This is a genomic window from Prevotella sp. P5-126 (assembly GCF_002251185.1).
GTDB lineage: Bacteria > Bacteroidota > Bacteroidia > Bacteroidales > Bacteroidaceae > Prevotella.
Window position 1 is genome coordinate 1 of record NZ_NPIZ01000089.1, and the last position, 57671, is coordinate 57671.

Below are 57671 nucleotides of genomic sequence, written 5' to 3' on the forward strand. Positions count from 1 at the left end.
AATATATTCAATCTATGATGGCTTTTGCAGCCATCGTGTCCTTTGCGTCATGTTCGTCGGAGGACAACAACACTACAATTGAAAATGAGAGTGCGGTAAAGGTAATGACCTTTACTGCAACGCAAGAGGGTGACGAACAATCAACAAGGGCAGCTATTTCAACCTCTGATAGTAAAGTCATCAATTGGGAAGAAGGCGACCAAATAAGCATCTTTGATGGGACGAATAATAAGCAGTTTACATTGAAGGATGGTAAAGGAACACCAAATGCTACTTTTACAGGTGAGGCACTTGAGTCGGGTTCTTATACAGCCGTTTATCCACATCAGTCAACTGCATCTCTTTCTGGCAATGATGTTACAAACGTAACCCTTCCTGCCACTCAAACCGCTACCGATAACAGCTTCGACAAGAATGCTGCATTAATGATGGCTCAGAGCAATAGCACCACGTTGAATTTTAAGAATGTCGTAGGCTATGTAAAGGTGAAACCAAATTTTGATTGCAAAAGAATAGATTTAAAAGCTTTTGACAACTCTGCGGTATTGGCAGGAACTGGCACAGTCTCTTATAACAACGGAGAACCAACACTCGACCTTTCCAATGCGACAACAAAGGATTATGCCATCACACTGAAAGGAGACATCAAGGCAGGCAATTACTACTATATTGCAGTACCCCCAGTTACACTTAAGGCTGGTTGGACTATAAAATTCACAGCGTCTGATGGTACAGTATATTCCCGCAAGGGAACAAAAGACATCACTTTCACTCGCAACAAGGTGACCAACCTTGGTGTGTTTGATATCAATGAAACAAATTGGTATGAGCCAAGAGGAAAAATAGATGAAAATAGGGAGGTTGATTTGGGATTTACAATAAAGATTGGCACAAAGAATTATAAAGTTATTTTTGCCAATGCCAACCTCTCAACAGGCACAGGTACAGGTCTTGCCTATTATGAATACGACTACGGCGATTATTTTGCTTGGGGAGCAACTAAGCCTTGGTATGTTGCTTATTATATTAATGCTCCTGGTGAAACACCGACAGTAGGAGGAGACGCTAATTGGGACACATCAGGTGGATACTCACAAGCCAATGCCCCATTCTATAATAATTCAACACGTTCATATACCAAATACACGGCTGGAAATACCCTTGAAGCATCTGACGATGCCGCAAACGTGATTCTCGGTGGTGACTGGCAGATACCAACTACAGAGATTTGGCGGGAATTGAACGATGCCAATACAAAAACGGTGAATTGGGAGTTTTATGAAAATAAGGTTTCGGAAACAATAGTCAAAGGAATGAAGATAACCAAGAAAGACGATTCTAATACTTATATCTTCTTGCCTGCAGCTGGCCAAGTTGGCCGAGGCGAGAATAACGGGACTTCGTTTTACTATGTCAACTTGGGGGGCTACTACTGGTCAGGCACAGCAGGCGCCCCCGATTACACTGGCGCGTATCGCCTGAACTTCTCTTTTATTTTCCAAAGTGTCTATCCGAATGGCAACTTCGATCGCTACTACGGTTACACGGTGCGCCCGGTGCGCTTGGTTGCAGTGGATTGAAACTTCAGCAATAGCGCAAGGCGATGGGATTTATATATCCCTCCGCCTCCTAAACCCCGAAGGGGTGACATAGCCCAGCACAGGGCGTGAGCCCTGTGTATATGAATCACCCCATTCCCCCTCCCTCCACGCGCCGTCGTCGCGCGAGGAGGGTAGGATGGGAAACCAAGCAAAAAAGTTGTTAAACAATAAAAAGTTGCCGAAAAGTTTGGCAGTTTCATCACTAATTTTGCACCGACATTTGCAAGTTGCCCAACTCGCTTGGACTTCTGAGCCAATAGAGTTTGGCTCCGCATTTGTCTCTATTTATGGGAGAGCGTCTTCATGCGCTTTGTTTCTGACTTCTCGAAATCAGGTAAACCAGAACCTCGAGAAGTGGGACAGGCAAGTGTCAGGTTCCACGCTTTTTCATTAATAGGATCACCTTATATTAATTAATCATTAACCAGCCGACTCCGAGAACCTATAGGCAAAAATGAATCAAGAAACACAAAAATGGAAAAAAAAGAAAAGAAAATCTATCAATCTCCTATTATGACGGTTTATGAAATCAGCAGGACACAGATTTTGGCGGGAAGTACTAATGGAGAAACAGAATCACTTGGTGAAGAAGAATATACATGGTAAAAAGAATGAAAATGAAGAAATATATTCAATCTATGATGGCTTTTGCAGCCATCGTGTCCTTTGCGTCATGTTCGTCGGAGGACAACAACACTACAATTGAAAATGAGAGTGCGGTAAAGGTAATGACCTTTACTGCAACGCAAGAAGGTAATGAGGCAAGCACTAGGGCTATACTAAGCGGTACCAATATTCACTGGGAATCAGAAGACGAAATAAGCATCTTCGATGGGACGAATAATAATCAGTTTACGCTAACTGATGGTGATGGAAGAACATTTGGTAAGTTTTCAGGTAAGGCAGGACAATCAACTTCTTATACAGCCGTTTATCCGTATCAGGAAAATGCCTCTCTTTCGGGCGATGATGTTACAAACGTAACCCTTCCTGCCACTCAATATGCCAGAGACAACAGTTTTGACAAGAAAGCTGCATTAATGATGGCAAAGAGCACCAACACAACTTTGGAATTCAAAAATGCCGTTGGTTATGTGAAGGTGAAACCAAGGTTTGCTTGCAGCAAGATTGTGTTGAAGGCAGCTGGAGCATCTGAATATCTTGCAGGAAAGTGTACACTTTTATACGATACTAATAGCAATATACCGTCGATAACATTTACCTCAGAACAATCAACATCCATTACACTATCGGGAAACATTACTGCGAACACGGCTTATTACATAGCTGTTCCTGCCGTAACACTCTCCACAGGTTGGAGCATTTCGTTCACTGACAAAACCGGTGATGTTTACACTCGCACAGGTTCTAAGAGTATTACATTTAAGAGAAATACTATCATTAATCTCGGTGAGTTTTCAAGAACTGACAATAAGTTGAAATTGACGTTATCACAAAATGGTAATGTGCCAGCGAACAAACAGGTTGACATGGGAGTGTTTACAATTGGTGATAAGAATTATCGAGTAATCTTCGCCACATCCAACCTAACAAAAAATGGTCTTGCCGAAAATGAATATGATTTTGGTGATTATTTTGCTTGGGGAGCTACTGAGCCTTGGTGTACGCAATATTCTCGTACTGGCACAGGATATGACGTTAAAGTTTCACCAACGGCTTGGGAGAACACCAAAAATGCCACAGTTTACGATTGGGCAACTGTTCCATTTAGAGATGGTAATAACTGGTATTGCAACCAATACATTAATGATGGCGAAAAACTTGCTATGGAGCACGATGCCGCTCGTCAGATACTTACAGGTGACTGGCAGATACCAACAAAAGAGATTTGGGATAAATTGTTTGAGTCTTCAAAGTACGAATGGACTAAGACTAAAAAAGCAAAATACAATGGCTACCAAGTGAAAAGCAAAAAAAGTGAAACAGGAACTATCTTCTTGCCTGTAGCTGGCGAAGTCAATAGATCTTCGCTCAGCGGTGCCGGTACTTCCGGCTCCTACTGGTCAGGCACAGCCAACTCGAAAGATGCCGCATATTCCCTGTACTTATATTTATATTACGATGAGGGATATCCGCAGATCTCCACAAAATATCGCTACTACGGTTATTCGGTGCGCCCGGTGCGCTTGGTTGTGGAATCTTTGGCGGATCCTGTTGCTACTACAGAGAGATATGGTTATGAAAACGATTTCAAATGGGAATAATTATTATATTAGAACAATGAAGAAATATATTCTACCTTTTATGTCCATTGCGATGCTGATGGCAATGGCAAGTTGCTCATCGTCAGACGATGAAGTGGCAGAAATCAAAGAAGAAAGCAAGTTAGTTCCAATGACTTTCACTGCCACACAAGAAAGTAATGCGGGAACTCGTACGGCTCTTAATGCTGGCACTGGTGTCGATTGGCAGACAGGTGATAAGATTAGTGTATTTGATGGTCAAGGTAACCGGACGTTTACATTAACAGAAGATGTTGAAGACGGTAAATTTTCTGGCACTGCATCGTCACAAGCAACATCTTTCACTGCTGTTTATCCATACACAGAAGGAGCTAAACTTGAAAAAGATGGTAGTGTAAGTGGTATAACTCTTCCTGCAGAACAAACTCCAACTATTTGGAGTTTCGACCCAAAGGCAGCATTGATGATGGCTGTATCGACAAAAGACAAAAAGTATAATTTGGATTTCAAGAATGCCGTAAGTCTTATAAAGTTACAGATAGAGTTTCCTTGCAAGAAGATAGTGCTGACTGCAAATGAAGATATTGCAGGTACAGGAACATTAACTTATAGCAATGGCGCTCCTTCAATCTCTTTTACGTCAAACCAATCGAAGACCATTACTTTGAAACCTGCTACAGGAGAATATCTTAAAAAAGGTCAGTATTTTATTGTAGTTCCTCCTATAACCTTGACAAAAGGTTTCAGCATTAGTTTCCATGCCTCTGATGAATATTGTGTTTACACTCGAACAAGCACCAAAAGCAATACGTTTAATCGTAGTAAGTTTAAACACATCGGCATATTTAAGACAACAGGTAACGGATGGGAATGGACATATAATTCGCGTGGCATAGTAAAAGCCGACCAAGAACTTGATATGGGAGAGTTTCAAATTAATGGAAAAAACTATAGATTAATATTCGCCAAATCCAACCTAACAGCCAATGGTCTTGCCGCAAATGAATATGATTATGGTGATTACTTTGCTTGGGGAGCTACATCGGTATGGTATTCTGCAATAAACCAAAATACCAATCCATGGTCAATTACACCTTTGGGTGACAAACCAGGTGGATACACGAAAGACAATGCCCCATATTACTATAATGGCAAATACACGTCAGGAAATACCCTTGAAGCAGCAGACGATGCCGCTCGTCAGATACTTAAAGGTGACTGGCAGATACCAACAAAAGAGATTTGGGAGGCTTTGGACTATGCCAAGAATAATCAGGTCTATTGGGGACCCGATGGAAATAGGACCTTTACCCAAGTTCAAGGAAAAGGAATCAACGGAATTCAGATAATCAGGAATGACAGATCTGGTAAGTATCTCTTCTTGCCTGCAGCTGGTTACGTCTTTATGACTGATTTCAAGGATGTCGGCTCTATAGGCTACTACTGGTCAGCCACAGCCTACACGAACAATCGCGCGTATAACCTGCATTGCGATGGCAGTCATGTAAATCATGATTACAATCACTATCACAATATAGGTTTACCGGTGCGCCCGGTGCGCTTGGTTGCAGTGGATTGAAACTTCAGCAAGGGTCATGGGGACAGGTACATTGGTTCACTCTTTAGGGTCGATGAACCTGTCCCCGATGATTCCCGAAATTACATCCAATCCTCCGAACCGCCCAATATGGTTTGTAGATGACCCTCTTTGGTTTGCAGATACCTCATTTTGTATTTCCAACACCCAACAACTGTTAAAAATCACCTCCAATTCCGTACATTTCTTCCAAAAGCCTTGCACAATCCAAATAAATGCTTTACCTTTGCACCACAAGAACCCGCCAAGCCTCTCTACGATGCTTAAATCGGCGGGTCGTTTTATTTTTATACCAAGGGTCATGGGGACAGGTACATTGGTTCACTCTTTAGGGGCGATGAACCTGTCCCCGATGATTCAAATCTCAAGGCGTTCATCACATAGTGACACCACTTTCTTTCTGTGGGTGATAAGTAGGATGGTGGTGGATGGACGGGCGGCGAAAAGGCGACTGAACAATGCTCGCTCCGTGTCCTCGTCGAGAGCCGAACTGATCTCGTCGAGCAAAAAGACGGCACCGGGTCGGAGAAGTCCGCGTGCTATGGCTATGCGTTGCGCCTGTCCCTCACTCAATCCTCCGCCATGTTCCGACAATACCGTGTCGATACCTTGCGGCAAGTCGAAGACGAAGTCGGCACACGATGTGTGAAGTGCAGTATGCAGTTCCTCGTCGGATGCATCCGGTTTTGCCATCAGCAGGTTATTGCGTATCGTGCCACTTATCAGAGTGTTTCCCTGTGGCACAAACACCACATTCTTCCTCATGCTCTTGTCGGCAGCATGAGAGAATCCATTCCCGTAGAATGTCACCTCTCCACTGTCGGGTTGTATGAAATTGAGTATGAGTCGGAAGAGCGTTGTCTTTCCTGCACCTGTTGTTCCGAGTATTGCGGTCTTGGTGCCCGGACGGAAGACATGCGAGAAATTACTCATCACCTCCCTGTCGCCCTTGGCATATCGGAATGTCACGTTGTCCATGCGTATGCCAAGCAATGTGCGGGTAGTGATGTCTTCGCCGTCGCATGGTTGTTTCTCCTCGCCATGTTCCATCTCCTTCAGCCGGTCGATACTGGCAGTGCTGTATATGATTGACGGAAATGCGCCGAGCAATGACAGGATAGGTTGTTGTATCTGTCCTACGAGTTGAAGGAAGGATGTCATCACTCCGAAGGTGATTGCCCCCGTGCGCAGTCCGTAGGCTCCCCACACAAAGGCGAGCATATATCCCAAGCCGAATGTGCAACCAAGTGCAAACCGGCTGAACACCATAAACCGTGAACGACGGATATAGTTGGCGGTCTGCCTGTCCTGCAGTTCTTCCACCCTGTCCTGCATCCATCTCTCGCCCTGTAATGCCCTCAGCACAACATTCAATTCCACACTCTCCTGTATCCTCGCCATTATTCTGCTCTCATCCTCGCGTATCGAGAGAGTGATGCGTTTCAGTCGGTGGGAGATATACTTACCGATGATTATTGCGAGTGGAGTGATGAGAATGAGCGCCCATGCCAGTCGGCTGTCAAACCATCTCATCAGGAGGAACGCTCCAACCAGTTGTATAGTCATCACCACCACCTGCGGCAGTTGCACAGCCAATGTCTCGCTCACTGCATCTATGTCCTTGGCCATCCTCGAGGTGACGTCCCCCGAGTGTATATCATTGGCCTCAAACAATCGTCGGTTGAAGAGTTGCGAGAAGATAGCGAGGCGCAGTTCCGCCACCTTCTTGATAAATGCCTTATTGGCAAGGTATTGGTTTAGTTGGCGTATGCCCCCCCCCGCCACTACGGCAGCAGCTATCAGCAATGCCTGCACAGCCATCTCGCTCATGGTGCCCCTCATGGCTACGTCGTCGATGAGCCTCTTGCTCAGCCATACTACGCACAATGCAAGCCCTGTCTGCAGCAGTCCTGCCATTATGCGCACAAGGATATTCAGTCTTATGCCGCGCGAGTTGTCTATAAACCACCTTGCATACTTCATCTATCCACCACTCCGGTCTTTATCCATTCTTCCAGGATGGCCTCCACGTCATGTCGTGCCACCTCTTGTTCCACGTCGTATTCCTTGCACAATGCCAGTGTCAAGGAGTCGATGTCCGAATCCTCTTCGAGCTGTTCCCAAAGGTATGCCGCAGTGTCGTTGAGACTTATCAACCTGCCGAAATCCACGGCTCCAAGTCCTTCGCCCACCAGCACTTTCTCTCCGCATACTTCGCGGAGCACCATTCCGTCTTTCTTCTTCATATCTTCTAAATGTTTAATTTCAATATATATCGTCTTAAGGGCAATAGCGCCCACCATATTTCGGATGCCGTCTTGCGCCAACGGGTGTATAGATAATGACGCTTTTGATTACTGTCCACCACATGAGTGGCAATAGCCTTGACGTCGCCTATGGAGCAGTGTTCTCGTCCGACAAGATTTCCGTCGCCCATCAGCGTCACACTCTCGCCCTCAATCCTCTCTATGCGGTGGAGCACATATCGCCTGTTCTCCACCCATGCCAATGCCACGATGCCGCGCTTGAGCCCTGCAGGAGGAGCGAGTATGACACTCTCCTTGCCGCCGATGATAAATGGCAGCATGCTGCGCCCCGAAACAGGCAGAGTCACACTATATCCTTCGTTCATCAGCGCCACAGCCTCGTCAATTATCTTGTTGTCGTTCATATTGTTGAGCTTGTCATTTTTGCTGCCGCCTCGTCGGGCAGACAGTCCATGTGCCACATTCTTGCCGTTGCAGTCAGTGAGTTGAGCGCACGATGCAGTCCGTCGGCGATGTTCTTCTCCCACCTCTTTCCCGACACACTTGATGCCATGGTGGCGTATGCCTCGATGGGCGACATCTGTCGGATGGCGTTATGAGGTGCCTGACGTAGCCTCACTATTGCACCCAAGGGATAATGCTCGTTGACATAACACGGAGTCTTTCCGCTCCATGGCGATCCATACACCTCCGCTTCCCCGTCAGCCTCTATCCTCACCACGGGATTATCGTCGTTTAGCAGTCGGCTGCCGTCAATATATCTGAGCCACAAGCGGGTGTGAGTGCTCTTGCCCGTTCCGCTCGGTCCGAGGAACATATACGCCTTTCCCCCGCGACATACCACCGACGCATGAAACAGCAAAGTGTCCATTTCCGCCGTGGCAAGGGCAAATGCAATCATCATCGCGTTGTCGATAGCCAATTTGGGCAGTTCGCCAGTATATACCGTCGCCCTGCGATAGTCGCTGCCACATTCCATCCAGCCGGCCATCTTCCCGTGCGAGCGGAACACGAACAACGGATTTCCTCCCGAATGTCCGCATGCTATCTCGTCGCCCTCTTCCTCCTGTCGCCATTCCTCTGTCCAAGTCTCGGGTAGGGGAGCATTCTCGCGTATCACGACACTTATCAGCGGCTCCGACGGAGTCACCTCAAACGGACGGCAGTTGTCGAGCAATGCGAAGATGTCGTCCCCGGCAGTCAATGCCATCACATGTCGTGCCACACTATAATATCTTGTTGTCATTCTTCGTGAACATATCTTAGTGATAAACTTCTGTACTTAATCCTCTTGGGTATTGTGCGTATGATATAGATCACAAACTTGACATTAATCCACAGACATTCCTGGAATGAGAATCCCATCAGCCTTATCGGTATCAGTATGCCACTGATTACGGTTTGCCAGTATCCCTTTCGGCGGTTTTCGTGATACCACCCAAAGTTTCCGCTCTTAAATGCCTCGTCGAGCATACATCTGCCACGCCTTTCATCCTTCGGGCATAACATCCTGTCGCTCTCCATTGAGAACAGTTCGCTCATCATCCACATCACCGCTCCTGCCGTTTTCCGCAGTCCGAACCTTGACAGTTGGGAGGCTACAAATCGCCTGTCTTCCTCAGATGAAATCTTCATCAGCATATAGTAATCCACGATATGCCTCAGTCCGATGCCTCCCGAGAGGAAATGCCTTTGTATATGCGCCATCTGCATGAACAGGGCGAATCTGCAGGTGGGCACGTCAAAGCCTTCGGGACAACTCTCCGACAGCAGGATTTCCTTTTCGAGAAACCGTTGCAGTCGGCGGTTGGTGATGGGGTTGTAATTACCCGACGACGGTCGGAAGTGCACCTCCACCGCGATACCGCTTGCGTTTTTATTCAGGTGCACATGATGATACGACACGGTGTCCTTTGTGTCCAGAACGCCCTCGTCGCCCAGCAGTTTCACGACGCTGTCCCTGCCGCCTTCCACCCATATATCGATGTCTCCGGGTTGCCGTTCGTCGGGGTGAGGATACAGTCGTGCGTTGGCTTGTCCTTTCAGTATTGCCGTCTTCCGTCCTCTTTCGCCAAACCATCGCGTTAGCCTTGCAGCCTCTGCGTTCATCTTAGCGTTGAATCTGCGTATAGCTTCGGCTTTCAGGGTCCATTCCATCAGTAGCGGTTTGGGTATGCCAACGTCGCCACTCATCCGATTTACCACACAATATATCACCCCAGTGAGCGTTTGTTGGCATATCTGTATATCAACCTCCTTCCACTCCCTTTCCGGGAGTGTCATTGGCTCATAAGGTTCGCAGCCCACAGCCATTCTCATCAGCCGTATCAATGTCCACTTTGTGTCATTCATTTCTCATCTGCATATAATTGACTGCAAAGATAAAACTTTTATATGAAATCAGCAGAATAAATCCACGGAAATTTTGCATATTGAGATTTATTTGTTACCAAAACTGCAAGGGATTGAAGAAGGTTGCCATAGGTCAGCAGTATAAAGCCAATCCCAACGTCCCTTAACTTCTCTCTAACTTCCCTAACTTCCCTTAACTTCCCCCACATGCGCAACTGAGGGAATTGATTGAAGTTAAAGAAGTTATCACTCCCTACGGTCGTTCGGGAAGTTAAGAGACAATAGCCTTTTGCCGTAAGACGTAGGACATTTGTCCCTTAACTTCTCTCTAACTTCCCTAACTTCCCTTAACTTCCCCACATGCGAAAGTTCAGTAGCATAATATACAGAAAGCCAAGTGAAACTGCGCAATCTACGACATGATATTCGCAGATTGCGCAGTTTCTTGATGATTTGTTTCTGTGGCTTACAAGGTGACGGTCACTGTTGCCGAAGGTGCACTCAGTCCGCCCATTGGGTTGGCTGCGCGCACGCTGTAGATACCTGCTTGCTTTGCAGTATAGGTGGGTTGTTCGGTGAAATCGATCACGTTGCCATCTTTACAGATTGCCCACAACCATGTGTCGTAACTCTTGCTCCATGTCAGTACACCGGCGTTGACGCGGATGTCAACAGGAATAGCAGCCTGTTTGGTATCATCGGTAGGTTGCCAGTCGCCAAACATACGGTTCATGTTGCTGTAGGTATCAGCTTCTTTTTCTGTCAGTGTGGGATTGTTTTCATGGCTATTGGCAAAGATGGTCTTGCGTCCAGCGGTTTCGATGGTCACTCCGTTGCAGTCTCTTGAGTTCCATTCTGCAAAGCGTGCAGGCCATCCGTCATGCATCTCGTTCCATCCCAGAGTGGTAGGTTTCACATTCATTCGTGTGTCGATAAACACGGCAACAGGTGTTGCCTTGCCCCATGGGCGCCCCAAGGTGTAGGTGCCATCGACGTCGTTGCCTGATGCGCTGATGGTGCAGTTTTTGAACACCCAACCTACGTTTCTCGGTTTCGACGGTACTGCAGTATATCCACCGGCAATCTGTAGCAGTTCCAACTGGTTGAAATAGGCATCTCCTTTACCGCAGAGATAGTCGGTACGTCCACGCACCTGACCGCCCTCAAAGTAGTAGAGTCCCTGTTCGTTGCTACTGGTCCATGTGTCTTGGTAGCCATAGAGCAGGGTGTTCTTATAGATGGTGTTGGTGGCACAGTCATAGACAGCGAGGTTGCGTCCGAGTCTGTCGTCGATGCCACTTTTGATGGTGATGTCTTGGAAATAGGTGCCAACGGCAGCGTCTGTCAGTTGGAAAACAGGACTATAGCGTATGGTTTCGTATTTGTGGGCTGTGCCAAACGGACCTTTGAAGAGCATGCTCGAATCGTTGGAGATGTCTTGTGTGATGATGGTGGCGTCGCGGTCTTCACCAATCAGCGAGAGGTTGGCAGCGGTGATATAGGTGATAGGGTCGGGCAGATCGCCTTCCCACAATACGGTAGTGCGGTCTTTTCCCGTATGCTTATAGTGTTTCATTGCTCCTGTCGGCATTTTGTAAGTGCCTTTTTTTACCAAGATGCGGTAACGCGTCTGTTGGTCTTTGCGGCTGTTGGCAGCAGCAATAGCATGGCAGAGTTCGGCAGTTGTTGACACCACAGCATCATAGGCATGTTTGGTTTCTGTAGGAATCGTGATGTGTTTAGCCAAAATACCCTGCTCTTTCAGCAGTTGTGCGCAGAGTTGTGCAGCAGCCATAGCACCTTTTTTGTTATAGTGCGTCTTGTCGGTGGTAGTACCTTTGTCGAAGAGTGCCGCATAGCATGCGTCAAAACTGCCGTATTGCTCGTAGAGGTTTTTGGTGGCTGTGGTCATATCCACAAAACTGATATGTTCCTCTTTAGCCAACTGTCTCATGTGGTAGGGATAGTCCATGTCATGGTTGTCGCTGTCAATGTGTTGCTGGGTCATGATAGTATCTTGGTGCAAAGCATCAAACTTATCGCCCAAATCGTGTTGTCCGGCACGTGTTATCTTGTGGTCAGCACCGAAATAACATCTGCATACGGGTGATATAAGCACAGGAGTTGCACCTTTTGCCTTTACCTCTCTGATGATTTTTCTCAACCATTCTTTATAGGTGGAGTGGGGGATGGTGCCTCGTTTGTCCTTTCTTACAGTAGCCAACTGTGCCTCGTTTCCCTGTGCAGCATAGAAGGTCTGAAGTTCTTGGTTGTCCATGCCGTTGAACTTCTCATCGTTGTGTCCAAACTGTATGAGCACATAGTCGCCAGAGCCCACGCTATCCTTGGCATTCTGCCATAGCTCGTTATATCCGGCACGCGAGTCTCTTCCGCCTTTTGCATAGTTGAGGCTCACCCATCCATGGGTAAGGAAATTGCCGAAATACATACCCCATCCACGCATTTTTGTCGTGTTGACGTCGTAGGGGGCCATAGTGGAATCGCCCAGTGTGAATACTTTCTTGGCAGCCTGAATGTTGCATCCCAAGAGGATGGCGATGATGCAGACTGCCACCCTTGTCAGTTGTTGTTTCATGTTGTTGATTTGTCTTTTTAGTAGTTTTCTATTGCAAAGGTACGATTAAGTGAGCAGAATACAAAAAGAAAATTATGTTTTCTTTCTGTATTATCGAACGCGAGTACCTAAGACCGACAGGTCAAAGGTACGATTAAGTGAGTAGAATACAAAAAGAAAATTAAGTTTTTTCTTTTTGTATTATCGAACGCGAGTACCTAAGACCGACAGGTCAAAGGTACGATTAAGTGAGCAGAATACAAAAAGAAAATTATGTTTTCTTTCTGTATTCTTAATACTCCACTCTTACGTTGTCCACCCAAAGGGTGTTGCCCACCGAACCGATATAGGCACCACCGTGGCTGGAGTCAAACTGCAGAATCATGTGGGTAGGTGCTTCGTTGGCAGTAGCCCATCCTATTTCCTTCACAGGCATCATCTTGCCTTTCGAGTTTTTTGCCCATTTTGTGTCATTTCCTGACAATAGTCCCATATAGGGTTTGTAGAAATGCTGTCGGGTGATGTCACCGTAGTGGATGGGAAAAGATGCATTCTCCACCCATCCGTTGGTAGTTTTGGCAAAGCGCACCACCATAGTGCCTACACGTTTAGCCCAGATGTTGCCTTTGGCATCCTCCCATCGCTTTTGTAGCAAACAGACGCAGTCTGCCATGTCGATGCCTGCCACGGTTTTCACTTTGCTGAATCCCGTTTCCTTGATGCGGTTGGGGTGTCCCGATAGCTGCACCCGATAGTCGAACACCAGTGCTTTGGGTTTTCCGGTGAATTTCATACCCGCATCGAGTTTTGCCATAGGGTTTGATGTCGAAGTTATGGGTTCGAGGGTTTCGCCGAGGAAGATGCTTCCAGCTGCTAATACTTTGATGTTGACTATGCCCAACACCTTACACGTCTCGATGTGTGTCACCAGTTTGGCACAAAAGCCATGTCCCGGATGACTGTCTCTATAGACCGATACATTGGTTTTGGTAATGCCCGACACCTTCGCCATCACGTTTGACGTACCCCAAGGCGAACCGCCCCAGTTGGTGTATGGTGCATTCTGTTTCCACGTTTTGGCAGGCGCTATCTCGTAGAGGGTTTTGGTGTTTCCACCAATGATAGCACTCTCTTTCACATGGCGTGTCACCCATTGGTTCATATCACCATATTTAATAGGTTGAATGTTCTGGCCGTTAGCATCTGTCGTAGCGGTCAAAGTCAGCGCCAATATGGCGCCCGCTTTCATGAGTATGGCCTTTGTCATTTTATGATGTGTTTAAGTTTCAAGAGTCTTATATCCGTTTCCTGCATACATTCCTCGTAGGTTCTTGGCGTGTTGTGGTCGTCGAGGAAGAAGCGTTTCTGTTGGGGCATAAACCGCCGGCTTGCCAGCGACAGCGTATCGTTGCGGTAGGTTGTTGCCACGTGGCCCAAGGTCAGCAGCGTGTGAAACACACAGTTGCTAGATGCTGGCAACTGGCTGTTGCGATGCAGCGCATCAGCCTCGTTGGGAAACTGTTTGGTGTAAACCTCAGAAGTCCATATCACCATCGGCACATGCAGTTGGTAGAATGACGGATAGGGTGAGGCATGGAGGAATAGTTTGCGGCTATCGTCGAAGATGTCTTCTCCGTGGTCTGAGGTAAAGAGCATGGCAGTAGCGCCTCCTCGCTGTTGAGCCAATCTGATGATACGGTGTAATAGCCAGTCGGTGAAACGTATGGAATTGTCGTAGGCGTTTACCATCATCTGTCGGTATTGTGGTTTTGCTCCATTGTAAGAATCGGGCAGAAAGTGTGCCATCAACTTCGGATAGCGGTCGGTATAGTCGAAGTGTGAACCATAAGTATGTACCACGACAAAGAGTTTGTGATAGTCTTTTGCCAGTTGGTTTCGGAGTGGAGTCAGCACATCGCTATCTGTTGTCATGGCTTTACTGCCTCCATTGGCTGTATCGTGCAGGAAGATGCAGTCGTCTGCCTGTTCGCCGAGAAAGTCAATAAACGAGTGATTGCGCTGTTGGTTGGAGATGTATGCGGTGTGCCATCCTGCTTCTCGGAAAGCCTGCATGATGCCTTTGGTACTAAACAGGATATTGAAATCCTCTGCCGATGCCAACGACAGCAGTATCGGCACACTCTTATGGGTCGTGTTGCTTTGACTCATATAGTTGGAAAACACCGTCAGTCCTTGCTGTTTTGTCAGCAATGGGTTGGTGGGGCGGTGGTAGCCATAGAGTTGCCAGTTGTCGGATCTGCTTGTTTCACCCACCACACAGACAATCGTTTGGCGTGTAGTATCTGTCGGGTCTATCGTACTCTTGGCATTGAAAGTGAAATGGTCAGAAGTCTTATGGTATTCTGCCGATGCCTTCTCTCGACCGAATGCTAAGGTGCAATTGTAGCAGGCATTCAGTGGGAAAATGCTGTTGGTAGGTATAAAGTCTGTGGAGATTGTCACCGTTGTGGTCAGTAGAATAGCCGCCACAGCCATGATGAATCCACTCTTTCTCCAGTGTTTCACGAATGTATGGTCTAAATCCCTTTTCTTCGTCCATAGCGTGATGGCGAGGATGATGGTAGGTACATAGATGATGACCACCCAACCGATGGCAGGCAAAAGTTGTGAGAGAAGTTCGCCCACCTCGTCTCCATTGGTAGTGACGAGGTTGAGCCACATATCCACAGCAATAGGACCACGACCATAAAGATAGGTCAGTACCAGTTGGAAGGCACCCAGGAATAGGATGGGAAAGAGGATTATGACCGTGCGACCTATACGTCGTCCCACGGTTAGTGCCAGTATATAGAAGGCTATTGGTGCGATGATATTCACCATGTTGCCCCACAGTCCAAGTCCTTCGGTATAGATCTGTATGATGTTGGGCAGGATGAGTACTGTGAGGAAGAAGTAAAACAGTTTGTTGATAGTCTTTTGTTTCATCATCAGAATGCCTCGTTGATATTGAATATGAATCCTGTGCCGTTACGACTGAAGCCATAGTCCAGTCGCACGTTGACTCCCTTCTTGAACTGCCAGCGGTAGCCTATACCTGCATTGGGTAAGATGCGGTTCAGACGCATCTCACTGTAACGAGGGAATACCTCTGCGGCACCCAACCATACGACGATGCCGTTGCGATGCCATACATGTTGTCGCAGTTCTATCTGTGCGTCTATCACGTTTTTGTCGCGATAGCGTCCTTCGTAGTAGCCACGCATTCTTCTGCCTGATCCTACTTCAGAGAGCGATGACCAAGGCACCTCACCTGTTGTCTGTCGGGTGTGTATTTCTGCTGCTATGATGGCGCCACGCCATGCTTTGCGGTAGGTGGCAAGTTGCAGTTCTGCCGAATAGTAGGTGTGCTTATTGCCCAACATAGTGGGCGATGTCATGAGGTCGAGTTGTAAGAACCAACCTTTGGAGGCGTTGAGGATAAAGTCTCGAGAGTCTAAAGTATAGCTCAATCCCACACCGATGTCGTTGACCGTCATGGGTTGACCTTCAAGCAGTTGTGGTGCGCGGTCTTTCAGTTTATAGGCATGCACCAGTTGGTAGCGCACGATAGGACCTACATACGAATATCGGTTCAGGCGTGCCAACAGTCGTGTCATCACTTCCAGTTTGTCGTGACTGTATTTGCTTTTGTTGTCATCGTTGTCGCTCTGTGGATAACTCAATCCCCAGAGATACGACGGGAAGGTATAGGCATATAAGGTATAGTCCAGTCGGAAGTGGCGTTTGGGGAAGAAGTGGTTGCCGGAAAGTCCCACCATCATAAAGGCTTTGGTAGTGATGTCGCCGTAGAGTGAAGCGTTGGACCGTTCCAACAGCGAGTCGCTGCGGTCGGCACTATAGGTGGCAGAAGCTACAATGCCAAGTCCCAGTCCTGTCTCGTTATTGTAGTGTGGTCCGCCGATGATGCCGAAGTCAATCTTCTTGTTAGGGTCTGGTTTGTCGCTCTCTGCCAGATATTGCATCAGTTTGTCCACCAGTCCTTTCTTCCGTATTGTGTTGCTGTCGTTTTGTAGGACGGTGGCAGCGTCAGTATCTGTGTTTTGTGCTGTCGTTTGCATTGTAGTCATCGCCATGCAGAACGTCAACAGGAAAACAAATAGCTGTTGGAAACTATGTCTTTTTGTTCTTTTCATCAGTATGTCTTATATCATTTTGCCGTATTGCAGATCCTTTGTGCAATCGGCAGAAAGCTGACTGCAAATATAGCGTTTTCTTTTCATATCTGTCACAATCCTCTGCTTTTCTTTTCTAAAAACATCCTTTTAGAACAAGAATAGCGTAAAGTCGAATGATGTTTCGCCATTACGCGTACCAAACTCTAATGACCGATTAGGATTAGACAAATAGTGGCAGACCATGTTGGCCTGCCACTATAATAGTATGATGATGAAGGATTGTGGTTACCATGCAGAACCCACAGAGATGTTGCAAATATAGTGTATATATTTGACAAACAACCATAAAGTCATGATAAATTCGTATGTGTGATTCCCTCCTATTTATTATCAGGATGATAGAAAGTGATGAGCGGTTAGCCTTGCTCAGCCATAAATGCCATCACCTTTTTAACCTTTTCTACATCTGTTGCACGTCCTGTGCGCAGTGAACCATGAATCTCTGTAGCTCCTGTGGCTTGCAGGATGATGGGTGCACTCACTTCTGTAACACCTGAACCACATAGGATGTTGAACGGATGACCATATTTCACAGACAGTTCTTTGGCTTTCTCTACGAGTTGACGGAGTAGGGGAATACCTTCTTCCGCTGTGGGCTGCTGACCCGATGTGAGCATACGAACGCATCCCATGGCAGCAATCTGTTCGATAGCCTCCATCGGGTTACGGCATCTGTCGAAAGCACGATGGAAGGTCACTTCACAAGAGAAGGTGCCGTCTGGTTGGCGCACCATGTCCATCCATTTGCGACAAGCCTCCAAGTCGATGTCACCCTCTTTGGTGAGTGCTCCAATCACGATACCGTCAGCTTTTTCGTCGATGATAGCCATGCGTATGTCTTCAGCCATCTGTTCCACTTCGTCATCGGTATAGACGAAATCACCACCACGTGAACGAATCAATACCTGCACACTCAAACCGCCTTCATGACAGCATTTTACCGCCTGACGGGTCAGTTCGCGATCGGGAGTCAGTCCGCCTACTTCCAAATTGCGACACAGTTCTATACGATTGCCACCGCCAAGGACAGCAGCCTCTACGCTCTCGATGTTTTCACAGCAAAGTTCTAATATCATATTTTTATTGAATGAATAGTGAATGCTCATGAATAGACCCCAGCGTTATTGTGCACTCTGATGGGAAGTGGCATTTGAGTTGATTTCGCTGTCGTCGAGTTGTAAGTCGCCCTTCACACTGTGTTGACTGGTGCGGAAGAGTACGTTCACCTTCTTGGTCTCTCCTGCCTTCAACGAGAACATGGTGCTATGGGTAAGCACATCGCCGCCTTTCAGTCGAGTGCCCGTGGTGAGTAGATAGTCGCCTTCAGGCAACATCAATCCTTCGCGGAATTTGCCTGTTACGGTAGGGTCATCGTCTGCATAGTCGAGTGGTGTGGGTCGTCCGTTGACCATTTTCGAAATGGTGTAGCCATGGTAGTACATGATGTCTTTCGGCACATCCAGTTGAAGTGTGCCCATTGCAACCTGTTCCACTTTCTCTTCTTTGTTAGCAAGTCTGAGCCATCCGCTTGTTGCTGTAGCGTTGTTGTCAGCCACCATTGCTTTGCCCAGTGGGTCGAGTTCCGCTTTCATGCCCAATGCCCGAGCGCCTGCAACGGTAAAGAGTTCGCGGCTTCGGTCGTTGCATCGTCTGCTGTTATAGATACCCACCACTGAGGTATAGAGCTGTTTTGGATTTTTGCTGTTATCTACAGCAATGTTTTGTTCCACCCAGTTGATCCATTCCTTAGCGGTCATCTTCGGCAGTTGTTTTTGCAGGAAAGCCACAAAGGGACGGAGGTGTTCGGTAGAGATGCGCACACCGCCACATTTTAGAGCCTCTTCGTTCATGAGGCAGGCATCGTGCAACACATCAATCGTCACGTCGCTTAGATCTTTCTCGTTGAGGCCTTTCAGCACGAGAGCCGTATGGGGGTGGTTCTCCTTGATGAATCGTTCTATTACCTTCCAGTTGCTACGCGCTTTGCGAAGCGTCTCGTCTTGTCCTTTGTAGAAAGTATGTTGCTGATAGGCAGCGCGTATGCTGTCTTCGCGCATCAGTCGTCTTCCATTTGCGCTGACTGTATCTACAATGCTGCGGTCAGGTTCTTGAAGTACAGTTGTCGGCACATGCCAGTCGTATTGCTCAGTCCATTCGCATCCTGTTTTGCGATTGGGGGTGATGGTCATGGTTGTGGTGTAGGCATCAGCCTTCATAGCTCCGTATCTATCGCCAGTGCTCACCCATACCTGCAGATCGCCGTATCCGGTTAGAAACGCAGCGCATCCTTCTGCATCTGTTTTTGCAGTATGCAAGGGATAAAACTCCGAATAGTTGTAGAGTCTGAAATCTACGGTGGCATTCTTGATGGGCGTTCCGTTCTCGTCCACCACTTTCACGTTGAGAGTCTTGACTGGAGCGTATGTCGTGGTGGTAGAGATGCTGTTGCCTTCATAGTCGAATGCCCTTACCAGCATGGCCCGACTTGCAGCCCAGTTGAACCATCCTTTGTCGAGCGTGGCTTCAGGTTCGCATGCTCCCAAGAATCGCCATTTACCGTCAATCCACACCTCAACCCATGCATGGTTGTCGTCGGTGTGTGCCCATCGTGGGCAATATACTTGTCGTGCAGGGATGCCCACGCTACGCATGGCAGACACAGTGAAGGTGCTTTCTTCGCCACAGCGCCCTATGCTGTTGCGCATGGTAGCCAGTGGTGCAGCGGTTCTGCCGTCGCTTGGTCGGTAGCTTACTTTCTCGTGACACCAGTGGTTGACTTCGAGTGCCGCCTCCTCCATAGTCATTCCTTTCAGTCGTGGCATCAGTTCTTTATAAATGGTGGCACGTGCTTCATCGAGTGCTTCGTTGTTGACACGCACGGGCAGTACGAAGTTTTGAAATTCCCATAGGGGTACGGTTTGTCCCCAGGGCATGGTCTTTCTGGCTTTCAGTGCGAGTCGCACTTGGTTGCGCCAATAAGATTTGGGGTAATCCACGCTGTCGGGTGTGGGCATGTGCTGATAGAGGAAGTCAAGGCATTCGTTTTCAGTTTGTGCCATTGCGTTAGTTCCCAATGTCATCAGTGCCACTGTAGTAATTAGTAGGTGTTTCATCGTTTTCGTTGTGAAGTGATATTAGTCAATGGTTTCAGACAATACCCATGTACATGTGTCTTTACTGTGTTTGTTTTTAACTTCGATAGTGTTTACACCAGTGTCCAGTGTAACATTCTTCCATTGTAACACATTAACGTTGTCAGGAAATGCCTGTCCGTAAGACTTTCCATTGATATACAAGCTGGCAGGGCCGCTATTGCTAAATGCCAGTATAATAGTGGTTTTACAGCTTCTTAGTGTATTTCTCTTTCCTGCAATGTACACAAATTGATCGTCTTTGTTCCAGTTGGCTTTGTAGAAATAATAAGCGTCCTTCTTTGTGCGCCTGTCGTAAGTTACCAGTCCCTTGTCGTTGCGACCAGGAATGGTGCCTTCTCTACGACCAGCAGAAGCAAAGTCGAACATACACCAAATAAAGTTGCACCAGAGGTATGGGCGTTTCTGTAGTTCAGTCCAATTCCTGATGTGGTAATAGGTTTGCCAGTTTTCAGGATGCCATTGTCCTAATGGGTCTGGGTGAATTAATGAATCTGTTTGTTGGAATACGCATGCGCCTGCTCCATATTCGCTGATACCCATTTTCCTTTCTGGGTGTTTGCGGTGCTCGTTGTCAGCCCAGTTGCCAATTTCTCCCATTTTGTCGTCATACCATCCGAAATATTTGTTGAATGCAATCAAATCGGGTGTGCCGTTGAAATCATCATCTTGATTGCTTGCCCCCATTGTTGGGCGTGAAGGGTCTAATTGATGTGCCAAGTCATGGAGGTCTTTTGCCATTTTAGAAGGGCGGTCTAACCATCCAGAGTTGATTTCGTTGAAGAGTCCCCAAAACAAGATACAGGGGTGATTGTAGTTTTGTAGTATCAGTTCTTTTAACTGCTGACGTAGGTTCTCGTCATAGTTGGGGTTTGTGACATATACATTGACGAAAGGAATTTCAGCCCATGCTACCAATCCGCGACGATCCATTTGTTGGTGTAGGTATTTGGATTGGGGGTAATGACTGAGTCTGATAGCATTGCATCCCATCTCCTGAACGATATCCAAGTCCTCGTCATGGTTGTACTGACGGAGTGCTGTGGCAATTTCTGCCCTGTCTTGATGCATGTTAACCCCATTGAGTCGATATGGCTTTCCATTCAGAAAGAATCCTTTATCTGCATCTGCGTGATAATAGCGGAATCCTATTGCCTCCTGCCTCCTGTCTATTTCTCGTCCATTCTTTCGCAATATGACAACAGCCTGATACAGAAACGGATCTTTCACTCCATTCCACAAGTGAGGATTGTCTATTGTAGTGGTCATTACCACCTTGTTCCCTTCCGATATTTCGTTGCAGACCAAGCGACGAAGTTGTTTCCCCCTGTCGTATAACTGAAATTCCACTTCGCAACCATCCAGTGATGTTTCTTTTGAAGAAAGTAGCGTTTCTATCTTCAATGCGGCTTTCTTTTCTGTTACCTCTGTTTGAGTGAAAAACACGCCAGAACTTGCATAATAGTCAGGTGCAATACAAACATCATCGGTCACTATCAGTTCTACACCACGGTATAGACCGCCAAAGATATTGAAGTCACCACATATAGGTGCAATATCCATAGTTGGCGCATTATTGACACGAATCTCCAATGTACTCTCCTTTCCTGGTTTGATCAAGTCGGTCAACTCAGCCACAAATGCCGTATATCCGCCTTTGTGTTGTGTTACAAAATGATGATCCACAAAGACATCAGCCACTGTTTGTGCAGCACCGACTTTCAGAAATATGCGTTTCCCTTGGTATTGGATAGGGAGTTGCAGTTTACGGGTGTAGTTACACAGTCCGCGATAGTAATCGGTGTTGCCAAACATTCCGTCCTCTGCATTCCATGTATGTGGCAGGTTTACTTTTGTCATTCCAGAAGAAGCTTGAAAGCCACGGTTGAAAAGCCATCCATCGTTTAATGGTATATTGACAGAAGCTGATATAGATACAGTGAAAGTTGTTCCAATTAGAAGCAATAGGAATAATACTTTTTTCATGTTAGTGTGGTATGTTATTGTTGGGAATAGTAATAGTCTTATGCAAAGTTACACTATTTGTCTGTGAATACCAAGCATTCGTGTTTGTTTCTTTATCGTTTAGGTGTTTTTGGTTATTGATGATAAGAAACGAATAATTCCGATGACAAGAGATGGTGGAAAGACTCTTGCGGTTGTGAAGATATTATAAAATATGAGTGAGGATGATACAGGTTTGCATGAAATGTTGTATCTTCGCCAATGAAAAAGCAAAGATAATAAAGATTGTAACGCAATGATAAAGAGAAAGAAAAGACGCTTCCAAGCCTCGGTTGCCATTGTTTTGATACTGGTGGCATTGATACTGGCAGTAGCCAGCAGTTATATGATCGACTATTCGTTGGGCTATCCACAACAAGAGCGTAACAGTGCCGAACATTGGCAAGACCGCATCAAAGACGAATGTCCGTGGACGACACACTGGATGGATTCTGTCTATCAGAACCACTGTGTGAAAGATACCTTTGTCACGATGCCATCGGGCTATCGTGCCCATGCCATCTACCTCTATGCGCCGAAACGCACCAACCGCACGGCAGTGGTGGTGCATGGCTATAAGGTGAGGGCAGAGGGTATGCTCCATATTGCCTATCTCTACAATCACGATATGGGATTCAATGTGCTATTGCCCGACCTCTATGCCCACGGCGAAAGTGAGGGCGACCATATACAGATGGGGTGGAACGACCGTTGGGATGTGTTGCGATGGTCGGAAGTGGCTGATGGCATCTTTGCTGACGGGCAGTCAACGCGTCAGGTGATTCATGGCATTTCGATGGGTGCCGCTACGGTGATGGCGCTATCTGGAGAGCAAACACCCGATAGAGTGGAGTGTTTCGTGGAAGACTGTGGCTACAGCTCGGTGAAGGATGAGTTTGCTGCACAGCTGAAAGATCAGTTTGGACTGCCCGCCTTTCCGTTGATGACTACCACGTCGTGGCTCTGCGAGGCACGTTATGGCTGGTCGTTTGACGAAGCCCGACAGATCGACCAGGTGCGCAAGAGTGTGAAACCGATGCTCTTTATCCACGGCGACTGCGATGACTTCGTGCCTTATCGCATGCTGAAACCCCTTTACGAGGCAAAGACACACGGTCGCAAAGCCATCTATGTGGCAACAGGGTCAGACCATGCGCACGCCTATCGTGACCATCATCAGGAATATACTCAGCGTGTGAGGGAGTTTGTGCTCAGCAATCTTTTGAGCAAGAAGGTGAGAAAGTAGGGAAACGTATAGAATTTCCCATTGAATCCTATGTTCTTGTTGCAGAGTTTGATGCCGTAACGGATGTCGGGATATTTTCCATCTTGCGCAGTCAGTTTTGACAGTGATTTAGTGGCATTGTCAGTGGCTTTAACCTCTACGGGGATGAGTGATTTGGCATCGCGGATAAAGAAGTCCATCTCAATAGTGGATTTCTCATTGCGATAGAAATACAGGTTGTATCCTTGTTTGACAAGCATGTCGCTCACGATGTTTTCATAAATAGCACCTTTGTATGTGCCATAGTTTTTGTTTGTCCTTAGGTCTTCTTGTGATTCTTCGTCGAGTGAGGCAACCAACAATCCTGTGTCTTTATAATAGAGTTTATAGGTTTTGGGATCATAATTGCCTTTCAATGGAAGGGTAAGTTGTGACAAACAATAGCATACGTTGATGATACCGGCATTGCGCAACCATTCAATGGTTCCCACATATTCTCTGTTTCTCGCTCCACGGGCAATTTTACTTATTTGGAATTTCTTATTGTCTTGTCCAAGGAACACGGTGATGTGGTCATAGACATTCTTGATTCTGCCTTTGTCGAGTCCGTGTGCATATTTGGTAATGTCTTCTTCGTAGTCGAGCAGAAGTTGTTGCTGCATTTTGAGTGTACCACTGAAGTTTTTGTTAGAGACAAACTGGTTGACCACAGCAGGCATGCCGCCAATGGTCATGTATTCACGGAATATCTTCTCCAGAATATCCATCTCTATACGAGTAAGTGGAGTGACGGTAGTCATTTTGTCGTATAGACTATTTATAAAAGAGGAGTCATAACCTTTTGCCCACAAAAACTCTTCGAAATCCATGGAATGCATGGTGTAATCTTCTTTATATCCTACACTATTTGATTCTATTTCCTGATAGTTGATGCCCATCAGCGAGCCAGAGCAGATAACATCATATCTGCCGTCTATCTTAAAGGCTTTCAGACTGGTGGCGCAGGCTGGGCAGTCTTGCATTTCATCAAAGAAGATAAGAGTGTTTGTAGGTTCAATCTTCAGAGAAGGATCGATAAGTGTTAGATTTCTGATGATGTCATCCACCTCGTAACCTTCTTCGAATATTGCTTTGTATTTGGGTTGCAATACGAAGTTGATGGCTACCACATTTTTGTAGTTGCTATGGGCAAATTGCAAGATAGAAGCTGTCTTTCCCACTTGTCGTGCACCTTTGACGATAAGAGGAAGTCTGTTCTCGTTTTTCTTCCATTCTTTTAGAATGCTGTCAATCTTTCTTTGCAAAAGCTTCATAATCAATACTTTTTGGTTCTATTTTGTTTGCAAAGATACTTGTTTTTCACAAAATTCCCAAGCGTTTTGGCTGTAAAATCACAAAATTCCATAGTTTTTAGGTGTATTTCTCACAAAATTCCATGGTTTTTAGGCTGTAAAATCACAAAATTCCGTGGTTTTTAGGCTACAAAATCACAAAATTCCATAGTTTTTAGACTGTAAAATCACAAAATTCCTAAGCATGTTTCTGCCATACAACCTGATGCGTAATAGCAGCTTGTTTTCTTAGTATGCTGCAAAAGCTATATATTTGGAGAAAAAAAGCAAAGGATGCGTTTTCTATGAATAAGGACCTTCGCGTGCATGCGCACACGCGATGTCGCACTTTTGTTACCACTCGACCACCAGACTGGTCTAAAACATTGAAGGAGAATGAAATGCCCTGTGTGGTCGAATGGCGGAAACTGTGATTTTCGACCACACATCGACCACCAAAATCAGATTTAGGGAGAGATCCTCGATGTCCTGTTTTGTTTGAAAAAAATGATTGATTCTGAAGATGGAGAAAAAGCAAAGCCGAAAAAAAATATTGGAAAACTCTTGCATTCGCTCATCAAATTTATTATCTTTGTAGGCGGAAAAACACATCACGCCCTATCAGCCTAACGGGCATGAACCAGATAACGAGAAACACATTTTTTAATTTAATAACTTAATAATTAACAGCTTATGAAAACACAACCTATCGAAACACAGACTGTCAAACGATTGATTACTGACCAATGGGCTTTTTGTTTCAATACCCAATGCCCGCTTGCCTCACAATGTTTTCGACAAATCTCTATGCACTACAAAGATGCTGATCTCCACCAAGGACTTGCCATCTATCCCGATGCTGTCAATAATGGCGATTGTCATTATTTCGTGCGCTTGAAAATGGTGAAAACAGCATGGGGAATGAAGAATATGTTGAAGCAAGTGGAGTATGGTAAAATTGGCGAAGTTCGTCAACAGTTGATCAATTATTTGGGCAGTATTTCCACCTTCTATCGTTATAACCGAGGAGAAAAACATTTGTCTTCCGAACAACAGCAAGCGATTGTTGGTATGCTTAAAGACAATGGTTGTTCTTATGTCACATTCGACCATTATGAAGATGAATACATGCTGACAGATCAGCCTATTGAATAAGTGTCAACCATGCAGGCGTATAAGTCTTTGCCCAACGTTTGATATGAGTCGTTTCCAACGTTGAAAAAACATCTTTCCAACGTTGAAAGAACATCTTTCTAACGTTTGACAATACTTTTATCCAACGTTTGACAATACCTTTATCCAACGTTTGATAATACTTTTATCTAACGTTTGATAATACCTTTATCCAACGTTTGATAATACTTTTGTCAGGTATGTGGCAAAGGGCTGAAAATGTTGGATAGCCATAAAAGATACGGGTGCCTGTATGGGGAAATAAACATAAGTTATTGAACAACAAATAAATATAAACACTATGAAATTCACAATTACAAGAAGAAACACAAAAAACAGACAGACCTTGAGAACCGTTGACATCGTGAAATGGATGGAGCAAATTGCACATGATGATGCGCAACAGACTGTGGGAAAATTTCGAGAAGAGGTTGCCGACAGTATTTTGGGCTACGACTTTCATCATGCCATCCCCACTTGGCGCCATGTGTTCCCTGCTGCTGAATTTACAAAAGACAGCAACGGCAACCTTATGATGACCCGTAACAATGGTATTCTTATGTTGTATTTTGATGACATTATAGGGAAAGAATCACTCGAAAAAGCCAAGACAAATGCCGCTTTTCTGCCCTCTACCTACCTTGTGGTGACCGCTGCCGATGCTAAGGGCATCGTGGTGTTGGTGCGCTATGCCGATGAAAATGGCATGTTGCCTACTGATGAAGAAGTGGCAAAACACCTCTACCGTCAGGCAGCAGCACGCATCCGACCGCTCTATCTCTCACAGATTGAAGGAAAAGGGGCGAAGGAAGTATCTACTTTGTATGATAATTTCCTCAACACTCTCGATGCCCATCCATATTACAATCCTCAGGCGATACCGCTTCGCGTGAATCGCTATGGGGTAGATTGTCAATCTGATATGTTGGATATGCCATCGCCTGTGAAAGTCGATGATGCAACGGAAAATCCGCTTTCGGAGATTAAGCGTATGATTGCCTATTTTGACAGTCACTATGACTTTCGCTATAATGATCTGATGAAATATACCGAGTATCTGAATCGGCAGAAAGCGTATTATGACTTTCAACCACTCGATGAACGCGTGAAAAAACGCATGGCGGTCGAACTCCTTCTGGCAGGAATCAATGTCTCCTATAAAGATGTGAAAAATTATCTTGAGTCGGATATCATACGCAAATACAATCCTATGGACCATTATCTCTACCGACTGCATGGAAAATGGGACGGACAAGACCATATCGGAGCATTGGCACGAACCGTGCCAACCGCCAATCCACACTGGGAAACATGGTTTCGCATCTGGTTTCTCGCCATGGTCAACCAATGGCGAGGACAGTATAACCGACGGTATGGCAACAGTATGGTGCCTCTGCTCATTTCGCCACAGGGTTACCATAAGAGTACGTTTTGTCGCAGTTTGCTACCGCCCGAACTGCAATGGGGCTATAATGACAATCTTTTACTCAACGAGAAACGTCAGGTGTTGCAGGCTATGTCGCAGTTTCTGCTGATCAATCTCGACGAGTTCAACCAGATATCGCCCAAGGTGCAACAGGGTTTTCTGAAAAACCTCATCCAGTTGTCTAATATCAAGATCAAACGCGCTTATGGCACTCATGTTGAGGAATTTCCGCGTCTCGCCTCGTTTATTGCCACCAGCAATATGGACGATATCTTGGCAGATCCGTCAGGCAATCGCCGTTTTATGGCTATCGAGTTGACTGCTCCTATACGTGTGGATTGTCGTCCCAACCACGAACAACTTTATGCACAGGCAGTTGAGGCAATAGAAAATGGTGAGAAAACATGGTTTGACGAGGAACAAACGAGACTTGTCATGGAAAACAACGAGCGGTTTACCACCATCATCCCTGTTGAACAGTGTTTCGCAGCATGTTTCTCACCGGCAGCCAATGAGATAGAGGGTGAGTATCTGTCAGTAGCAAAAATCTATGCCGAACTGAAAACTCGGTTCGGCAGTGGCTTGAGTGTGGCGAATATACAAACACTTGGTCGTCACTTGAAACAGATTGCTGGTTTGGAAAGACGTGTCACCAGATATGGTACAGACTATCTCGTGAAACGCCTTGGAGCAAGTTGAAAAAATAGACTGTGGTCGATATGTGGTCGAAAAACACAGTGAAAAGGCTTTTGACCACGGTGTAGCTTGTTGTAAATCAACGTATTAGTGCTATAGTGTGGTCGTGTGGTCGAAATTTTCTAAAAACTAAATTTTTGTACGCCGGTCAGGGCTTTGACCACGCGAAACATCTTTGCTGATAGCAACGGTTAGAAGAGGAATGTGCTGAATAGATTGGTGTTGATCTCTTTCTGTTTCAGTTCGTTGCGCATTCTTTCCGTTGCCATCTTGAAGAAGAAAAGTATAAGGTGCTCATCAGTGGCTTCGGTGCGAATCATACGTAGTGCAGAGATATACTCTTGTCGCTGTTCTGCTGGGATGATCAGTAGTGGATGGCCTAAACGTAGCAAGATGTAGTTGCTGATGAGGCGACCTGTTTGTCCGTTGCCATCGCGGAAGGGGTGGAGGTATTCGTAGAAACCATGAAAGCGTGCAGCAATGACCATAGGGTGTGGTATTGCTATCGACGATGTTGCAACAGACTGTGAAGTCTGCGCAGCAAGAATAGCTTTTTCGGTAGAAGCGAGAAGTTCGGGAACCTTTGCCACAAGTTTTTCGTGACTGCCAAAGACAGTGTCGCCTGCTGCCATATCTGTTGTGGTATATTCACCAGGTGTAGCATCTGGTGACTTATAGGATAGGGTGTGGCAAGTCACTCGCCTATTGGTTTCTTTCAGAAGTTCCTCGTTGAGTGGTGTTTGGATATGCTGGACGATGTATTCGAATGCATCGAAATGGTCAAGCATTTCGAATGCTTCAAGCAAACTCTTGCCTGCTGGAATCATGCCCAGTCCTTTTTCTTTCAGTTCGCGTGTGTCATCTACAGAGAATGTGTTGCCTTCTATGGCACATGAATGGGTAGAGCAGAGTATCTCATTGTAATTGAGGTATTCTGCTCTGTCCATCTTGTTGACGACAATGTTTTGATATTGTTGTCGCAACTTCTCGTATTCGGCTATTTCTTGTTCGAATGTCATCGATTTTGCACGTTATGTGGGCAAAATTAAAGATTTATCCTCAATTATGCAAATCTTTTCAACTCTTTTCGTCTATGGCGGCTTTCCACGAAGTGTAGAAACTACATAGATGGTGCGGTTAGAAGAGCAGTGTGGTACTACTGGATGCGATGCTCTGGATGTATAACATCGCTGTAAATCAGATTCTTCTGTGCTTTAATACCTTTTGCCTTGAAGAGTTCTCTGACTGTGACGAAGCGGAAACCTTTGGCTTGCAGTATGGGAATGAGCTGATCGACAGCAGCAACAGTCTGTTCGTTGCCCTTGAAATCGTGGAGCAAGAAGATGAGACCGTCACGTGCACAAGCTGTCAGGCGCTCTACACGCTGTTCGGCAGTGACATGGTCGAGCCAGTCTTCACAACCTTCACCACAGATGAATCCCAAATCGACATTATCATACAGTGTCTGGTTGACATTGATATATGGTGGACGGAAGAACACAGGCGCCTCACCCACATATTTCTCGACCAAAGCCGAGGTTGTCTTGATTTCTTTGCGGATAGAGTCGGGCGTGAGTTGCGACATTGGACTGTGGGTAAGACTATGGTTCTCAATCTCGTGGCCCTCGTCGTGGGCACGTTTCATCACTACGGCACTCTCTTCGGTGATATTGTTGCCAATGACGAAGAAAGATGCCTTGACACCATGTTTCTTCAATACATCGAGCATGTGGACAGTAGTGGTGGTGTTGGGACCATCGTCAAAACTGAGGGCCACCAGTTTTTCCTGAGCGAGTAGAGTCATGGTCTGTATAGCCATAAACAATAGTAATGTTAGTTTTTTCATTTCTTTTATGTATAGGTTAGGCGGATGTTCCGCACTGGCAAAGGTACTATAAAAAAATGAATCGCACAATAGAATGTAGGAAAAACATATCCGTGCGGTGTGAAATCAAAACTCCACGTAGGGTTCCAAGCGTTTCAAATCATGTTCGCTGAATGCGGCAGAAAACTCTAAGTCTGCCAGCGAGTGGATACGACCATAGAGCCGGCGATAGTCTATGATGTCTTTAGCCTGATAAAAATTGATGTAGGGGTGACGCCGCAAAGCAGAGAACGACAACTCGTTGATTTTCAGTTTGGCAGGATTGGGCTTGCTGATGACGAAATACTGTTTGGCCTGCTTGGGAAAATTCTCAATCTCGTCGAGTTGGTTGACATCCACATAGCCACCAATCCATTTACCATGACGAATAATCTCCTTGGCATAGAACGTGCCGATGCCAGGCACTTGACGCAGCGTTTCCTCGCTGGCAGTGTTGAGCACGATGCGTTGGGTGTTGGTAATCTTCTTAATCCATTTCGTAGTGTCGCGATGCTGGTAGAGCGAGTCACGTCGCATACGAGAGGTGTCGCGTGGGTGACGGTCGTCGGCAAACAGTGATGCTGCCGACTGATAGTCTGCCGAGATGCGGATATAGGGTTCCAGTCGGCGGTAATCCTTGACGGTCAGTCCGTAAAGGCGAGCAAAATCGGCTTTAGTGCGATAGATGCCACCTTTCGACCTGTATTTATAAATGTTGCGCACCTGCCATGGGCGCAGTCCCAAACGGAGCAGTTGGATAGAGTCGGCTGTGTTCGGATCAAACACAAACGACTCCACCCGCTGTCCTTGGGTGTGATAATAGCGATGCTTGGACTTTTCTGGAGCTTCTTTACGTGCGCGTACCGATTCTGTATGGTTGTCGTCGGTCAGCACAAAAAGGATTCCCATCATGGCGATACCCACGATGAGCAACGAGATAATGACCCGGCGGTCGCTATATACCATGGCAATGCTTATTTGGCAGCCAGAACCTCTACTTCGACCAAAGCCCCTTTGGGCAGACGGTCAACGGCAACAGCCGAACGGGCAGGGTAGGGCTGAGCAAAAAACTCGGCATAAACCTCGTTCATAGCAGCAAAATCGTCCATAGAGTCGAGATAGACAGTGGTTTTTACCACATGACTCAAATCGGTGCCTGCGGCTTCGAGTACATGTTTGGCATTGGTGAGGCATTGGCGAGTCTGTTCCTTAACACCGCCTTCTACAAAGTTGCCGGTGGCAGGATCTACAGGAATCTGTCCAGATGCGAATACGAAACCGTTTACTTCGATGGCCTGACTGTAAGGGCCGATGGCTGCTGGAGCCTGTTCTGAATGGATTTGTTTCATTGTCTTTTTCTTGTTTTAGCCCCCAAGGGTCGTTAGACCATTAGGAGATGTTTGGGTTAGATATTTGTTTCTGGTCCAAAATTACTGCTTTTTCCGCAATAAACCATCATTGGCGGTGTTTTTTTCTATGTTACATGTATTTTTATATGAAAGTGTTAAAACCTCTATAAAACGACAGAAAATGGCCCAAAACCATCCTTTATATGGGGAAAATGTGTTGTTTGGTACATGATGAAAAGGTTTTGATACATGATATAGGTTATATAAAGTGTATGTTACACACTGTAAACTACTCGTGCAAAATACTTCGTAACTTTGCAATCAAACTAAACAAACCATTTAGACTCCAATGCAGTCTGGGTTATGTAAAACAGGAAAAACCATGGTACATGGTTTCCTAAAACTAAAAAAGAAGCAATGCAACTATTCAACTATTCAAAATCAATTCGGCTGTGGCTGATAGTCCTGCTTTTTGCAAATGTTGCAAGAGCAGGGGCACAGACCACAACCGAATTGCCTGCTCTGAAGGTTAGCGGCAAACATTTGGTTGATCCCACTGGTAAGGCTATTCAGCTGCACGGTGTGATGGATACCCCCAACCGCTATTTCAACGGATGGCGATGGCAATCGTGGAAGCCCGGTTACGACACAGCCGACATTCCACCATGTCTGAATTTCTTTGAGAAAATCTTCACGGCTATTACCGACAAGTCGCAAGGGTCTTATTGCAATGTGTTCCGTCTGCACATGGATCCTTGTTGGACCAATAGCGGAAATGCAACCAATGAGGCGGACATTTCTAAATTCTCGCTCGCTCGCTATAAGACTTTCCTCAATCAGCTTTATATACCTCTTATAAAGAAAGCGCTTGCCCACGGACTTTATGTCATTGTGCGTCCTCCAGGAGTTTGTCCGCAGAATATTAAGGTGGGTGATGGTTATCAGAATTATCTGAAGACCGTTTGGCGGGAATTTGCACAACATGAAGAGATTAAAGCGTTGGCAGGTAAAGTGTCTATCGAACTCGCCAACGAACCCGTCAATGTATATTCTGCTAATGGCGTAAAGTATGGGTATGACTATGGAAAAGGACAATTCCTCGCTCCCAATGCCTTGCACGATTTCTTCCAACCCGTAGTAGATGTTATTCGTCAAGCAGGATTCACCGGAATAATCTGGGTGCCGGGTGCAGGTTATCAGTCGAACTATGTGGGCTATAAGGAGTATCCTATCAGTGATAATAACTTTGGTTATGCCGTTCATGTCTATTCTGGATGGTATGGCAACATTACCGATAATAACTGCAATCCACAGACTTTCATTACCAATTTTCATAATGATGTGCCTGTAGTGGATTTCAAACCCGTCATGGTGACCGAGATTGATTGGTCGCCAGAAGATCCCGGACGTACATCGGAGGGACACTATAATGAGTGGAACCAATGGGTCGTTCCCAACTTTGGCAGTTGGGCAACTGGTTCGACGTCGAAATGGGGCGCAGCTTGGAAAGCCGTGCATGACCACTTCGGTAATATCGGTATGACACTCACCCATACCCATGACTATCTCGATATTGATGAATATCTCGCCAATGGCACTGTGCGACCAGCGTTCCAAAACGCGAAAAAATATAATCTCTTTGAGGAGTGCTGTGCCTATGCCTGCTTCCAATGGTATAAAGAATGGTGGGAGAAACAACAAAACGCTTCGGGCATCGGTTCGGTGGCTTCTTCACAGGAAGTGGCTCACACCTATTATTATAATATAAGAGGTGAACAGGTGGAAAAACCGCAAAAGGGTGTTTATATCATTAAACAAGTGTTAAAGGATGGAACTGTGCGCAATCGCAAGGTGTTATCGTCTAAATAAAGTATTTGTTACTCTGTGAAAAGTGAAAACTATAGTAAATACGTAACTTTGTACGCAGAAATAAGCTTGTGAATTCAGCAACCTAAAACAAAATATCAAATCAAAAATGAAAAAACATGGTTAAACAAGTGTTAACAATGAAGCGTTCGCTCTCTTTGATCGCGATGCTGATGCTCTTCACTTTGGGCGCATTTGCCCAGAAGGGAATCACGGTCAAGGGTACGATCGTGGATGGTTCTGGTGAAAGTCTCATCGGAGCTACAGTGAGAATTAAGGGAGATGCCAGTTCGGGTACGGTTTCCGACTTCGACGGTAATTTCTCTATCAACGTGCCTTCTGAGGCTTCCGTTCTGGAATTCTCATACGTCGGCATGGTTACCAAGAGCGTGAAGGTTGGTAAGCAGCGCAATCTGCGTATCGAACTTTCTGACGATAACGCTCTGCAAGAGGTAATTGTTGTTGGTTTCGGTCAACAGAAGAAAGAGTCTGTGGTCGGTGCCATTACGCAAACCACGGCGAAAGTGTTGGAGCGCACCGGTGGTGTGACCAGTTTGGGACAGGCCTTGGCGGGTAATCTGCCTGGTGTTGTTACCATGCAGACTACTGGTCAGCCTGGTGATGAAGATCCAACCATCACCATTCGTGGTGTGACGTCGTGGAACAACAGTGCACCTCTTATCCTTGTCGATGGTATCGAGCGCCCCATGTCGAGCGTTGATATCAACTCCGTTGCTACCATCTCCGTGCTGAAGGACGCATCAGCCACAGCAGTATTCGGTGTACGTGGTGCCAACGGTGTAATCTTGATTACCACCAAACGTGGTGAAGAGGGCAAGGCTACGGTCAATGTTAGTGCAAGCACTACGCTGAAGAGTTATTCGAAGCTTCCTGATATGATGGATGCTTACGATGCGCTCAGTCTGCGTAATGATGTAATCGAGGCTGAGTTGCCCTACCGTCCTGAGGCTTGGGCTTACTATCTGACTCGTGACCGTATTAATAAGTATCGCCATCCTGCCAACCAGGAGGAGTTTGAACGTTATCCTAACGTAAACTGGGTCGATGAGTTGCTGAAGGACGTCGCAGTTTCGTATCAGGCTAACGTGAATATCTCTGGCGGTACGAAATTTGCCAAGTATTTCGCAAGTGTCGATTACGCTCATGAAGGTGACATCTATAAGAAGATGCCTTCACTTCGTGGTTATGACCCAGGATTTTCTTACGACCGTGTCAACGTGCGCAGCAACTTGGACTTCAATCTTACCAAGACAACTAAATTGCACGTAAACCTCTCTGGTTCACACGCAGTGAAGAAAGCTACACAGGGTCAGTATGAAAATCTCGTTTGGTCTGCTTTCTATGGTATCTCACCTGATGCCTTCCGTCCTATCTACAGCAATGGTGCTTTCGGTTACTATGCTCCGAACCCCGACCAGGCTGCTACCAACTCTATGATGGACTTGATCGTGAACGGTATCGGTTATACTACTAACGACCGTTTGAACACCGACTTCACCTTGGAACAAGACCTCGGCTTCATCACCAAGGGATTGCGTGCACAGGTACGTTTGGCATTCGACAACGCCTTCAATGAAACAGGCCGTGGTATTGATGATACCACCGACTGGGAGGATGACTTCACACAGTGGATTGACCCTGAGACCGGTAAGATTGTAACCAATGTTACTACCGACAAGAACTACAAGTTTGACTTTAAGAACAACAAGGCTTGGAAAACAGGTGCTGGTAGCGTGAACAACTGGATGTCATATCGTCGCTTGAACTATTCTGCACAGGTTAACTGGCAGCGTCAGTTCGGTCAGCACAACGTAGGTGCCATGGGTAACTTCAACCGTGAACAGTATGCTACCGGTAGCCAGCAGCCTTACTATCGTGAGAACTGGGTATTCCGTGCCACATACGACTATGCTCATAAATATATGATTGAGTATAACGGTGCGTACAACGGATCTGAACTCTTCTCACCCGACAACCGTTTCGCATTCTTCAACTCAGGTGCTATCGGATGGACTATCAGTGAAGAGAAGTTCATGAAGGTGCTTCGCGATAAGCACATTATTGATATGTTGAAGTTCCGTGCTTCTTACGGTGAAATCGGTGACGACCAGGTGTCAAACCAGCGCTGGCTCTATATGGACCTCTGGGCTAACTCAGGTGCCTTCCGTCAGAACAGTACAGGTGTGGATCCTGCAAAGAGCCCCTATACTTGGTGGCAACAGACACAGTTTGGTAACCCCGACCTCCACTGGGAGAAAGCTAAGAAGCTCGACATCGCTGCCGACTTCGGATTCTTCGGTGGCCTGATCACTGGATCGTTCGACTACTTCAAGGAGAAGCGTTCCGATATTTTGATTACAGGTAACGACCGTGCCGTTCCTTCATACTTCGGCGGTGGTGCTCCTGCAGTCAATAAGGGTAAAGTGAACAGTGAAGGTTATGAAGTTGACATCCGCTTCAATAAACAACTCAATAAGGACTGGCGTCTCTGGGGTAACGTATCGTTCACCCACGCTAAGAGTGAAATCATTGACCGCGATGACCCAGAACTGAAACCTATCTACCAGAAGAACGCTGGCAAGGGTATCGGTCAGACCTACTGCTATGTTGACAAGGGCTACTATAACAACTGGGACGAACTCTATGGTAGTACCGCTCACGACCAAAACGACGACGAGCGTATGCCCGGTAACTATATCATCCTTGACTATGATGGTGACGGTAAGATTACCTCTAACGACTATATTCCTTACGGATTCACCAGTATCCCTCAGAATACCTGTAACTTCCAGATTGGTGTTGACTTCAAGGGATTCTCTGCTTTCGTACAGTTCTATGGCACCAACAACGTATCACGTTCGGTGGGCTTGAGCAGTCTCGGCGGTACACGTAACACCGCTTACCACGAAGGTAGCTATTGGACTAAGGAAAACCAGACCGGTGATGTGCCCCTGCCACGATGGCTGACTAAGAAGAGCCCATATACAGATGGTACACGCTTCATGTTCGACGGTTCATATCTCCGTCTGAAATATGCAGAAATCGCCTACACCTTCTCTAAGGAGAAATGGCTCCACTCACTTGGACTTCAGAGTCTGAAGCTTTTCGTCAACGGTAACAACCTCGCCCTCTGGACTGATATGCCAGACGACCGTGAGTCAAATACCGGTGGATGGAGTGCTTATCCTACTCAGAAGCGTTTCAACTTAGGTTTCAAAATCACACTTTAAACGCAAAGAAAATGAAGAAAACATTTATATATGTTCTTGGTGCACTTTTCTGCATGACACTCGGACTCAGCTCATGTACCGATTATCTGGATCGTGATGAGCAGACCGTGTTGTCGAAAGAAGACGCCTTCAAGAACTTCAAGAATTTCCAGGGATATGTCGAGGTGATGTATAACGTCATCCCCGATGTTGCCAAGCACTACTGGGTAAGCTCATTCAACTGGGGAGAAGATGAAATCATCACTACCGGTGCCGGCGAATATCTGGCTGGCTACTCAGTTGATAAAGGTTCATACCGCGACTTCCTTTACGGTTCGGGTAAAAACGGTAGTACTTTCTTGGACCGTGACTGGTCTATTGATCAGGGTTCCAACCAAGACGACCGTTTCAAGAAGTCACTCTGGGGTGGTGGATGGTATGCCATCCGTCAGGCAAACATCGGTCTGAAGGCCCTTGAAGATGGTATGCTCACTGATGCTACTCAGGAACAACGCAATTTTATCAAAGGTCAGTTGCTCTTCTTCCGTGCATGGTTCTATTTCGAACTGACTACCTATTGGGGAGGTCTGCCTTACATGACTGAACCTCTCAATCCACAGGAGCAGTTCAGACTTCCACGTATGAGCTATCAGGAGTGTGCAGACCACATGATTGCAGACTTCCGTGAAGCCGCTAAACTGTTGCCTGTCAATTGGGATGATACCGATACTGGTCGTCCTACCAAGGGTAACAACATCTTCCGTCCTAACAAGATCTGGGCACTCTCATATCTTGGTAAAGCTGCCCTCTATGCCGGTAGCCCACTGATGGTCAATGGAACAGACAACGATTTGCGCACTTATGATGCCAACTACTGTAAAATTGCTGCCGATGCGCTCGGTGAAGTGATCTCTATGGTGGATAAAGGCCAGTGCCAGTATAAACTTGTTGACTTTGCTGACTACAGCAAACTGTTCTATGAGCGTAAGGACTTCTTGATGCCTGGTTCTACCGAAGCTATCATGCGTAGCCCTTCATTCGGTGCTGACTCATACTGGCGCCAGATGAACTCATACCAGATCTCTGCTATCTGTAACGGTGACGGTATCATTCTCTGTCCTACTGCTAACTATGTAAACTACTATGGTATGGCTAACGGACAACCTCTTTATAACGAAGATGGAACTGTCAACGCTGCTTCTGGTTTCGATGAGCATCATCCTTGGAAAGGCCGCGACCCACGTTTCTATCACGACATTGTCTATGATGGTGTGAAGATGATCAAAAACGTGGCTGCCGATAAAGACAAGTATGGTCCTTACGAGTTTGCCAACTTCTATAATGGTGGTAATGGCGTGAACGACCCGAAGTCAACCTCACGTACTGGTTATCTGAACTATAAGTTTATACCCATCGGTGCTAACTTGGCTGATAACGATTATGGTTGGGGATTCCACATGCACCTCTCATGGCTGCGTTTGGCAGAGGTTTATCTGCTCTATGCAGAGGCTACTGCAGAGGGTTATGGAAGTGCCACAGCGAAAGCCAGTGGATGCAATCTCTCTGCCGAGGATGCTATCAATGTGATCCGTGACCGTGCAGGTGTTGATCATGTAGCACCAAACTTTACCGCAAGTGTAGATAAGTTCATGAGCGAAGTTCGCCGTGAGCGTGCTGTAGAGTTGGCTTTCGAAGGCCATCGCTTCAATGACCTCCGTCGTTGGAAACTCCTCACCGTTTATCCTTACACTATCAAGACCAAGCAGACATTTGACCGTGATCCAAGTGTGCCCTTCGATGGTAATGCACCAAAGGACAATGCTGTGGTCAACTTTGAACAGGAAGTTCTCGTGACACGTAAGCTTTCGGCTAAGCACTATTGGTTGCCATTCCGTATCGATGATGTTACGATGTATCCTGAATTCGGCCAGAATCCTGGTTGGTAATGGTAATATTAATGATTAAACAGAATAACAAATGAGACATATATATAAAGGACTTGCGTTGTGTGCAGCTTTGGTTGCAGGCTCAACAGGTGTTTATGCCCAAGAAGCCGAGACCGATACGCTCGACAAGGTGCAAGTGGCATTCCGCGCTGTCGATAAACAAGACCTTATGGGCGGTGTGTCGGTAATAGACATGAAGGAGATGGCCAAAAAGAACTATGCCACCAGCAGTATCGAGTATATCGAAAACGTGGTCGGCGGTGTCAATGGCGGTCTCTGGGGATATGGCGACTATCTCGTTGTGGTAGATGGAATGGTTCGCGATGCCAACAACGTGCTTCCACAGGAAATAGACCAAGTTACCCTGCTTAAAGGTTCGGCTGCCGTAGTGCTCTACGGACCACGTGCTGCTAAGGGTGTGTTGCAGATTACTACCAAGCGCGGACAGATGGGCGACCTCCGTATCAACGCACATGCTGACATGAGTATTGGTACTCCCATCTCGTTCCCCAAGTATCTGGGATCTGCTGAATATATGAGTTACTATAACCAAGCTCGTATCAATGACGGTTATGATAAGAACTATTCAGACGAGGAAATCTATAACTTCGCTTCTGGAAAGAATCCATACCGTTATCCTAACTTTGATATGTACGATAGCCAGTATCGTCGTGACTTCACCACTCGCTATGAGGGAATCGTCGAAGTTACCGGTGGTACAGAGCGTGTGAAGTACTACACTACTTTAGGTTACTATCGCAACAACGAACTGTTGAAGGTGGGTAATACCAAGGACAACTTTACCAGCCGTTTCTTCGTGCGTGGTAACATGGACGTGAAATTCAACGACTGGTTGTCTGCTAAGGCCGATGCTAATGTGACTTTCTACGATGCATTTGCTGCAAAGACTGATTGGTGGGGACAGGCCGCTACATTGCGTCCACATCTCGTTTCTCCATTGATTCCCATCAGTTTCATCGAGTCAACCGACAAAGTATCGCTCGGTTCGGTGATGAATAGTAACTACCTGCAAAATGGATTCTTCTTCGGTGGTACACAGTCGAACCCCACCAACCCTTATGCTGATGCTTTCGCAGCAGGTGACAACAAGTTTGTAAGTCGTCAGTTCCAGTTCAATACTGAGTTTGACATAAATCTCGCTGCACTGACACAGGGTCTGATGTTCCGTGCTAAATACGGTATCGACTATGCTTCTACCTACAACCAGGGTTATAGCAACAGCTATGCTACCTTCTCACCAACTTGGACTAACTATAACGGTCCTGACATGATTGGTAGCATCACCCAGTATGGTGAAGACAAGAAGACCGGTCAGCAGTATATCAGCGATTCTTCTTACCGCTATACTTATAATGTAAGCGGACAGTTTGATTGGGCTCGTACATTTGATGGCGTACATAACGTGTTCGCTATGGCACTCGCCAATGCTTGGCAGACTCAGCGCAATGGTCACTACCATCGCACTACCAATGCCAACCTCGGCTTGCAGTTGTCGTATAACTACGACCACACTTACTATTTTGACTTCAGCGCTGCTATGCCATATTCAACCAAGTTGCCTGCAGGCAACCGTGCTGCAATCTCTCCCACAGTGACTTTGGGATGGCGTCCTACTAAGGATGTGCTGAAAGATACTTTCGTAGATGATTTGATGGTGAACGTATCTGGTGGTATCATCAACCAGGATATCGACATCACTGCCAGCGATAACGAAGACGGATACTTCATGTATAAGACCATCTTACAGACTGGTGGATGGTATTCATGGGGTGACCTCGAAGGCGGTGCTGCTACTGAGTTCCAGCGTGGTGACAACTATGACATGGGCTTCGTAAAGCGTAAGGAGTTCTCTGTAGGTCTCCGCGGTTCGTTGCTCGACAAACTTATCACTTTTGACGTGAACTTCTTCACCAGCAAGATGGATGGTATGTTGACACGTGCTACTTCGCTCTTCCCGAACTACTTCACACAGACTGGTTATCCTACCTCTTCTATTATTCCTTATGTGAACTACAACATTGACAAACGTATTGGTGTTGACTTCAGTGTATATGGAAACAAGAAGATCGGTGAAGTGGATTTGAGCCTCGGTGTAAGCGGTACATGGTATAAGAGTACTGCCGACAAGCGCGACGAGAACATAGAGTTTGATTATCTCTCAGCTATTGGTCGTCCGCTCAACGGACTTTGGGGCTTGAAGAGCGATGGTTTCTTCAACTCACAGGAAGAAATCGATGCAGCTCCTGAGCAGACCTTCGGTGAGGTAAAACCTGGTGATATCAAGTATGTTGATATGAACAACGACGGTAAGATTGATGATAACGACCGCGTATTCCTCGGACGTTGGGACACTCCATTCCGCATGGGTCTGAACCTTACTGCTAAGTGGAAGAACTTCACCTTCTTTGCAATGGGTAACCTCTGGTTGGGTGGCCATGCCATGAAGAGCGACTCTTACTGGTGGGTTCGTGGTACAGGTAAGTACTCTGAGGTAGTTCGCAACGCTTGGACTCCCGAGACTGCTGCTACTGCCACTTATCCACGTCTGACCACTACCAATGGTGACAACAACTTCCGCTATTCAGACTTCTGGATGTACAGCACTGATCGCTTCAACCTCTCGCGCGTACAGATTACATACGCACTTCCAAGCAACCTCTTCGAAGGTTCGTTCGTACGTGGTATCGACGTTTATGTGGGTGGAAGCAACCTGCTGACCATTGCCAAGGAGCGTAAGATTCTGGAAACCAACATCGGTGGTGCACCTCAGATGCGCTCTTACAACATTGGTTTCAGAGCTTCGTTCTAATTAGTAACTCATAAATCAAAGAAAAATGAAAACATTCAAAAAAGTAGCAATACTTTCAACAATGATAGCTCCTTTGATGCTCTCGTTGACCAGCTGTGATGACTTGTTCAATCCAGCTCCAGAGAACTTTAAAGGCGAGGAAGACCTGAAGGAAATGCCTTCATGGGCTGCCGGACTGTTGGCACATGCCTATATCAGCAATCCTTTGGGTAACGGTGGTGAGAGCTATCCTTGGTCGGAAACCGCTACGGACGATGCTGTTTCAAACGATGTGAACAACGGATTCCGTAAAATTGCAGGCGGTGCATGGCGCAAGGACAATAATCCTCTCGACCAGTGGCAGCATCTGCGTGCCTCTATGCAGTATATCAACCTGTTCCTCAAAACTTCTGAGGACGTGACTTGGGCAGCTGACGAAGTTTCGTCAAAACTCTATAAGATGCGTTTCCAAGGTGATGCCTATGGTATGCGCGCCCTCTATATCTATCACCTGCTCCGTGCTCACGCTGGATGGACAGAAGATGGCAAACTGCTGGGTGTGCCCATTCTGACTGAGCCTGAGAATGTGAATTCACAGTTCAACTATCCACGTAACACATTCCAAGAGTGTATCGCTCAGATTGATGCCGACGTGAATAAGGCTGTGGAATTGCTGCCTGAAGAATATGGTGACGTCAATGCTGATGGTGATGTGCCTGCCAAATACCAGCAACTCGGTGCTGCTGCTTCGCAGTACAACCGTGTGTTTGGTGTGACTGCAAAGAACCGTATGAGCGCACGCATTGCTAAAGCTGTACGTGCACAGGCTTACCTCTTGGCAGCCAGTCCTGCTTTTGCAGAAGGTTCTGGTGTGACCTGGGAACAAGCTGCCAAGGCTATGGCTGACGTTTGCAAATATTTAGGTTCTAATCCTGTCTCACAACTCGATCCTAAGGGTGATGACTGGTTTACCAATGCCGACGCTCTGAAGAACCTCGCTAATGGTCAGAATACTAATGAATGGCTCTGGCGTACTAATGCTGGCGAAAGCTCTGGCATGGAGGAGAATAACTTCCCACCAACTATGTTTGGTAAAGGTCGTATCAATCCTTCACAGAACCTCGTCGATGCTTTCCCCATGGCAAACGGTTATCCCATCAGCGCTGCTGCAGCAAACTATGATGCTCAGAATCCATACGCAGACCGCGACCCACGTTTGGCTAAGTTCATTGTGCTGAACAAGTCTAAGTTTGGTGGCAAGGAAATCGTTACTGCTTTCGATGGTACTGACAACAATGCTATGGACAAGAAGGATGGTGAGTCAACACGTACTGGATACTACATGCGTAAACTTCTCAATGGTGATGTAAACTGTAATCCTACTTCAAAGCAGGGTAAACACCACATCAAACCACTCATGCGCTTCACAGAATTCTTCCTCGGATTTGCTGAGGCTGCCAATGAGGCATGGGGACCAAGAGACAGTCGTATGGGCTTCTCAGCATACGATGTGATGAAGGCTATCCGTGAACGTGCAGGCATCTGTGCCAACGTTGACGACCCCTATCTGAACGAATGTGCTGCCGATAAAGATAAGATGCGTGAACTGATTCACAACGAGCGTCGTATAGAACTCTGCTTCGAAGGATTCCGTTTCTGGGATCTCCGTCGTTGGAAGGCAGACTTGAATGAGACTGTCAAAGGTATGAAGATTACTGGCGACCCCGCACACTATGAGGTGGTTGACGTAGAAACACGTTCATACAAAGACTATATGTACTGGGGTCCTATCCCTTACAGTGAGACCCTGAAATATGATCAGCTCCAACAGAATAAGGGCTGGTAATCAATGACATTATTAATAAAAACTGAAAAACAATGAAAATGAATAATATCAAAGCGATGGTTGCCCTTGGGGTTCTGGCTCTTGCCTCTACTTCTTGTGAGAATGGCGATTGGGATTTCCCCGATTTCGAATATTCGACAACTTATTTCGCTTATCAGGGGGAACAGAACCCTATCCGTACCATTACTCTGGGTGAAGATCCTGAGTATGATACCAAACTGGACAATAACCACCAGTGTCAGATCATTGCCACAATGGGTGGTGTGTATGACAACAAAAACGATGTGATTATCCAGATTGCTGTTGACAACTCGCTTTGCGACGGTATGAAGTTCAAGGGCACAGATCAGCCTGTAGTGGCTATGCCTTCCAACTATTATAAACTTGCTGCCAATCAGATCGTTATCCCTAAAGGTAAGGTGATCGGTGGTGTGACTGTACAGTTGACCGATGATTTCTTCAACGATCCTAAAGCTACTGAACTCAACTACGTGATTCCTGTGAAGATGGTTAGCGCTGTGGGTGTTGACAGTATCCTCTCTGGTAAACCCAAAGAAGGTATTGAGAATCCTTCAATAACCAACCTTGGTGACTGGGATGTGGCTCCAAAGAACTACGTGCTCTATGCTGTGAAATATATCAGCAAGTACCAGTCAAACTATCTGCGTCGTGGTGTTGATAACTACGCTGACGGTAGAACAGTTGTACGTCATGCTGGATTCGTAGAGAAGGACGAAGTAGTGCTCAACCAGTTTAAGACTCTTGGTATCAATAGTGTACAGTGGGATCGTCCTGCAAAGGATAATGCCGGCAACAATATTGATTGCTTGTTGAAACTCGACTTCGATGGCAACGGTACTTGTACCGTATCGTCGAATGTAGAAGGTGTAACTGCTACTGGTACAGGTCAGTATGCTGATAAAGGTGATAAGAACAGTTGGGGTGGTAAAGACCGCGATGTGCTCTATCTTGACTACACCGTTGAGTATAGCGGCATCAAGTGTGCTACCAAGGATACATTAGTTGTTCGCGACCGTGGTGTGAAATCCGATTGGTTCGCCTTCGAAAAGTAATTAGGTTTCTGATTTAAACAATAACAAAAGTATGAAACATTCAAACAAGATTTTAGGAGCAATGCTGCTGGCTACTGCCGCTCTCGCCACTTCGTGTGTCGATGACGACAAGCTGGGCTATGCTTTCGAAAAACCAGCCTCTATTGCAGGCATGGAATATCTTGCAGACTACGACGCATTAAAAACATACGTCAACCGTTCAGAGCACCCCAACTTCAAGTTGGGTGTGGCTTTGGCTGCCTCTGACTATAATGCTGACGGTCTGGTGACCCGTTTGGCCAACTCTAACTATGACGAGATGACTGCGGGCAACGCTATGAAGTACGCTTCATGTGTGAAAGATGATGGCAAAATGGACTTCGGTGCCGTTGAAGCCTTTGTCAACAACGCTAAAGAAAATGGTATTACCATCTATGGTCATACGCTGGCTTGGCACTCACAACAGAACAATAACTATCTCAATGGTATTATAGCTGCCAAGGAAATTGAGGTGGATCCAGATGCTAAGGTTGATAAGATTGACTATGAGAAAGATTGGAGTACTGCCCCTGGCTATTATTTCTGGGCTCCAGATGAGGTAAAGGCCAATATCAAGGTTAACACCGTAGAAGGTGCTCTTCAGATTGACAACGCTAAAGCTATTGACAACTGGATGGTTCAGTATCATGTGGCTGATGGTCTGCCCACTGTTGCTGGTAATACCTATAAGTTGAAGATGACTATCAAGGCTACTGGTCAAGGTACCATGAGTTGGGGCGTTGGCGGCTGGGGTGGTCGCGCAGAAGGCTCTTTCGGTTTCGATACAGAATGGAAAGAGTTTGAGAAAGAGTTTGTGGCCACTGCCGATGGTGGATTTGTTCTCTGTCAGACTGGTCAGTTTGTAGGTTCCATCTATATCAAGAACGTTCAGATTACTCACTCTGAATCTCCTGTAATGGAAGTCTTCAAAGACTATATCACCAATGGCGCAATGGAAAGCGGTAAGTCAATGGATAACTTTGTGGTGGCTGAAGCAGGTAAAGGGCAATTCACTCCAACAGCTGTTGCCGGAGGTCCAGAAGGTAAGAACTGCATCGTAATCCATGGTAATGCTAATGCTGCAAATGAATGGGATACTCAGTTCTTCATCTATACTCCAAAGATAAATTGGAAGGCTGGTGACCAATATAAGATTTCATTCTACTACAAGGCTTCCGAGAACATCGGTTCTGCTACTCAGTGTCACGGTGCTCCTGGCGGTTATATCCACTGGGCTTGTCTCCCTGCCAATCCCAACTTTACTACCAAGTGGCAGAAGTATGAGATGACAGGAACCATCCCCTCACAGGTTACAGATGCTAACCCCATGCACTCCATTGCCTTCAATCTCAACATAGGTAAGGTTGATCACGCTGTTGACTACTATTTCGCTGACGTACATTGGGGCGTAATGGAGAAAACCAACAAGATTGAACTCACCGATGAAGAGAAGAAGGATACCTTGACTTGGGCTATGGATCAGTGGATTACTGGTATGATGAAGGCAACCAACGGCTATGTTACATCATGGGACGTTGTCAATGAGCCTCTTGCTGGTGATGACCTTGATGGTGATGGCAAGTATGACTTGCAGTCGGCTACTCGTGGTACAGTGAGCGAGAAAGATGCTGCCAACAACTTCTATTGGCAGGATTACCTCGGTGATGTTGACTATGTGCGCACCGCTGTGAAACTGGCTCGTCAGCGCTTCGCTGAGAATGGTGGTGAAGGTGAACTGAAACTCTTCATCAACGACTATAATCTCGAGTCTGATTGGGATGATAATATGAAGGCTAATTCGCTCGTGAAGTGGATTGAGGAATGGGAGAAGGACGGTACTAAGATTGATGGTATCGGTACGCAGATGCACATCTCTTACTATGCTAACGAGGCTACACGCAACTCGAAGTTCCAGCACATTGTGAAGATGTTCGAAATCCTTGCAGCTTCAGGTAAACTCGTGAAGATCTCTGAACTTGATCTGGGTTATGTGGATGCAGACGGTAACAAGCTGAAGACACAGGATCTTACTGATGAGCAACACAGAGAGATGTCTGAATACTACAAGAATGTTATTGCAGCATACTTCAAGTATGTGCCTGAAGCACAGCAATACGGTATCACCAACTGGTGTATTACCGATGCTCCTGCCAACAGTGGATGGCGTCCAGGCGAGCCTGTTGGACTTTGGGACAGCAACTACAACCGCAAACATTGCTATGCTGGTTATGCTGACGGTCTGGCTGGCAAAGGCACCGTAGAATAAGAAACTAGTTTTTATTAATACTTCAAGGATAACGTGTTTATCCGGCACGAGGACTGTGTCTCTGGCACGGTCCTCGTTTGTTTATCTATTTTTATGGTGTAAAGATGCTCTTATCTGACAAAAATTGAGTATCTTTGCATGTCTAAAACTATGGATAGATGAATGATTTAAAACAAATGATTATTGGGGTGGGGGCTTGTTGCTTCCTGCTATTCCTAATGGGGTGTGGCGGTATGCGTAAACCTGCAAAACAAAGCCAAGCGCTGCCCGGCATTTTTCCCGATTATACTGATGTGACTATTCCATCAAATATCGCACCACTCAACTTCATGATAGAAGGAGCTGAACATATTCAGGCGCGTTTCCTTGTGGCGGAACAGGAATTATTGGCTGTGTATGGCGACGAAGTTATTGATATTCCCGAAGACGACTGGCAACACCTGTTACAACAGACTGTTGGAAAGAAAATGCAGGTAGAGGTGGCTGTCTGGGATGAAAAGCATCCAGATGGTATCGGTTATCGTCCATTTAATATTTCTGTGGCAAAGGATAGTATTGATCCTTGGATTGCCTATCGACTGATAGAACCGGGGTATGAAGCATGGCAATTCATGGGCATCTACCAACGTGAGCTTGGTAGTTTTTGTGAGCGCGAGATCGTATCTAATAAAACTACAACGAGTGCTTGCATCAACTGTCATCATTTTGACCGACGCTCAGCGAAGCGCATGATGTTTCATGCCCGTGGAGAGAATGGTGGCACAATAATTCTTGATCAGGGGCAACTGAAAAAGGTGGATCCAAAGAAAATGGGACCACAGAAAGGTGCTGTCTATCCTGCATGGCATCCCGAAGGCAGATACATCGCTTTTTCATCGAACACCACCAACCAAACCTTCTTCGGTCAGGGGCGTCAGCCACTGGAAGTCTATGACCGTGCCTCAGACTTGATATTGTATGATACTAAAGAGAATCAGGTGACTGCAGACAATCGTTTTCTCAATGAAGAAAGAATGGAGACCTTCCCTGCTTGGTCACCCGATGGTAAGTGGCTCTATTTCTGTTCGGCACCTGCCAAGAAACTTCCTGATGAGCGCAAGGAGATGCATTATTCTATCCTGCGCGTGGCTTTCGACAGTCAAACAGGACTGTTGGGAGAACAGGTCGATACCTTATATAATGCACGTATGGAAGGAGGAAGTGCTTCGTTCCCACGAATCTCTCCCGATGGTCGATACCTGTTGTTTACTTTGGCGGACTATGGCACATTTCCTATTTGGCACAACGAGGCTGACCTGAAAATGATAGATTTAACGACGGGTAAACCTGTGAATGTGGATGCGTGGAATGCAAAGGATCAGACAGATAGCTATCATGCGTGGTCTGCCAATGGCAGATGGGCAATGATTGCCAGCCGGCGTCTTGATGGTCGTTATACTCGTGTATATTTCGGTTACCTCGATGCTAATGGCAAGGCACACAAGCCTTTCTTGTTGCCACAGAAAGATCCGCGCAGCAATACGCTGCGATTGAAATCATATAATATTCCTGACTTTGTGGATGGCAGGGTGGATATGCCCCAAGAGGTAGTAGAACTATTTCGTTGTCCCGATAAACTGATACAATGATGAAAATTCCCAAGATATCAACATCTGTGGCAATGGCTTTGTCTGCCCTTGCTCTCTTTGTAAGCCTTTGGCTCGTATGGTATAATAATTTTTATTATGTCCTGAAATGGATGGAGAATTATACATTCTATAGTTCTTCGTCTGACATGATATTCCTTGGTGCGGTAATGCCAGGAGACGTGTTGAAGGTTGTTGGAGCCTGGCTGATGCAGTTCTATTATTATCCAGTAGTAGGTGCTACTGTTCAGGCATTGCTTCCTGTCATGGTGTTTCTGGCTGCAGCTATTGTTGTGGTGCGCCTTTTCAAGGAATCGCGTAAACTCTTGTGGATAGCCATGATTCCTGTGGTCTATGTTGTGGGCAGCCAGTTCTGGGATAATGAATTGGACAAGACACTTACTGCCGTATTGGTTTCATGGGGCGTAGCCTTGATAGTATTCATCCTAACACTAAAAAATCGCAGAATATTCCATTTTCCGTCATTTATCTCGAATGGTTATGTGGCTGTGGTGGCCACGTTAATGCTCTTATTGGCTTCGGTCTATCAACTTGGTTATAAAGATAAATCCAACAATATACATGCGTTCTATTGTCAGTTGGAATGTCTTGCAGAAGACCGGCAATGGGATGAAATACTGGAACTTACACCTCCTGGGGTTGCACAAGAGAGTTTTATAGCCAGACGATTTGCCTTACTGGCTTTGATAGAGAAGGGACGTTTGAACAAAGAGATGTTCCTCTATGGCGTGACATCTGCGGATGACTTTATCTTCAAAGACCATGACGAACCGCTCTGCCGCCATTTCAATAGCCTGTTTTTCCGTTCGATGAATATGCCCAATGAGGTTGTTAGACAGAGTTTTCAACAGCAGATACTATCAACCTTCGGTACCAGTTTTAATGTACTTCGACGATTGGCAGTAACCAATTTGGAAATAAAAAACTATCCGTTGGCAAAGAAATACCTTGATATATTGAGTCATTCGACCGTGATGAAGTCATGGGCAGAAGAACATCGTCCGCAGTTGGAAGCCATTAAAAATGCTAAGCCCGACTATGAACAACGGTTGGATCAATTCTATTCTGCTGATCTTCTGGTAGCTATGGTAGCTATGGCAGACCGCTATCCGACAGAACGGAAATATGCAGATGTGCTGCTTTGCGCTCTATTGGCCAATAAAGACGGTAATCAGTTTTATCCAGCCTTTAAGGTTATTGCTGAACGACAATATGCGCACGGAGAACCTATTCCTGCCTATTATGAGCAGGCATTGATGTTGGTAGCGGCCTCAGAACCCGAGGTGATGCAACTCTACAAGATTAGTCAGCAGACGCAGGATGCTTTTCAGAATGTGATGAAACTGCTCAACAGTGGACAGAAATCGCAACTTCCCAACTTGCTCCCTAATTCTTTCTGGGCATATTTCTTTTAAAAGAGAATATGAAGTTTTAGATTGAATTTAACCCAAATCGATCGTTAGAATTCGCAAGACAACTTTTTCTGATGACCGATTTGGGGTTTGTGTTTATTTTTTCATTCGTACCAGTTCTTATTGGTATTTTGAGGCTTAATGTTGAGTAATTCAAACTTTTTGTTTATCTTTGCATAAGAATTCTTTTCACCCATGCCTTGATTATTGTGAGGCAGAATAGATATGGGGGAAAAATAGCGTATGGAATATCAAGAAACAGAGAATAAATAAGAAAACTACTCGTTAAAAGAACAACAAGAAATGGAATGGATTGAAAGTCTTTTTACTATACACTCAGCAGTACAGACTGTAGTGGTGCTGTCGCTCATTACCTCTTTAGGACTTGCCCTTGGTAAAATTCATATCAGAGGCATTTCGCTAGGCATGGCTTTTGTGTTTTTTATAGGTATTGTGGCAGGAAGCCTGCATTTTTCTGCTGACGAACAAATGCTGACATTTGCTGAGACATTCGGCTTGTCGCTATTTGTTTATGCCTTAGGACTGCATGTGGGTCCCAACTTTATTGGTATGATGCGTCACGAAGGTACGAAACTCAATATATGGAGTATGGGAGTAATTGCGCTTGGCACGGTCATGGCGCTATTGTTATGTCTGGTATTACCCATTTCAGTACCTGATATGGTCGGACTCCTCTGTGGTGCTACCACCAATACTCCGGCACTTGGTGCAGCCCAACAGGCACTTTCCAATGCCCATCTGTCGCATAGTGGTGCTGCACTGGGTTGCGCTGTGACCTATCCACTTGGTGTGGTTGGTGTGATATTTGTTATGATTCTGTTGCGAAAATTCTTTGTCAAACCGGAAGATTTGCAACCTCATAATAAAGATGATGAAGACCAGACATTTGTTGGGCAGTATGAAGTGGTGAATCCTGCCATTTCGTGTAAAACGATTGCTGAAATATCGCAGATGACACACCGTCAGTTTATTATCTCGCGCATATGGCGTGGAGACCGTGTGATAGTACCTATTGCCTCTACCGAATTACAAATAGGTGATAATGTGCTTGTGGTGACTAAACGTGATGAGGTGTCTGCCATGGATATTCTCTTTGGTAAACGCGTAGTGAAAGACTGGAATAGGGAGCAGATAGACTGGAACTCTATAGATTCATCGGTGGAGAGTCGTGTAATTGTCATGACACAAGTAAAACTCAATGGTAGAACGCTCGGTTCACTCCATATCCGACAGACTTATGGGGTTAATGTGAGTCGTGTGATGCGTGGCGATATCAAACTGCTTGCTACCGATGCTCTCCATTTGCAATATGGTGACCGAGTGACCGTGGTTGGTACTCCAGATAATCTTGACCATGCAGAAGCTTTCTTAGGTAACGCAGTACAAGTGCTCAACGAACCTAATCTCGGAGCCATCTTCTTCGGATTACTGTTGGGACTTGCCTTAGGAATGATTCCGTTTTCTATTCCAGGAATGAGTACTCCTGTGAAACTTGGAATTGCCGGTGGTCCGATTATTATGGGAATTTTGATAGGTGCCTTGGGACCTCGTGTACATTTCATTAGTTATACTACGCGGTCGGCGTCGCTCATGTTGCGCAAGTTGGGACTTTCGCTTTATCTGGCCTGTCTGGGCTTGGCTGCCGGTAAGGATTTCCTTGCAACCATCATACGTCCTGAAGGTTTACTGTGGGTAGGAGTTGGTCTATTGCTTACTATGCTTCCACTTCTTATCATAGGCATTATTGCCCTGAAGGCCAAGAAATTTGATTTCGGTACTATATGTGGTCTGCTCTGTGGTTCGATGGCAAACCCCATGGCATTGGGTTATGCCAACGAGACCATTGAGGGCGAACATGTTGCCGTGGCCTATACTTCGGTTTATCCTCTCGGTATGTTTGTAAGAGTGATAATTGCTCAGGTGATTATCATGTTTATGGTTTAGAACGTAGGGGAAAGGTGAAGTAGAACTTTTCCCTTTTGTTGCATAAGGACAAAAAATAAGCCGCTAGACTCTCGTCTAGCGGCTTTTTCTCTCAATTCGTAGCGAATTAGTTTACGCTATCAGTTGCAACGCTATCAACTGCAGTGCTGTCAGCAACGCTGTCAACAGCAGCTACAGAATCGGTGTCAACCTCAGCAGTCTGAGCTTTGTTACCACATGATGCGAAAGAGATAGCTGCAATAGCTACGAACATAAATACCAATTTTTTCATTTTTCTTTGCTTTTTAAATCTGTAAAACAATCATTTGTTTATTAAAACGTTGCAAAGGTAGGCATTTTTTCAATACGTTGTTCTTTTTTTTAAGACTTTTTTTAGTGTTGTTTTGTAACTTTTTCGCAAAGTGTTGATATACAGGTATATACGAAATGTTAAAATTTGGATAATCTTGGCGCATTTCTTAAAAAACAGCGAAAAACCCGTTTTTTGCATTTAATTGAGCACATTGTCTTTTACCCAATTTGCCTCTAAATTGCCGTTCTATGGGCAATTGAGGCCAATCATCAACTAAGAAAGCACCGTTTATATCGCTTTTTACTATCCCTGTATTAGCAGTTTTGTGTAGGTTGCGTCTCTCTCTTACTTACTTTTGTTCTCCCATCGTGTTCCTATTATCGTCCGTCAGTTATGGGACTTGCTTGGGATTTACTTATGACTTACTTGGGATTGACGAGGTAAATAGGCTGTGTGCCTTATGGGAACTGAGTTCCCGAAGACATCCCGAACTCATCCCGACGGTATAAGATAGGTATAGTAATTATTGGAAGTGCTTAATTTGGGTCCGGAGAATGGAATGTAGAAAGAAAAACTTAATTTTCTTTTTGTATTCTTCTCACTTAATCGTACCTTTGACCTGTCGGTCTTAGGTACTCGCATTCGATAATCCAAAAGAAAAACATAATTTTCTTTTTGTATTCTACTCACTTAATCGTACCTTTGACCTGTCGGTCTTAGGTACTCACGTTCGATAATCCAAAAGAAAAACTTAATTTTCTTTTTGTATTCTACTCACTTAATCGTACCTTTGCACGAGAAAACGTAATATATATAAATAAGGTATGATTGATACATCGGCATTTCAAGGAAAACGAGCCGCCTATTTTACTTTGGGTTGTAAACTGAACTTTTCTGAAACATCGACTTTTGGAAAGATGCTCCATGATATGGGAGTGACAACAGCACAGAAAGGTGAACGGGCAGACCTCTGTCTCATTAATACATGCTCTGTTACGGAGGTTGCCGACCATAAATGCCGTCAGGCAATTCATCGTTTGGTGCGCCAGAATCCTGGTGCTTTTGTTGTCGTTACGGGGTGTTATGCTCAGTTGAAACCTCAAACGGTGAGTGAAATAGAAGGGGTAAGTCTTGTGCTTGGTGCTAACGAGAAGGCGCAACTCATCCAGTTCCTCTCAGAGAAATGGGGTGAAGAGTTGGGTAGAGCCGATATTTCTGTTTCCGATGGGCAGGATGAAAAGACTAAATCCGGAGAAGGCCACTATTTTGTGCAGAAAACCAAAGATATCAAAAGTTTTGCACCCAGTTGTTCACGAGGCAATCGCACTCGCTATTTCTTGAAAGTACAGGATGGTTGCGATTATTTTTGCACCTATTGTACCATTCCATACGCACGTGGCTTCAGCCGCAATCCAACCATCGCCTCTCTGGTGGAACAAGCAGAGCAGGCAGCTGCCGAAGGCGGCAAGGAAATTGTGTTGACTGGTGTGAACATCGGAGACTTTGGAAAGACTACCGGTGAAAGCTTTGTAGATTTGGTTAAGGCATTGGATGGAGTGAAAGGAATCTCACGTTACCGTATCAGTAGTCTTGAACCCGACTTGATGAGCGATGAACTCATCGACTATTGTGCTCAGAGTCGTGCTTTCATGCCCCATTATCACATACCGCTACAGAGTGGAAGTGATATGGTATTGAAATTGATGCACCGCCATTACGACCGTCAACTCTTTGCCGATAAGATACATCGCATCAAGGAAGTAACACCTGAAGCTTTTATCGGCGTGGATGTTATGGTGGGGTGTAGAGGCGAAACACCAGAATGCTTTGAGGAAACATTTGAATTCCTGCAATCGCTTGATGTTACCCAGCTTCACGTGTTCCCTTATTCAGAGCGTCCTGGAACATCGGCACTCTCCATTCCCTATGTGGTCAGCGATCAAGATAAGCGTGAGCGTAGTAGAAGACTGTTGGAACTCTCCGATCAGAAGACCGAAAATTTCTATCGCCAGTTTATTGGCACTACAGCCGAAGTTCTGTTTGAAAAGGCACCACGAGGCAAAGCCATGCATGGATTCACCAAAAACTACGTTCGTGTGGAACTTCCTGCCGCAGAAGCACGTGAGGAATATGACAACCAGCTGATGACCGTCAGACTTGGCGACTTCAATCACGATCATAGTGCCCTACGTGTTACATTAAAATAAACAAGAACATCACAACTCAATATCACAACCCGCAAAAGATGGATAAACTGGCAATTGTTATTCTCAACTGGAACGGACAGAAAATGTTGCATCAATATCTGCCTACCGTTCTACAATACTCCAAGGATGAAGCTGTAATCTATGTGGCAGATAATGCCTCGACAGACCAATCGCTCGCTATGCTTGCCAGCGAGTTTCCATCGTGCAGAACCATTCCTCTTGATAAAAACTGGGGATTTGCTGAAGGCTACAATAAAGCGTTGAAACAGATAGACGCAGAGTATTATCTGCTGCTCAACTCTGATATTGAGGTGACCCATCATTGGCTGACACCCCTTATCGAGTTTATGGATGTACATCCTGAAGTGGCAGCCTGTCAGCCTAAGCTCCTTTCCATCTATGACCGCGACCGATTTGAGTATGCTGGAGCAAGCGGAGGTTTCATCGACTGTTATGGTTATCCCTTCTGTCGCGGACGTGTGTTCGAGACGGTAGAACAGGATAACGGACAATATGATTTCCGGCAGGAAATACATTGGGCAACAGGTGCTGCTATGATGATTCGTTCTGCCGACTATTGGGCTGTGGGCGGACTTGACGGTCGTTTCTTTGCGCATAATGAGGAAATCGACCTCTGTTGGCGATTGCGTATTAGCGGACGAAAGATATATTGCTTGCCAGAGAGTTACGTCTATCATGTGGGAGGAGGAACGCTCCCTAAGGGCAATCCCATGAAGACCTTCCTCAATTTCCGCAATAATCTTACCATGCTTTATAAATGTCTGCCCGATAAACAGCTTCACAAGGTGATGCTGATACGTTGGGTGCTTGACTATGTGGCTGCATGGAAGTCGCTCCTGCTTGACCGTAATGTCAGCGAGTTCCTGGCTGTTTATCGTGCACGCCATGCCTTCCGCCGTTGGCGTAAGGATTTTGCAGAAGACCGTAAAACAATTCAGGCCGGCAGAACTTCTGCCAGCCTGCCGGATACTTGTACGTTTAGTATTCTTTGGCAGTATTATGCCAAAGGGCGCAAACGTTATTCGGATTTTGTTTGACGGAGCTTTTCCGTTACCACAACGGGATTCATGAGGTCTTTCTTCCACAACTGGAGATAGTCGAACCAGTCTTTGGCAGAATGATAGCCAAAGGTCTCGTTGTCAGAACCGAACGTGATATAGTAGCGCATGGCCTTATCGATACCGCCGATGACATAAGGATAGTTGTCTTTGTTGGCAGGCTGTTCGCTCACAACATGTTTCATGGGAAGGCAAATGCCCAATCCAACTGTTTCGCGCTTATGACCTACAGAATCTTTGGCAGATACCGTCCAGTCAGAACCCCAACAACCGCGTAGTCCCTCATGATCGGAATATTCCGTTGAGTTTTTTATATTGATGATACCTGTAGAAAATTGATGGTTGGCAACTGCTTGTCTGAAAAATACATCAACTTGGCAGTCTCGGCGACCAGCATAGAGCGTGTAGCGTGTGGTCATCGTTATAGGATAGGGATGGAAAGCGTTGTTGCCCGTTTTGTCTTTCCAACCATCGTCCACCACTTCTACTATCGTGCGTAAGGGCCCGTAGCTGATGATGCGTTCTGTGCGATGATCCACATCCTCCAACAGGGTAGGCTGCTGTCCGTCCCATCCGCGCATAGTGCCCAGTCCAAATGTGTTACCCACCCAGAGCACGTCGTCACCATAGCCTGCCTCCTTTTGCTGCTTGTTGGTGTAGAATTGTGTTTCCTTCAGTTCCAGTCCCTTACGGTATTTTCCATAGAGATCTACGGTCTGACGATGATCGAAATAGATGCGATAAGCCACTAACTCGTTTTCAAAGGCTGGTCCGTGGTGATGCATCTGCCAGTAAGGGTTTGTGCCGTTCTCAACGGTCAGACTGCTGATAAACAGGTTTTGCTCGTTGTTGGACTTTACTTTCTTGTTGAGCAGTATCATATCAGCATACACCAGAGGCTTGTATTTTCTTGGTTTTCCGCTGTTGAGCAGTTCTACGTTGTAGGTTGTCGTAGATTTCTTTGGCATATCTGCCATGAAACAGAGTTCATCGTAACAGCCGTCACCATTGAGGTCGTCCAGCTGAGATGCAATTTCCTGCCCGTTCATTTTAACGATGGCTTGACGGATGTCAGTACCGTATGGAGCAAGATTAATCACGATGGGTTGGGCGGTACGCTCCGTCTTCATGGTGTTTTTTACAGTAATGTCTAATTGTTTCTGTGCCATCAGTACACAGCAAGACAAGCCACAGAGGGCAATAGTTGCTATTTTACGTTTCATATACCGAAAATCTCTTATGTTTGTTTTCTGATTAGTTTTTCTTGTGCAAAATTAGCCTTTTTACCTTGTTTTTTATCTTTTTTTTGCTTAAAACTTGGAATATAAAATATTTTTTAGTAAATTTGCGGTGTATTTTAACATTATATAATATTACAAAGACGGCCTTTTTTATATCAATGCGGAAAACTTATATACTTTTGTCGGTTGTGATGCTGATATGCCTCGGTTGTGAGTGGCGCCTGAAATCGGGCGATACTGAAATGGGGCATGACCAGTCGTTGATAGACCGATATGATCGTATTGAGATGCTTTATCTGACCACTGGCGATTATTCCGCTTTGCAGCAGATGCAATCCGACTATCCTGGTCAAACTCGGATGTTGATAGAGGATGTGTTGCATATAGGCCATGTGAATGATGTTGGCATCAACCAACGTTTCCGCCATTTCTTCTGCGATTCTACGCTTCAGCGCTTGTTGGCAGATGTACAGGTGGAGTTTGCCAGTCTTGATGATGTGTCGCATGACTTGCAGAAGGCTTTCAAGCGCATGAGAAAAGAGTTTCCCGATATCGTGCTTCCTACCATCTATACTCAGATTGGTTCTTTTGACCAGAGCATAGTAGTAGATAGCAATATGGTTGGTGTCTCGCTCGATAAGTATTTAGGTGCCGACTATCCATTTTATCTGCAGCATTATTCTGACGCGCAGCGTGCGATGATGACTCGTCAGATGATAGTTCCCGATTGTGTGGCATTCTATATTTTGAGTATGTTCCCAACACCTGATGGCTTGACCAAAGCGGAAATACATCGTGAGCTGCGTGCTGGAAAAATTCAATGGGTTGCTAATCAGATTGTTGGAAGGCGTGCTTTTCGTAATCCAGAAGTTGATGCAATAGATCGCTATATGAAGTCTAATCGACACAAGTCTATTCAGCAGTTGCTCAACAGTCACGATGCTATCGTGGAATGAGCAACCACGTTTCTTTAGATGGTTGCCCTTTGTACTTTAGAATCCCATAGTTTTTATTTGTGCCCTTTACTTTGAGAATCTTATGTAAAGAAATTGTGCTAATATTTTTCGTTTAGCTCCATTACAGTATTACAGTATTACAGTTTCTGAAAACGATTTTTAGGCTTATATAATGGATTTTTCATGTTTTTGCTTGGTAAAAATGCTGGAAACCCATTGTTTTTGCTTTTTGAAAACTGTAATACTGTAATACTGTAATGGGTGTAAGATAATGTGGTGTAAATATATACTCAGCGTTGGGTGCTTCAAAAACGGGGCTGATACCATCATATAATGATTGCTATTAATCCCCAATTGTTCATAAGACTATTGCCAGTCATAAAACCTTATTGATATCCGAGTGCATGATAGAGCCGGCCTTGTTGGGCATTTGTCCTCGTCATATAGTTTAGAAGGCGGTCGGTAAACTCATGGTTTTTCAATCCCCAATGTGGGGCAATCTTCATCTCTTTTGGCGATTGCGACACGAAACGCTCTACCACGATGTCAGGTCTTAGTCTTTCCAAATAGGCTGTAACCAAACGGATGTATTCATCAACGGTATAGAGCGGAAAAGGATTTTGTTGGTATAGGCGTGCCAATGGTGTGCCTTTAATGATTTGCAATTGATGGATTTTTAATAAGTCGAGTGGTAGGGCAGATATCAAATCGGCTTGGCGCATGCTTTCTTTCTCATCTTCACCAGGAAGTCCCAATATGACGTGCCCACCAGTAAGTATGTCTCTGTCATGAGTTGCTTTGATTGCT

General features: G+C 45.8%; 40 protein-coding genes (1 of these 40 running past the window's edge). 20 read left to right on the plus strand and 20 right to left on the minus strand.

Annotation, left to right across the window (positions count from 1 at the left end):
- From CIK90_RS10300 to CIK90_RS10310, 4 genes are all read left to right on the plus strand, one after another.
- A partial coding sequence (locus CIK90_RS10300; RefSeq protein ID WP_094465221.1) for a fimbrillin family protein occupies positions 1 to 1580 on the plus strand: 1580 nt, incomplete at its 5' end.
- Positions 1581 to 2075: 495 nt separating this feature from the next.
- Positions 2076 to 2207 (plus strand): hypothetical protein, encoded by a 132-nt coding sequence (locus CIK90_RS14565; protein ID WP_256387359.1) that lies wholly within the window; start codon positions 2076 to 2078, stop codon positions 2205 to 2207.
- Between the two features lie 5 nt (positions 2208 to 2212).
- Positions 2213 to 3826 carry a fimbrillin family protein gene (locus CIK90_RS14245; protein WP_094465223.1) on the plus strand — a complete coding sequence of 538 codons (1614 nt, stop codon included), beginning with the start codon at positions 2213 to 2215 and terminating at the stop codon, positions 3824 to 3826.
- A complete protein-coding gene (locus CIK90_RS10310) occupies positions 3801 to 5384 on the plus strand; it encodes a hypothetical protein (RefSeq protein WP_158216060.1) in 1584 nt (527 codons plus the stop codon). Before CIK90_RS14245 ends, CIK90_RS10310 begins: the two co-directional genes overlap by 26 nt.
- 375 nt (positions 5385 to 5759) lie before the next feature.
- Here the strand turns inward: CIK90_RS10310 and CIK90_RS10320 are convergent, their stop codons facing one another.
- The 12 genes from CIK90_RS10320 to CIK90_RS10375 all read right to left on the minus strand — a co-directional run bounded on the left by CIK90_RS10320 (position 5760) and on the right by CIK90_RS10375 (position 21804).
- Complete coding sequence (locus CIK90_RS10320; protein WP_094465229.1) at positions 5760 to 7385, minus strand: ABC transporter ATP-binding protein; 1626 nt, start codon at positions 7383 to 7385, stop codon at positions 5760 to 5762.
- Positions 7382 to 7648, minus strand: a complete 267-nt coding sequence (locus CIK90_RS10325) for a PqqD family protein (protein WP_094390604.1) — start codon at positions 7646 to 7648, stop codon at positions 7382 to 7384. The genes CIK90_RS10320 and CIK90_RS10325 overlap by 4 nt, the downstream gene beginning before the upstream one ends.
- Positions 7649 to 7653: 5 nt before the next feature.
- A complete protein-coding gene (locus tag CIK90_RS10330; RefSeq protein ID WP_094446839.1) occupies positions 7654 to 8073 on the minus strand; it encodes a S24/S26 family peptidase in 420 nt (139 codons plus the stop codon).
- On the minus strand, positions 8070 to 8915 hold the full coding sequence (locus CIK90_RS10335; RefSeq protein WP_094465231.1) for a hypothetical protein: 846 nt from the start codon (positions 8913 to 8915) through the stop codon (positions 8070 to 8072). The genes CIK90_RS10330 and CIK90_RS10335 overlap by 4 nt, the downstream gene beginning before the upstream one ends.
- Entirely contained in the window at positions 8912 to 10021 is a 1110-nt protein-coding gene (locus tag CIK90_RS10340) for a nucleotidyltransferase family protein (protein ID WP_094465233.1), read from the minus strand. Before CIK90_RS10340 ends, CIK90_RS10335 begins: the two co-directional genes overlap by 4 nt.
- Positions 10022 to 10487: 466 nt before the next feature.
- Entirely contained in the window at positions 10488 to 12617 is a 2130-nt protein-coding gene (locus CIK90_RS10345) for a pectinesterase family protein (RefSeq protein WP_094465235.1), read from the minus strand.
- 271 nt (positions 12618 to 12888) lie between these two features.
- Positions 12889 to 13863, minus strand: coding sequence for a PCMD domain-containing protein (locus tag CIK90_RS10350; RefSeq protein ID WP_094465237.1), 975 nt, complete (start codon positions 13861 to 13863; stop codon positions 12889 to 12891).
- On the minus strand, positions 13860 to 15545 hold the full coding sequence (locus CIK90_RS10355; protein ID WP_094465239.1) for a phosphoethanolamine transferase: 1686 nt from the start codon (positions 15543 to 15545) through the stop codon (positions 13860 to 13862). Before CIK90_RS10355 ends, CIK90_RS10350 begins: the two co-directional genes overlap by 4 nt.
- A complete protein-coding gene (locus CIK90_RS10360) occupies positions 15545 to 16750 on the minus strand; it encodes a BamA/TamA family outer membrane protein (RefSeq protein WP_094465241.1) in 1206 nt (401 codons plus the stop codon). Before CIK90_RS10360 ends, CIK90_RS10355 begins: the two co-directional genes overlap by 1 nt.
- Positions 16751 to 17148: 398 nt before the next feature.
- Positions 17149 to 17868, minus strand: a complete 720-nt coding sequence (locus tag CIK90_RS10365; RefSeq protein ID WP_158214984.1) for a copper homeostasis protein CutC — start codon at positions 17866 to 17868, stop codon at positions 17149 to 17151.
- Positions 17869 to 17913: 45 nt separating this feature from the next.
- The gene (locus CIK90_RS10370) at positions 17914 to 19905 is read right to left on the minus strand and encodes a transglutaminase domain-containing protein (protein ID WP_094465243.1); all 1992 of its coding nucleotides are present in this window, start codon (positions 19903 to 19905) and stop codon (positions 17914 to 17916) included.
- Positions 19906 to 19926: 21 nt separating this feature from the next.
- Complete coding sequence (locus tag CIK90_RS10375) at positions 19927 to 21804, minus strand: glycoside hydrolase family 2 TIM barrel-domain containing protein (RefSeq protein WP_254046332.1); 1878 nt, start codon at positions 21802 to 21804, stop codon at positions 19927 to 19929.
- Positions 21805 to 22204: 400 nt separating this feature from the next.
- Between CIK90_RS10375 and CIK90_RS10380 the strand changes: the two genes are divergently transcribed.
- A complete protein-coding gene (locus CIK90_RS10380; protein ID WP_094465248.1) occupies positions 22205 to 23194 on the plus strand; it encodes an alpha/beta hydrolase in 990 nt (329 codons plus the stop codon).
- On the opposite strand, the gene CIK90_RS10385 is transcribed toward CIK90_RS10380, so the two are convergent.
- Positions 23137 to 24486: an ATP-binding protein gene (locus tag CIK90_RS10385; protein ID WP_094435599.1), complete on the minus strand. Its 1350-nt coding sequence runs from the start codon at positions 24484 to 24486 to the stop codon at positions 23137 to 23139. The genes CIK90_RS10380 and CIK90_RS10385 overlap by 58 nt on opposite strands.
- Positions 24487 to 25197: 711 nt before the next feature.
- On the opposite strand from CIK90_RS10385, the gene CIK90_RS10390 reads away from it, so the two are divergent.
- Positions 25198 to 25659, plus strand: coding sequence for a DUF6078 family protein (locus CIK90_RS10390; protein WP_094465250.1), 462 nt, complete (start codon positions 25198 to 25200; stop codon positions 25657 to 25659).
- Positions 25660 to 25978: 319 nt separating this feature from the next.
- A complete protein-coding gene (locus tag CIK90_RS10395) occupies positions 25979 to 27802 on the plus strand; it encodes a VapE domain-containing protein (protein ID WP_094465252.1) in 1824 nt (607 codons plus the stop codon).
- 188 nt (positions 27803 to 27990) lie between these two features.
- Here CIK90_RS10395 and CIK90_RS10400 read toward each other — a convergent pair whose 3' ends face one another.
- The 4 genes from CIK90_RS10400 to CIK90_RS10415 form a co-directional block, all read right to left on the minus strand.
- The gene (locus CIK90_RS10400; RefSeq protein WP_094465254.1) at positions 27991 to 28818 is read right to left on the minus strand and encodes a Fic family protein; all 828 of its coding nucleotides are present in this window, start codon (positions 28816 to 28818) and stop codon (positions 27991 to 27993) included.
- A 137-nt stretch (positions 28819 to 28955) separates the two neighbouring features.
- Complete coding sequence (locus CIK90_RS10405; RefSeq protein WP_216820913.1) at positions 28956 to 29645, minus strand: polysaccharide deacetylase family protein; 690 nt, start codon at positions 29643 to 29645, stop codon at positions 28956 to 28958.
- A 105-nt stretch (positions 29646 to 29750) separates the two neighbouring features.
- Positions 29751 to 30629 (minus strand): helix-hairpin-helix domain-containing protein, encoded by an 879-nt coding sequence (locus CIK90_RS10410; RefSeq protein WP_094465255.1) that lies wholly within the window; start codon positions 30627 to 30629, stop codon positions 29751 to 29753.
- 8 nt (positions 30630 to 30637) lie between these two features.
- Positions 30638 to 31012 carry a RidA family protein gene (locus CIK90_RS10415; protein WP_094390588.1) on the minus strand — a complete coding sequence of 125 codons (375 nt, stop codon included), beginning with the start codon at positions 31010 to 31012 and terminating at the stop codon, positions 30638 to 30640.
- Between the two features lie 417 nt (positions 31013 to 31429).
- On the opposite strand from CIK90_RS10415, the gene CIK90_RS10420 reads away from it, so the two are divergent.
- From CIK90_RS10420 to CIK90_RS10465, 10 genes are all read left to right on the plus strand, one after another.
- Positions 31430 to 32881, plus strand: coding sequence for a cellulase family glycosylhydrolase (locus tag CIK90_RS10420; protein ID WP_094465257.1), 1452 nt, complete (start codon positions 31430 to 31432; stop codon positions 32879 to 32881).
- A gap of 137 nt (positions 32882 to 33018) precedes the next feature.
- A complete protein-coding gene (locus CIK90_RS10425) occupies positions 33019 to 36129 on the plus strand; it encodes a SusC/RagA family TonB-linked outer membrane protein (protein ID WP_371596030.1) in 3111 nt (1036 codons plus the stop codon).
- 11 nt (positions 36130 to 36140) lie between these two features.
- Positions 36141 to 38054: a RagB/SusD family nutrient uptake outer membrane protein gene (locus CIK90_RS10430; RefSeq protein WP_094465261.1), complete on the plus strand. Its 1914-nt coding sequence runs from the start codon at positions 36141 to 36143 to the stop codon at positions 38052 to 38054.
- Between the two features lie 31 nt (positions 38055 to 38085).
- Positions 38086 to 40884, plus strand: a complete 2799-nt coding sequence (locus CIK90_RS10435) for a SusC/RagA family TonB-linked outer membrane protein (protein WP_094390584.1) — start codon at positions 38086 to 38088, stop codon at positions 40882 to 40884.
- A gap of 25 nt (positions 40885 to 40909) precedes the next feature.
- Positions 40910 to 42709: a RagB/SusD family nutrient uptake outer membrane protein gene (locus CIK90_RS10440; protein WP_094440344.1), complete on the plus strand. Its 1800-nt coding sequence runs from the start codon at positions 40910 to 40912 to the stop codon at positions 42707 to 42709.
- Between the two features lie 32 nt (positions 42710 to 42741).
- Positions 42742 to 43782, plus strand: a complete 1041-nt coding sequence (locus CIK90_RS10445; RefSeq protein WP_094390582.1) for a DUF5627 domain-containing protein — start codon at positions 42742 to 42744, stop codon at positions 43780 to 43782.
- A gap of 31 nt (positions 43783 to 43813) precedes the next feature.
- Positions 43814 to 46066 carry an endo-1,4-beta-xylanase gene (locus CIK90_RS10450; RefSeq protein WP_094465263.1) on the plus strand — a complete coding sequence of 751 codons (2253 nt, stop codon included), beginning with the start codon at positions 43814 to 43816 and terminating at the stop codon, positions 46064 to 46066.
- A gap of 158 nt (positions 46067 to 46224) precedes the next feature.
- On the plus strand, positions 46225 to 47694 hold the full coding sequence (locus CIK90_RS10455; RefSeq protein ID WP_094465265.1) for a PD40 domain-containing protein: 1470 nt from the start codon (positions 46225 to 46227) through the stop codon (positions 47692 to 47694).
- Complete coding sequence (locus tag CIK90_RS10460; protein WP_094465267.1) at positions 47691 to 49127, plus strand: DUF6057 family protein; 1437 nt, start codon at positions 47691 to 47693, stop codon at positions 49125 to 49127. Before CIK90_RS10455 ends, CIK90_RS10460 begins: the two co-directional genes overlap by 4 nt.
- A 300-nt stretch (positions 49128 to 49427) precedes the next feature.
- Complete coding sequence (locus tag CIK90_RS10465) at positions 49428 to 51089, plus strand: putative transporter (protein WP_094465269.1); 1662 nt, start codon at positions 49428 to 49430, stop codon at positions 51087 to 51089.
- A 106-nt stretch (positions 51090 to 51195) separates the two neighbouring features.
- Here CIK90_RS10465 and CIK90_RS14335 read toward each other — a convergent pair whose 3' ends face one another.
- On the minus strand, positions 51196 to 51360 hold the full coding sequence (locus CIK90_RS14335) for a hypothetical protein (protein ID WP_173815123.1): 165 nt from the start codon (positions 51358 to 51360) through the stop codon (positions 51196 to 51198).
- Between the two features lie 845 nt (positions 51361 to 52205).
- Between CIK90_RS14335 and mtaB the strand changes: the two genes are divergently transcribed.
- Together mtaB and CIK90_RS10475 are read left to right on the plus strand one after the other, a co-directional pair.
- The gene (gene mtaB, locus CIK90_RS10470; RefSeq protein ID WP_094435575.1) at positions 52206 to 53588 is read left to right on the plus strand and encodes a tRNA (N(6)-L-threonylcarbamoyladenosine(37)-C(2))-methylthiotransferase MtaB; all 1383 of its coding nucleotides are present in this window, start codon (positions 52206 to 52208) and stop codon (positions 53586 to 53588) included.
- 38 nt (positions 53589 to 53626) lie between these two features.
- On the plus strand, positions 53627 to 54646 hold the full coding sequence (locus tag CIK90_RS10475) for a glycosyltransferase family 2 protein (protein WP_094465271.1): 1020 nt from the start codon (positions 53627 to 53629) through the stop codon (positions 54644 to 54646).
- On the opposite strand, the gene CIK90_RS10480 is transcribed toward CIK90_RS10475, so the two are convergent.
- On the minus strand, positions 54628 to 55890 hold the full coding sequence (locus CIK90_RS10480; RefSeq protein WP_094435571.1) for a DUF4861 domain-containing protein: 1263 nt from the start codon (positions 55888 to 55890) through the stop codon (positions 54628 to 54630). The two genes, CIK90_RS10475 and CIK90_RS10480, sit on opposite strands and share 19 nt — an antisense overlap.
- A gap of 206 nt (positions 55891 to 56096) precedes the next feature.
- On the opposite strand from CIK90_RS10480, the gene CIK90_RS10485 reads away from it, so the two are divergent.
- Positions 56097 to 56864 carry a gliding motility protein GldB gene (locus tag CIK90_RS10485; RefSeq protein WP_144007365.1) on the plus strand — a complete coding sequence of 256 codons (768 nt, stop codon included), beginning with the start codon at positions 56097 to 56099 and terminating at the stop codon, positions 56862 to 56864.
- Between the two features lie 386 nt (positions 56865 to 57250).
- Here the strand turns inward: CIK90_RS10485 and CIK90_RS10490 are convergent, their stop codons facing one another.
- Positions 57251 to 57671 carry the 3' portion of a TIGR01212 family radical SAM protein gene (locus tag CIK90_RS10490; RefSeq protein ID WP_094465273.1) on the minus strand. 500 nt of this gene lie beyond the right edge of the window, so only the last 421 of its 921 coding nucleotides appear in the window; its start codon lies off the right edge, out of view — the gene reads right to left on this strand; the stop codon is at positions 57251 to 57253.

Coding starts and splice junctions, on each gene's coding strand:
- CIK90_RS14565 (WP_256387359.1), top strand. CDS start 2,076: ATGGAAAAAAAAGAAAAGAAAATCTATCAATCTCCTATTATGACGGTT.
- CIK90_RS14245 (WP_094465223.1), top strand. CDS start 2,213: ATGAAAATGAAGAAATATATTCAATCTATGATGGCTTTTGCAGCCATC.
- CIK90_RS10310 (WP_158216060.1), top strand. CDS start 3,801: ATGAAAACGATTTCAAATGGGAATAATTATTATATTAGAACAATGAAG.
- CIK90_RS10320 (WP_094465229.1), bottom strand. CDS start 7,385: ATGAAGTATGCAAGGTGGTTTATAGACAACTCGCGCGGCATAAGACTG.
- CIK90_RS10325 (WP_094390604.1), bottom strand. CDS start 7,648: ATGAAGAAGAAAGACGGAATGGTGCTCCGCGAAGTATGCGGAGAGAAA.
- CIK90_RS10330 (WP_094446839.1), bottom strand. CDS start 8,073: ATGAACGACAACAAGATAATTGACGAGGCTGTGGCGCTGATGAACGAA.
- CIK90_RS10335 (WP_094465231.1), bottom strand. CDS start 8,915: ATGACAACAAGATATTATAGTGTGGCACGACATGTGATGGCATTGACT.
- CIK90_RS10340 (WP_094465233.1), bottom strand. CDS start 10,021: ATGAATGACACAAAGTGGACATTGATACGGCTGATGAGAATGGCTGTG.
- CIK90_RS10345 (WP_094465235.1), bottom strand. CDS start 12,617: ATGAAACAACAACTGACAAGGGTGGCAGTCTGCATCATCGCCATCCTC.
- CIK90_RS10350 (WP_094465237.1), bottom strand. CDS start 13,863: ATGACAAAGGCCATACTCATGAAAGCGGGCGCCATATTGGCGCTGACT.
- CIK90_RS10355 (WP_094465239.1), bottom strand. CDS start 15,545: ATGATGAAACAAAAGACTATCAACAAACTGTTTTACTTCTTCCTCACA.
- CIK90_RS10360 (WP_094465241.1), bottom strand. CDS start 16,750: ATGAAAAGAACAAAAAGACATAGTTTCCAACAGCTATTTGTTTTCCTG.
- CIK90_RS10365 (WP_158214984.1), bottom strand. CDS start 17,868: ATGATATTAGAACTTTGCTGTGAAAACATCGAGAGCGTAGAGGCTGCT.
- CIK90_RS10370 (WP_094465243.1), bottom strand. CDS start 19,905: ATGAAACACCTACTAATTACTACAGTGGCACTGATGACATTGGGAACT.
- CIK90_RS10375 (WP_254046332.1), bottom strand. CDS start 21,804: ATGACAAAAGTAAACCTGCCACATACATGGAATGCAGAGGACGGAATG.
- CIK90_RS10380 (WP_094465248.1), top strand. CDS start 22,205: ATGATAAAGAGAAAGAAAAGACGCTTCCAAGCCTCGGTTGCCATTGTT.
- CIK90_RS10385 (WP_094435599.1), bottom strand. CDS start 24,486: ATGAAGCTTTTGCAAAGAAAGATTGACAGCATTCTAAAAGAATGGAAG.
- CIK90_RS10390 (WP_094465250.1), top strand. CDS start 25,198: ATGAAAACACAACCTATCGAAACACAGACTGTCAAACGATTGATTACT.
- CIK90_RS10395 (WP_094465252.1), top strand. CDS start 25,979: ATGAAATTCACAATTACAAGAAGAAACACAAAAAACAGACAGACCTTG.
- CIK90_RS10400 (WP_094465254.1), bottom strand. CDS start 28,818: ATGACATTCGAACAAGAAATAGCCGAATACGAGAAGTTGCGACAACAA.
- CIK90_RS10405 (WP_216820913.1), bottom strand. CDS start 29,645: ATGAAAAAACTAACATTACTATTGTTTATGGCTATACAGACCATGACT.
- CIK90_RS10410 (WP_094465255.1), bottom strand. CDS start 30,629: ATGGTATATAGCGACCGCCGGGTCATTATCTCGTTGCTCATCGTGGGT.
- CIK90_RS10415 (WP_094390588.1), bottom strand. CDS start 31,012: ATGAAACAAATCCATTCAGAACAGGCTCCAGCAGCCATCGGCCCTTAC.
- CIK90_RS10420 (WP_094465257.1), top strand. CDS start 31,430: ATGCAACTATTCAACTATTCAAAATCAATTCGGCTGTGGCTGATAGTC.
- CIK90_RS10425 (WP_371596030.1), top strand. CDS start 33,019: ATGAAGCGTTCGCTCTCTTTGATCGCGATGCTGATGCTCTTCACTTTG.
- CIK90_RS10430 (WP_094465261.1), top strand. CDS start 36,141: ATGAAGAAAACATTTATATATGTTCTTGGTGCACTTTTCTGCATGACA.
- CIK90_RS10435 (WP_094390584.1), top strand. CDS start 38,086: ATGAGACATATATATAAAGGACTTGCGTTGTGTGCAGCTTTGGTTGCA.
- CIK90_RS10440 (WP_094440344.1), top strand. CDS start 40,910: ATGAAAACATTCAAAAAAGTAGCAATACTTTCAACAATGATAGCTCCT.
- CIK90_RS10445 (WP_094390582.1), top strand. CDS start 42,742: ATGAAAATGAATAATATCAAAGCGATGGTTGCCCTTGGGGTTCTGGCT.
- CIK90_RS10450 (WP_094465263.1), top strand. CDS start 43,814: ATGAAACATTCAAACAAGATTTTAGGAGCAATGCTGCTGGCTACTGCC.
- CIK90_RS10455 (WP_094465265.1), top strand. CDS start 46,225: ATGAATGATTTAAAACAAATGATTATTGGGGTGGGGGCTTGTTGCTTC.
- CIK90_RS10460 (WP_094465267.1), top strand. CDS start 47,691: ATGATGAAAATTCCCAAGATATCAACATCTGTGGCAATGGCTTTGTCT.
- CIK90_RS10465 (WP_094465269.1), top strand. CDS start 49,428: ATGGAATGGATTGAAAGTCTTTTTACTATACACTCAGCAGTACAGACT.
- CIK90_RS14335 (WP_173815123.1), bottom strand. CDS start 51,360: ATGAAAAAATTGGTATTTATGTTCGTAGCTATTGCAGCTATCTCTTTC.
- mtaB (WP_094435575.1), top strand. CDS start 52,206: ATGATTGATACATCGGCATTTCAAGGAAAACGAGCCGCCTATTTTACT.
- CIK90_RS10475 (WP_094465271.1), top strand. CDS start 53,627: ATGGATAAACTGGCAATTGTTATTCTCAACTGGAACGGACAGAAAATG.
- CIK90_RS10480 (WP_094435571.1), bottom strand. CDS start 55,890: ATGAAACGTAAAATAGCAACTATTGCCCTCTGTGGCTTGTCTTGCTGT.